The organism is Catellatospora aurea, assembly GCF_042663325.1.
In the GTDB taxonomy this organism is placed as follows: domain Bacteria; phylum Actinomycetota; class Actinomycetes; order Mycobacteriales; family Micromonosporaceae; genus Catellatospora; species Catellatospora aurea.
Map to the genome: position 1 here is coordinate 1 of NZ_JBHTAC010000063.1, position 41,423 is coordinate 41,423.

The following is a 41,423-nucleotide window of genomic DNA, read 5'->3' on the forward strand; positions in this document are numbered from 1 at the left end:
GTGTCGTCGGGCGCCAGCCTGACGTTCACGTCGAGCAACTGGAACACCAACCAGATCGTGACCCTCGCGGCCGCGGAGGACTCCGACACCAGCAACGGCACCCGGCCGTTCACGGTCGCCGCCAGTGGTCTGACGTCGGTGACGGTCAACGCCACCGAGGCCGACAACGACTCGGTCACGCCGCAGTCCCTGGTGGTGTCGGCGAGCGGCGTCACGGTGCCCGAGGGCGGCACGGCGACGTACACCGTGCGCCTGGCCGCGCAGCCGTCCGGCAACGTGACGGTGACCAACACGGCCGGCTCCGGTGACACCAGCATCACGGTGTCGTCGGGTGCGAGCCTGACGTTCACCACGAGCAACTGGAGCACCCCCCAGACGGTGACCCTGGCCGCCGCCGAGGACAGCGACACGACCAACGGCACCCGGCCGATCACCGTCGCGTCCAGTGGGCTGACCTCGGTCAGCGTGACCGCGACCGAGGCCGACAACGACACCACCACCACGCAGTCCCTGGTGGTCACGCCGACCAGCGTGAGCGTGCCCGAGGGCTCGACCGCCGTGTACGCCGTGCGCCTGGCGATCCAGCCGAGCGGCAACGTCACCGTCACGAACACCGCGGGTTCCGGTGACACCAGCATCACGGTGTCGTCGGGCGCGAGCCTGACGTTCACCACGAGCAACTGGAACACCACGCAGAACGTCACCCTGGCGGCTGCGCAGGACTCCGACAGCACCAACGGCGCCCGGCCGATCACGGTCGCGTCCAGCGGGCTGACCTCGGTGACCGTCACCGCGACCGAGGTCGATGACGAGAACACCGCCAACGCCTACATCACCGAGTTCACGACCCAGTACAACAAGCTCAAGGACCCGGCCAACGGCTACTTCTCGCCGGAGGGCATCCCGTACCACACCATCGAGACGCTGCTCGTCGAGGCGCCGGACCACGGCCACGAGACGACGTCGGAGGCGTTCAGTTTCTGGATCTGGATGGAGGCCCAGTACGGCCGGGTCACCGGCAACTGGACCCCGTTCAACAACGCCTGGAACATCACCGAGCAGTACATCATCCCGTCCGCGGCCGCCCAGCCGGGGCAGAGCACGTACAACCCGAGCGACCCGGCCGACTACGCGCCCGAGGCGCTGCAGCCCAACGGCTACCCGGTGCCGCTGAGCACCAGCGTGGTCGCCGGCCAGGACCCGCTGGCCAACGAGCTGCAGAGCACGTACGGCAACCGCAACATCTACGGCATGCACTGGCTGCTGGACGTCGACGACGTGTACAAGTACGGCACCGGCCGGACCGGCGCCGAGTGCGGCGACAGCACCCAGCGCGTCACCTACATCAACACGTTCCAGCGCGGGCCGCAGGAGTCCACCTGGGAGACGGTTGCGCACCCGTCCTGTGACACGGGCCGGTTCGCGAACTTCCCGTCGCTGTTCATCCAGGGCTCGGGCACCAACCAGTGGCGCTACACCAATGCCCCGGACGCCGACGCGCGTGCCGTCGAGGCCGCGTACTGGGCGCTGCAGTGGGCCACGGCCCAGGGCAACCAGTCGCAGATCTCGGCCACCATCGCCAAGGCCGCCAAGATGGGCGACTTCCTGCGGTACGCGATGTACGACAAGTACTTCAAGACCCCGGGCTGCACCTCCACCTCCTGCACGCCGGGCAGTGGCAAGAGCAGCAGCAACTACCTGATGTCGTGGTACTACGCCTGGGGCGGCGACATCGGCGGGGCGTGGTCGTGGCGCATCGGCTCCAGCCACAACCACCAGGGCTACCAGAACCCGCTGGCGGCGTACGTGCTCGGCTCGTCGGGCCCGTCGGCGCTGCGCCCGCTGTCGCCGACGGCGGCGGCCGACTGGGACATCAGTCTCACCCGCCAGCTGGACTTCTACCTCTGGCTGCAGTCGGCCGAGGGCGCCATCGCCGGTGGCGCGACGAACAGCTGGAACGGCAACTACTCGGCTCCTCCCGCCGGCACGCCGACGTTCTACGGCATGGCGTACGACGTGAAGCCGGTCTACCACGACCCGCCGAGCAACCAGTGGTTCGGCTTCCAGGCGTGGTCGCTGCACCGGGTGGCGGAGCTGTACTACGTCACCGGCAACGCCAAGGCCAAGCAGATCCTCGACAAGTGGGTCGCCTGGGCGATCGCGAACACCACGCTCGGCTCGGGTTCGACGTTCACCATCCCCGGTGACATGACCTGGTCGGGCCAGCCGTCCGGCAACTTCAGCGGCGGCGGCACCCCGGCGGCCAACCCCGGCCTGCACGTCACGGTGTCCAAGACCAGCAACGACGTCGGCGTCGCGGCGGCCTACGCCCGTACGCTGACCTACTACGCGGCCAAGGAGAACGGCTCGACCCTGGGCAACTCCGCCAAGGCGACCGCGAAGGGCCTGCTGGACCGGATGATCCTGCTCAAGGCGAACGACACCAAGGGCATCGTGGTGCCCGAGGTCCGCGAGGACTACAACCGGTTCGACGACGTGTGGAACTCCACCACGCAGACCGGCATGTACGTCCCGTCGGGCTTCAGCGGCATGATGGGCACCGGCGTGCCGATCAACTCCAGCTCGACCTTCATGTCCGTCCGGCCGTTCTACGCCACCGACCCGGCCTGGCCCGCGGTCCAGGCGTACATGAACGGCACCGGCCCGGCGCCCACCTTCACCTACCACCGCTTCTGGGCGCAGTCCGACATCGCCATGGCCTTCGCCGACTACGGCAGCCTGTTCCCCGCAGGCTGACCCCCTCCACCCCGGGCGGGTCACCCCGACCCGCCCGGGCCCTCGTTTCCGCTGATCATGAACTTATGGCACGGCTCGACGGCGTGTCGCCGCCCTGGCACCGTGATCGATATCGGTGCCGGGGTCGGACCGTCGGACGGATGTGGGAGAGTGCCTGCCGTGGATGTGGGGGAGTTCTGGGGGCTCATCGAGCGTGCGGTGCGGGAGGAACCCGGCCGGGCGCGCCGTGCCGGCTGGATCCAGGGGCAGCTCGCGGCCCGTGAGGTCGAGGAGATCCTGGATTTCGAGGCGCACCTGGACGACGCGTCCGACCGGGCGATGACCTGGCTGATGTGGGGCGCGGCCTACCGCATCTTCGGCGGCTGCTCCGACGACGGCTTCTGCTACTTCCGCACCTGGCTGATGAGCCTGGGCCGGGACGCCTTCGAGCGCCTGGTCGACGACCCCGACGCGCTGGCCCGCGAGCCGCAGGTCCGCGCCCTGGCCGGTCGCGAGCGCGCCGACTGGCGCGCGGACGAGTGGCCGGAATGGGAGGAGCTCAACTACGCCGCCTCCGAAGCCTTCGAGGGCGTACGCGGCCACGGCGCCAACATCTACCGCGCCGTCGAGGAGCACCGGCGCGAGCCCCGGCTGCAGACCCTGCAGGACGAGCACTGGAACTTCGACGACCCGGCCGAGACGGCCCGCCGCCTGCCCGACCTCGCCCGGATCTTCCCGCACCTGCCGTCCGAACCGCTGCCGCCGATGCCCCTGCCGCCCATGGCGGCGGACGCCACCCGGTCCGAGCCGTCAGACCAGACGGAGTCCGGCGGTCCCATCCCGGAGATTCCCGGGCAGCTCGCGATCCCCGGCCTGCCGGAGTGACCCGCCTGCCGGAGTGACCCGCCCGGCGTCCGGATCCCGGGCCCACTCGCCGAGTCCCGCCCGCGGGCGGCGGCGTGGCCCGTCGGTGCGCGGGTTGCCGGCGTCTGACATGGTTCGGTGCGAGCCGGGTATGTGGTGCCCCGACCGGATGCGTAGGACGAGGGAGGCGAACATGGCGGACGGCAGGGAACCGGACAGGCCGGTGGGGGATCCGGCCGGCGGTGCGGACAAGCCCGCGGAAGGTCCGGCTGACGGTGCGGGCAGCGGCGGGCCCGACGCCGAGGGTGGCAACGACGGCGACAAGGAGTCGGGCAGCACCCTGGCCCTGGGCATAGCGCTCGGCGCGGGCATCGGCACGGCGCTGGGCCTGGCGCTGGACAACCTCGCCCTGGGCATCGGCATGGGCATCGCGGTCGGCGTGGCGCTCGGAGTCGGCATCCAGGCCCAGCGCCGCCGGCAGAAGCCCTGACCCCGGCCGAGCCCTTCGGGTGATCATGAACTTATGGCAGCGACACGCCGTCGAGCCGTGCCATAAGTTCATGATCAACGTGGTGGGGTGGGCGGGTCAGGGCTCGCGGTGGAGTTCGAGGACGAACGCCTCGGCGGGGCGCAGGGGCGGGGCGAGCAGGCCGTGGGCGGCGAGGGCCGCGCCGGTCAGGACCAGGTCCGGCTGCCAGGGGCGGCCGTGCAGGTGCGGGCCGGGTAGTTCGGGCAGCAGGGACACCCGGTAGGCCGCGTCGGGGTCCAGGCCGGGCAGTCGCAGCCGGGTCGCGCCGTCGCGGGCGCTCGAACCCAGCTGGGCGTACGCGAACAGCGCGTGCCCGCCGTCCGCCGCCACCACGCCGTGCAGGTAGGCCGTCGGGTCGGGGTGGTCGGCGCGAACCGTGCGTCCGGTGTGGAGCAGGCCGCGCAGCCGCCGGTACGCCGCGATCCAGGAACGCAACGCGGCCCGCTCGTCGGCGGTGCAGGCGGTGATGTCCCACTCGATACCCGCGTGGCCGAACAGCGCGGTGGCGCAGCGGAACGCCAGCGACGTCGCGCGGCCGTTGGTGTGCGAGACGGGCGGGCCGACGTGGCAGCCGACCAGTTCCGGGGGCAGCAGCAGGCCGGTCCAGCGCTGGATGTGCTGGCGCTCCAGCGGGTCGTTGTTGTCCGAACCCCACACCCGGTCGGTTCGGGCGAGCACGCCCAGGTCGACGCGGCTGCCACCGGACGAGCACGACTCGATCTCCAGGCCGGGGTGCCGCTCGCGCAGCGCGTCGAGCAGCCGGTACACGGCGTCGGTCTGTGCGTGCACCCCGGCCGCGCCGCCGTGCACCGCCTCGACCAGGTCCCGGTTGTGGTCCCACTTCAGGTACGCCGGGCGGTACTCGGCGACCAGCGCGTCGAGCCGCTCCAGCAGGTACGCGAAGACCTCGGGGCGGGCCACGTCGAGCACGTGCTGCCAGCGCTGCTCCTCGGGCAGCCGGCCGGGGGCGGCCAGCACCCAGTCGGGGTGCTGCTCGGCCAGCCGAGAGCGGGGGTTGACCATCTCCGGCTCGACCCACAGCCCGAACTGCATTCCGAGGCGGGTCACCTCGTCCACGAGCGGGTGCAGGCCGTCGGGCCACACGTCCGGGTCGACGTGCCAGTCGCCGAGGCCCGCCCTGTCGTCGCGGCGGCCGAGGAACCAGCCGTCGTCGAGCACGAAGCGCTCCACGCCCAGCTCGGCGGCGGTGCGCGCGAGCTCGGTCAGCTTGCCGAGGTCGTGGTCGAAGTAGACGGCCTCCCAGGTGTTCAGGGTCAGCGGCCGCGGCGAGACGGGGTGCGAAGGCCGAGCCCGCAGCCAGCCGTGCACGGCCGCGGACAGCCCGTCCAGGCCTGCCGCCGAGTACGCGAAGTGCGCCCACGGGCCGGTGTACGTCTCGCCCTCGGCCAGCCGTACCTCGCCGGGTTCGAGCAGCTCGCCGCCGCCGAGCACGCCGTCGCGGTCGGGCAGGCGCTGGGCCAGGTGCTGGTGGTCGCCGGACCAGCCGACGTGCACGCCCCACACCTCGCCGGTGCGCCAGCCGAACCCGGGCGTGCCCGCCGTGAACAGCGACGGCGCGCCGAAGCCGGTGCGGCCGCGCCGGCTCTCGTGCGCGATGGTCTGGTCGCCGAACGCGCTGCGCTGCGGGGCGCGCTCACGTGACCAGCGGCCGGTGAAGTCGAGCACCTCGGCGGCCTGGGCGGGCACCGGGAGCAGGCAGAGCAGGCTGTCCAGGTGCCAGACGCCCGGGGCGGTGCTGGTCACGGCGTGGCGCTGGCGGACCAGGCCCTGCGGCGTCAGCTCCAGCTCGGTGCGTACCGCGATGCCCGCGACCTCGTCGTGCGACAGGGCGGTGACCGTACCCCCGCCGGCCGGGTCGACCGCGACCGTGACCGGCGCGGACAGCGTGAGCCGCAGGTGGCCGGGGCCGCCGTCGCGGTGGCCGGTCAGCCCGGGGCGGCCGGCCCAGCGGTCGTACTGGGTGGGCAGCAGCGCCGCGGTCGGCGGCAGCGCGTTGCCGCCCGCGTCCTGCGCGGCGGCCAGCTGGTCGAGCGGGGTCTCGCCGAGATCGGCGCCCCAGTGCAGCACCCGGGGCAGGCCGGGCCCGGCCACGTCGAGCACCAGCGACACCCCCGCGGCGCGCAGCGCCACCAGCTCCGAACCACCCACGGAATTCCACCCGTTCCAACGAAATCCAACATCACCGGACGGCGTCGAGAGTAGGAGCCGCGGCGGGACTCGTCAACGAGCGGTGAAGGTGAACTCGCCGTACTCGGCCGCCGTCGTGAAGCCGAGCCCGGCGTACAGCGAGCGGGCCGCGCCGTTGCCGGCCAGCACGTTCAGCGTCACGTGATCGACGGTGTCCAGCAGCCGCCGGCACAGCGCCGACACCGCGCCCCTGGCCAGGCCCTCGCCCCGGGCCCGCGGATGCGTGGTGACGTTGCCCAGCGCCGCCACCCGGTACTTCGGCGACCACACGTGCACGCCCGCCACCGCCAGCAGCTCGCCGTCGCGGCGCACCCCGACGTACTGCCCGGTCTCCAGCATCCGCGCGTCGAACCAGTTGCCGGGATACGCCACCTCGTACAGCGCCAGCAGCTCGGGCAGGTCGGCGGCGGTCAGCACGTCGCCGAGCGGGTCGGCGAGCGCGCCGGGGTCGGTCAGCGCCAGCTTCAGGTGCGGGCCGCCGGGCACGGCGTCGAACTGCGCGGCCAGCACCCGCTCGGCCCCCGGCGACAGGTGGGCGTAGAAGCGCCGCGGCAGCAGCGGGACCAGCCCCGCCAGCAGCGTGTGCGAGCTCTGCGGGCGGTCGTCGAAGGCGAGCAGCACGGGCAGGCCGCCGCCGTGGTACACCAGCGCGACCGCGTCGCCGTCGCGATACCAGGTCGTGTACGGCCAGAAGAAGTCGTCCAGGTCGCCGAGCTGGTACGCGTGCAGCGCCGGAGCGCCGCCCAGCAGCCGCGCCAGCTCGTCCCGATCGTGCACACCCGTCACCGCCACCGCTTGATGATCACACGCGGGTTTGCCGGGCCCCGCTTCGGGTGACGAGACAACCGTGATCCTCGTCGGCACCTCCGGCTGGCAGTACGCCGACTGGCGCGGCCCGTTCTACCCGCCCGGCCTGCCGCAGCGGCTCTGGCTGCGGCACTACGCCGAGCACTTCCCGACCGTCGAGGTGAACAGCGTCTTCTACCGCCTGCCGCCCCGCGACACGTTCGCCGCCTGGCACGACCAGCTTCCCGACGGCTTCGTCATGGCGGTCAAGATGAGCCGGTACCTCACCCACGTCAAACGCCTGCGCGATCCGCGCGAGCCCGTCGACCGCTTCCTCGCCGTCACCGCCGCCCTGGCCGACCACCTGGGCCCGGTGCTCCTCCAGCTCCCACCGACCCTGCCCGCCGACCCCGAGGCCCTGGCGGCGGTCCTGCGCTGCTTCCCGCCGCACCTCCGCGTCGCCGTCGAGCCCCGCCACCGCTCCTGGTGGACCGACGAGACCCGGTCCGTCCTCGAACACCACCACGCGGCCCTGTGCTGGGCCGACCGCCTCGGCCGCCCGATCACCCCGCTCTGGCGCACCACCGACTTCGCCTACCTCCGCCTCCACGAGGGCCGCGCCACCCCTCGCCCGCGCTACGGCCGAGCAGCCCTCACCACCTGGCTAACCCGCCTCACCACCACGTTCCCGGCGTCCGCCCCGGCCTACGTCTACTTCAACAACGACCCCCACGCCGCCGCCGTCTCCAACGCTCAGTTCATGCAAGGAAGGGCACCTTCACATCGCTCCGCGTAGAGGAAGGGCACCTTCTTAACCGTGTCTGTGTGCTGAGCAGCCGCTGTGTCGGCGATCGAGGCAGGGGATCAACCAGCCGCCACATGCGAACCAGCCGGGGTGCAGGCTCCAGGCGGCGGCACAGCCGAAGGCCGACTTCGGCGGCAAACAGCGCCGCCGCCCCGCACCGCGGGCGCGGTCGGGGCGGCGGCCGGTCGGGCTCAGGCCTTGGCGCTGCTCAGGGACAGCGGATCCGAGGGGGCCTTGCTCTTGGCGGCCTCCATCTTCGCGCCCAGCTCCTTGAGGTCACCGCGGCTCATCGCCTTGCGGACCTCCGGGAACCACTCCTGCTCCTCCTCCTTGACGTGGTGGCGGACGTTCTCCATCAGCACCATCATCTTGGCGTCGAAGCGCTCGTCGCGCGGGTCGGTGTTCTTCAGCTCGTTCAGCATCCAGGCCACCACGTGGTGCTCCTCGACGCTCTCCAGGACGTGCTCGCCGGTCTCCGGCGCGGCCTTGCGCGCCGTCGGGTAGAACAGGCTCTCCTCGATGTACGCGTGTGTGGTCAGCTCGGCGATCACCTGGTCGACGATCTTTCGCTTCTTTGCGTACGCCGATTCCCCGGCCTTCTCGAACTCCTTGAACAGCTTCTCGACCACCTTGTGGTCGTCCTTGAGCATCGTGATCGCGTCCTGTCCCACGGCCGCCGCCGGCATGGACTTCTTGCCCTGCGGGGTCTTGGCGGCCGCCTTGGGCGAGGTCTTCGCCGTGCTCTTGACCGCCGTCTTCGTCGCCTTGGTGGCCTTCTTCGCCGCGGTCGTGGCCTTGCGCCGGGTGGTGCTGCTCGCGGTCTGGCTCATACTTTCCTCCCAAAGGTCCGACAGTTCCTTCGCAGCCACATCTACCCGATAAGAGGCGGCCTTAGTCGTCGATCCGCCACTCTCGTGGAATCGGCGGCGTGGCCGCTGCCCGCGAAGGAGCAATGTCGACGCCAGGAGCGCGCGGTGGGCCTCGACGCCGCATGGCGGAAGACCGGCGCGGATCAGGCGGGACGGGGCGGAGCGACGGGTCCCGTCAGACCGCGACGGCCGTCAGGGCTCCCGCCGGAACCGGGGCGAGCTTGCGCAGCGGCTCCCACAGCTGCGGCAGTAGCCGGGTGGCGGCCGCGACGGTGGCATCGGTGTCGGCGAGCATCGCGAGGTGGCGGCAGGCGTGCGCGGCGACGGCGTCCACGTCCACGGAGGCGGGGCTGGGCGCGAGCGGGTGCGGTCCGGAGGTCATCGCGTCGAGCCGCACCGGACGGGTGTGCCGGGGGTCCAGGTCGGGCAGGGCCGCGTACGTCAGCACGACCGCTCCCTGCTCGACCCGCCATGAGGTCGAGTGCAGCAGGCCGCCCTCGGTGCACGGCGATAGGCCCGCCAGCAGGCGCGCGACGTCGTCCGGGTGCGCCCCGTCGGTGACCGGGCTGCTGCGGCGGCGGTAGCGCAGGCCGCCGTCCTGCACGGAGAGCAGGAGGGCTTCGACGACGACACCGGGTGACGACACGTTCCGCAAGGTATCCGCTGTTGCCATGAATGTGCAACAAGCGCAACAAGGTGCCCTTCCTCTACCCAGAGCGATGTGAAGGTGCCCTTCCTTCGGTCAGGGTGTGGAGGTCGATGGTGCGGGAGAGGTCGGCGGAGGTGAGGAGGCCGACGAGGAGGCCCTGGGAGATGACGAGGCAGGGGAGGCGGGTGGCGGCGACGCGGCGGGCGGCTTCTTCGAGGGGGTCGTCGGGGGACAGGACGGTGAGGCGGTCCAGGGGGAAGCGGACGTCGCGCAGGGTCTTGCCGGCGCGCTGGGCGGGGGACAGGCGGGCCAGAGAGAAGAGGGTGACCAGGCCGGCGGGGCGGCCGTCGGGGTCGAGCACGGGGTAGGCGTCGGCGGGGCGGTGGGACGCGGCGACGGTGATGAAGTCGGCGAGGCGCTGGGTCACGTAGCCGGCCACGGGCGGCGGTGGGGTCATCGCGTCGCGGACCAGGACTCCGGACAGAGCGGAGCGCAGGCGCGCGTCGGCCTGCTCGGCCTGGCCCGCGAACAGCAGGAACCAGCCGAGCAGCACCAGCCACAGGCCGCCGATGTCGGCCAGCCACAGCACCTGCAGCGTGCCGCCCGCGATCATCAGGATGCTCACGACCATGCCCGCCCGCGCGGCCGTACGGGCGGCGAAGGCCCGGTCGCCGCGCCACCACCACAGCGCCGCGCGCAGCACCCGGCCGCCGTCCAGGGGCGCGCCGGGCAGCAGGTTGAACACCGCCAGCACCGCGTTGACCAGCGCCAGCCAGGCCAAGGCGACCCAGGCCAGCGGGGCCAGCCCGGTCAGGTACAGCCCGCCGGCGGCCGCGCCGAACAGGGCCGCCGCGCCGAGGCTGGCCAGCGGGCCGGCGAGCGCCACGAGCAGGTCCGCGCGGGCGTGCGGCGGTTCGGACTCCAGCTCGGCCATGCCGCCGAGCAGCCACAGCGTGATCCGGCGCACGCTCACCCCGTAGTGACGGGCGACGATGGCGTGGCTCAGCTCGTGGGCGAGCAGCGAGCCGAGGAACAGCACGGTGACGGCGAGGGCGACGATCCAGTACGCCCCGGTGGAGCCGCCCGGCGCGCCCGCGGGCAGCACGGCGGTCGCCAGCCCCTGGCCCAGCAGGAGCATGATCAGCAGCACCGACCAGTGCACGCCGACCGGGATGCCGGCGATGGTGCCCAACCGCAGAGTGGGTCGCATGGGCGTCCTCCTGTGCCCCATCATCCCTCGCCGCGCCCGCTGTCGGGAATCTTGTCGGAACGGCCGGATTTCGCCCGGCAAACCGGCCCACAAGATCGCCGGAGGAGCACAATGAGGGCGTGAAGCTCGTCCTGGCGGGGGACACGATGCTCGGCCGCTCCGTGGCGGACCGGCTCACCCTCGGGCACGCCGCGTACGAGGAGATCTTCGCCGAACAGGTGCGGCAGCTCACCGCCGCGGCGGACCTGTGCGTGGTCAATCTGGAGTGCTGCATCTCGGAGCGCGGCGAGCCGTGGCCCGCGCCGGGCAAGCCGTTCTTCTTCCGCGCCCCGCCCCGGGCCGCGGGTCTGCTGGCCTGGCTGGGCGTCGACTGCGTGACCCTGGCCAACAACCACGCCCTGGACTTCGGCCCTCTCGCGCTCGCCGACACCCTCGAGCACCTGGACCGGGCCGGGGTCGCCGTGGTCGGCGCGGGTCCCGACCAGGCCAGGGCGCGGGCGTGGCGACTGCTGGAGGCGGGCGGCGTACGCCTCGGCGTGCTCGGCGTGACCGACCACCCGCAGGACTTCGCGGCCACCGAGGACGGACCCGGAGTCGCCTTCGCCGACCTGCGCCACGGCGTGCCGGACTGGCTGGCCGAGCTGGTCGCCGAGATGGCCGCGCAGGTCGACGTCGCGCTGGTGACCCCGCACTGGGGCCCGAACATGACCAGCGGCCCGGTCGGGCACGTGCGGCAGGCCGCGACGCAGCTGCTCGCCGCCGGCGCGACCCTGGTCGCCGGGCACTCGGCGCACGTGTTCCACGGCGTGCACGGGCCGGTGCTGTACGACCTGGGCGACTTCGTCGACGACTACGCCGTCGACCCCGGCCTGCGCAACGACCTCGGGCTGCTGTTCGAGGTGACCGTCGACGAACTCGGGCCGGTGTCGGTGGAGGCGGTGCCGCTGGCGCTGGACTTCACCCGGACCCGGTTGGCGATGCCGCACGAGGCGGAGTGGATCGGCTGGCGGTTCGGCAAGGCCTGCGCGGAACTGGGCACCCAGGTCACCACCACCGAGCAGGGCCGGTTGCTGGTGGCACTGCGCTGAGGTTTGCGCTCATGCGCATGTGGACATCCCAGTGTCAGTCAACCCCTACTGACATAACTGGAGTCACGATGTTCGCCATCATCGCCGCGATCTGCTTCGGGCTCGCCCTGCTGCTGGACCTGCTCGGCGAGGGCGTCGAGCCGCTGTTCACCGTCGGCACGCTGTCCCTGCTGGGCTTCCTGTTCATCGCCCTGCACCTGGCCGGCTTCGCCACCGCCGTGCGCGGCCGCAACTGGCGCCGCCGGTAACCCGCCCTACGGGCCCATGAACGCCCGCCTGCGCCGGTCAGGGGCGCAGGCGGGCCCTTTTGTGCCCGTCAGCGGGCGGCGAGGCGGGCCCGCACGATCAGGTCGTGCAGCGCGTCGTAGGCGGTCGGCGCGGGCGGCAGCGCGGTCGTCGCCTTGGCCTCGGTCAGCTGCTCGCGCAGCCGGACCGTGTCGGCGAGGATCTGCTCCGGGCCGGGCAGCCCTTCGTCGACGCCGAGCCGCCGGTGCTCGCCCTGCCGCTTGGCCGCGATCAGATCCGGCACGTACGGCAGTTTCGCGTCCTCGTGCAGCAGGTTCAGGTCGGCCACCACCTTGCCGGTGCGCATCAGGTGCAGGCCGGTCGCCAGCACCCGCAGCAGGTACAGCGCGGGTTTGAGCTCGCCGGTCTTCGCGAACAGCTTCTCCGACGAGATCGAGAAGCCGAGGTAGTGGTCGGCGTAGCCCGCGTTCAGGCAGCCCGGCACCAGCGACAGCAGCTCGGCGTGCAGCGGTGTGGTGCGCACCACCAGCGGCGAGGTGACCTGCTCCAGCACGTCGCCGCTGCGGCCGAGCAGCAGCGTGGCGCACTTGGTCAGGTCGTGGGTGACCAGGTCCAGCTCCACGCCGTGCCGGTCGCCGATGTGGTTGATCGTCGCCGGGCCCTGCCGCAGCCCGGCCAGCTCCGTGACCGGCAGCAGGTGCGCCCCGCGCAGGTCCACATCGGAGTCCACCGAGGCGAAGCCGTACAGGTGCGCGCCGCTGACGGTCGCGAAGACCAGCGGGTACGGCTGCTCGTCGGCGACCTGGCCGGTCCAGTCCGGGATCGTGACCGTCATCGCAGCGCGAGGGCGTGCAGCTGCCCGGCCCGGGTGCCGACGTAGATCACGCCGTTCCAGACCGCGGGCGTCGACTCGATGCACGCGCCGGGCTTGACCTTCCACAGCGGCTTCGGCGCGACCGAGGTGTCGGCGACGTCGAACGCGTACAGCCAGCCCGCGTTGCAGTCACCGATGATCAGCACGTCGTCGATGATGACCGGCGAGCCGTGGCCCATCCCGGGCACGTGGTGCCGCCAGCGCACCTTGCCCGTCTCCCGGTCCACGCCGACCAGGTCCATGGCGTGCGTGCCGAAGATGACGATGTCCTTGTGCAGGGCCGCGGTGCTGTACGTGCCGCCGTTGCGCTCGTCGATCTTCCAGACCAGCGGGTCGTTCGGCTTGCTCGGGTCGAGTTTCATCAGCTGCCCGACGGTCTTGGACCGGGCGTTCTTCTTCTCGTACTCCGAGCCGACGTACAGCATGCCCTGCTCGTCGGAGACGATCGAGCCGTCGGTGTCGTCACCGGTCCAGAAGCGCAGCACCCGCTTGGGCTTCTGCCCGCTCTTCAGGCCGCTGATGTCCCAGCCCTGCACCAGCCCGGCCGAGTTAGCGAAGTAGATCGTGTTGCCGGAGACGTTGACCGAGTTCTCCACCGAGAACGTCTTGTGCCCGGCCTCCTTGATCAGCTTGTCGTCCCAGCTCGGGGTGTTCCAGATCAGCTTCGGCTTGACGGTCACCTTGCCGTTGCTGTCGTAGCCCCGGTTGAGCTTCACGATGTGGAACTGGCTGTTCTCGCCACCCTCGAACAGGTAGTCGTCGATGATGATCGCCGAGCTGTCCCAGTCGTTGTTCCACAGCGTCGGCTTCACCGCGTACGCCGACAGCTTCCACAGCTCCTTGGGCTTGTCGCCGTCGATCGCGATGATGCGGAAGTAGTCGTCGCGCGAACCCGTGTACACCAGCGGGAAGCCGTCCGGGTCGATGGTCACCGAGCCCTTGATGATGTCGTTGGTGGTGAAGTCGGGCAGCAGCCGCTCGCCGGTGGTCGCGTCGAGGAAGTGCACCTTGCCGTCGTACGCCCCGAACACCAGCCAGGTCTTGCCCTCGCGCTCGAACACCGCGGGCTGGCCGGTCCAGCCCATGCCGCACCAGATGCGCTCGCCGTGCTCGTCGACCGACGGCCGGCACATGTTGCCCGACTTCGGGAAGCGCCACAGCTCCTCGGGCTTGGTCTTCGGCATCGGCCCGGAGCCGTGGAACGTGCGCGTCGGGTTGCCCCGGAACGTCAACAGCCCCGGCACCTTGTCGCCCCACGGCTTGCCGGCCGAGGCGGGGTCGTGCCAGCCGCTGAACGCGGCCGGGGCCGGTTCGGGCGCGCCCGAACCCGACGGCGCAGCCGAACTCGGCGACACGAACGCCGGGTCGTCGGGGGCGGAGTCGCAGGCGGCGACAGCGGTGGCGAGGAGCGCGGCACAGAGCAGCGCGAGGCGGCGGCCGAGGGGTCGGGTCACCGGGCAAGTATCCACAACGACCGTGCCGTGCCGTAAGGCCACCCGATCGGCCGCCGTCGTCACCGAACGGCCGAGTCCAGCCCTTCTTCGCGTACGCCCACCAGGAACTTCTCCACCGCGGCCCGGTCCGGCTCGGCGGGCAGCACGGTGTCCGCCGCCGCCCGCGCCAGGTCCGCGGAGCGCTGCTCGGCCAGCGCCGACACCCGCTCGAACGGCACCTCGCCGCGCTTGACCGACAGCATCAGCTCCCGCTCGTCGGACACGTCGACCAGCACCTCACCGGTACGCAACACGTGCGCCCCGGCCCGCAGCAGCCGCAGCATGTGCATGGCCTGCTTCCAGCGCACCTCGCCGGTGCGCTCCCGGTGCGCCCGCAGCTTCGCGAACTGGTCGGCGGCATAGCGCCCGTAGGTCTCCGCCGCCCGGCTGGACAGGAACGCGCCCCGCACCGCCAGCAGCCGCTCACCGGTCGGCGTGCACAGCTCGACCAGCGGCGACCACAGGCACTCCAGCACCGTCGGGTTCGCCGTCAGGGCGAGCGTGCACAGCCGCTCGACCTCCCAGGAGAACTGCTCCTCGGCCGGGCCGTCCACGTGCGTGGGCGGCTTGTCCAGGCCCCAGAACAGCCGGGTCGGCGCGACGAACACGCCGCGGCGGTCGGTGTCGGAGGCGGGGCCCGCGAGGCCGTACGCCCGCGAGCCCACCACCACCGACAGGATGCCGTGCTCGACGACGAGCTGATGCGCGTCCAGCACTAGATGACGATCTCCGCCTCGGTGGCGAACTGGTCGATCTCGGTCAGCTCCTCGGCGGTGAAGTCGAGGTTGCCCAGCGCGGCGACGTTGTTCTCCAGCTGGGCCACGCTCGACGCGCCGATGACCAGGCTGGTCATGCGCTCGTCGCGCAGCGCCCAGGCCAGCGCCAGCTGCGCCAGCGACTGCCCGCGCCGCTTCGCGATCTCGTTGAGGCCCTCGACCTTGACCCGGTTGCTCGGGGTCAGCGCGTCCTCGTTGAGGAAGCGGCTGGTCCGGATGCGCGAGTCGTCCGGCACGCCCTTGAGGTAGCGGTCCGTGAGCAGACCCTGGGCCAGCGGCGAGAACGAGATGCAGCCCGCGCCGACCTCCTCCAGGGTGTCCAGCAACTGGTCGCGCTCGGTCCAGCGGTTGATCATCGAGTACGACGGCTGGTGGATCAGCAGCGGCGTGCCCAGCGACTTCAGGATCGCCGCCGCCTCGCGCGTCTGCGCCGAGGTGTACGAGGAGATGCCGACGTACAGCGCCTTGCCCGCGCGCACGGCCGCGTCCAGCGCGCCCATCGTCTCTTCCAGCGGGGTTTCCGGGTCGAAGCGGTGCGAGTAGAAGACGTCGACGTAGTCCAGGCCCATCCGCTGGAGCGACTGGTCGAGGGACGCGGTCAGGTACTTGCGCGAACCCCACTCGCCGTACGGACCCGGCCACATGTCGTAACCGGCCTTCGTCGCGATGACCAGCTCGTCGCGGTACGGCTTGAGATCCGTGGCCAGTATCCGGCCGAAGTTCTCTTCGGCCGCACCCGGCGGCGGGCCGTAGTTGTTGGCCAGGTCGAAGTGCGTCACGCCCAGGTCGAAGGCGCGGCGCACGATGTCGCGCTGGCGGTCCCAGGGACGCTCGTGGCCGAAGTTGTGCCACAGGCCCAGCGAGATCGCGGGCAGTTTCAGCCCGCTCCGGCCGCTGCGACGGTAGATCATGGAGTCGTATCGCTTCGGGTCTGCCACGTACGTCATGTGGATCAGCCTAGTCCGCTCGTCAGGGCCCCCAGCCGCCGCGTCGCGCTCGCAGTTTCGGCGGAAACCGCAGCATTCAAGTCCGCGATTGCTGCAGTTTCCCCGAAAGAGGCGGCACGTCAGCCGGTGGTGGCGAGGCAGAGGGAGACGAGGCGGGCGCCGTCGTGCCAGCCGAGCAGCACGGTCTGGGCGGTGTTCGGCGAGGCGTCGCCGCAGAAGACGGCCTGGGGGCCGTCCGGGCCGGTCGAGGGCGACGTCATGATGCCGGTGACGCGGTAGACGGCCCGCGCGTCGTCGCAGGCCACGAGCTGCGCCTGGCCTGGGAGCAGGACGCCGGGCCGGGCGGGGCCGCCGTCGGACGACGTCAGGCAGCGGCCGGTCAGCACGTCGGCGGGCGGTGGCGCGGCCGCACCGTCCGGTCGCAGGACCAGCCCGGCGATGACACCGACGGCGACCAGCGCGACGACGACCCGGCCGCCGATCGCGACCGCGGACAGGGCGGTGTACCTGGCTTCGAACCTGCGAGCGCCCGCGTCCGGCTGCCGGGGACCGCGCCGGAGGAAGGCCCGGTGCCGCCGCCTGCGGTGCAGCCGTGCGGCAGCGCCGAGGAGCCGGGTGTACGCCCGCGACGCCGTGACGAAAGCCGCGATGACGGCGAGCAGGGTGACGCCCGCGGCGACGCCCCGCCCCGCCGGTGTGCTCGCGACCGGCCTGAGCAGCAGCGCGACGAACGGCACGGCGACGCAGGCCCACGCCACGATCCGGCCGTACTCGGCTCGGGTGGGCGGTCTGCGGACCAGCCGCCGCATCGCGGTCGGCAACCGCGCGTAGGACCACCCCGCGCCGGCGGCCACCAGCACGGCCAGCGCGCCACCGGCGATCCGCTCGGCGCGCGGGCTCCCGGTCAGCAGGACGGCCGCCCAGCACAGCCACGCCAGCACCGCGCCGTCCGCGAGGCGGTGCAGCCAGGCGTGCACGGCCTGGCCCAGGTTGCGGTGCAGCAGGACGTGCTGCGGGTCCTGGGCGAGGGCGTCGATCAGCGTCCGGCCGCCCGCGGTGTAACGGCCCGTCCTGAGCTGTTCGACGGCCAGGTTGTTGCGCGCGGCCACGTGCTGCGGATCGAGCGCCAGCGCCTGCTCGTAGCAGGCCTGCGCGTACGCGGGATCGAACGCCGCCGCGTGGACCCGGCCCAGCGTCAGGTGCGCGTCCGGCACGTCCGGCGCGAGTTCCACGGCCCTGCTCGCGGCCAGATACGCCGACTCGACGCCGACCACGGTCTCGTCCAGCAGCTCGCTGTCGGCGAGCACCACGTGGCAGGCCCAGTTGTCCGGCGCGAGCCGTACGGCCTCCAGCGCCGCCTCCCTCGCCTCCGGCGGGCGGCAGCGATGGCGCAGCGCCGTCGACCGCAGCCGGTGTGCCCAGTCGCTGCTCGGCTCGGCGGCCACGGCCGCGTCGGCGGCCCGCAGCATCGCCCGGTGGTCGCCGCGTCTGCTCTCCACGATCGCCAGCAGGCACAGGGCGGCGGCGTTGTCCGGGTGGCGGCCCAGCACCCCGGCCAGGATCTGCCCGGCGGAGTCGGGACGGCCCACCGCCAGCAGGGCTTCGGCTCGCTGCAGGTCGTCGAGGAGGTCGTCGCCCTGCGCCACGGGATCGCTCACGACGACGGATTATGCGTGATCTTCAGGCGCGGTGGGGGGCGGGCGCGTACGGACCGCGGGGTGCGAGCCAGGAGCCGTACGCGCCCGCCTGCCTCTGCTGGCGGCAGAGGCAGTCCTATCCGGCGGCGTACGGCCGGACGAGTTCGGGTTGTTCGGTCCACCAGTCGGCGTAGTGGGCGATCAGATGGGCACCGCGCATCCGCAGATCGCAGGGGTGGACGCGGCCGCACTGCCGACAGCAGCCGGTCGCTTCCCGGCGGTGCACCGACAGCAGATGTGCTCCATACGCCGCCTGCGCGTCGGCGTACCGCGCGAACTTCCGAGGCGGTCGACGTCGCGACGCGCCTGTGGCGTTACACGGTGGTCAGGCGGTCGCTGGCGCTGGCGATGTCCGTGACCGATGAGGCGTCGACTCGCGCGGGGTGGCGCTGGCTGTTCGACCCGGACGACAGCACGGTCGAACGGGCCGGAGACGGGCGGGTGACCGCCGCCGACGTCGATGTGTTGCGGACCATCCAGCGACAGTTCTTCGATCTCGATCGTCGGCACGGCGGTGGTTACGCGCGCACTTTCGTCGCCGAGTTCCTTCATCGCGAAGTTGCCCCGTTGCTGAACGGAACCTATACCGACGCGATCGGACGTGAACTCTTCGCCGCGGCGGCCGAATTGACCGCTCAGCTCGGGTTCATGGCGTACGACGGCGGTGCGATGGGACTCGCTCAGCGGGCGTATGTCCAGGCGTTGCGCCTGTCGAAGGCGTCGGGCGACCGCGCCTTCGGGGCGCACGTGCTGGCCAACATGGCGACCCAGGCCGTGTTCATGGGTAAACCCGGTGAGGCGGTCCAGTTGAGTTCAGCAGCCGTCGAGGCTGCGCGAGGGTCGGCGTCGAGTGTCATGGCACGGATCCAGACAGCCGCAGCGAGCGCCAGGGCCGGCACCGGTGACCGAACCGGCGCGTACCGCGCCCTGGCGGACGCGGAGGCGGCGATGGGACGGCAGCCTGACGGCGGGCCGTCCTGGGCCACCTATTTCAGTGCGGCCCATCATGCGGGAACCGCCATTCGCTGTTTCCGCGACCTGGGGCAGCCGGCTCGGGCGCTGGGATATGCCGACGCCACGCCGCGCTGACCATCAGCGTGGGAGGGGTCAGGACAGAGGCGCTCCATACGGCGCTGCTGGCTACGGTCCATGCGGAGAACGGCGACTTGGAACAGGCGACGGCATTCGGCCGGACCGCGGTGCGTCTGGCCGAGCGTGTCCGCTCGAATCGCGTCGAGGACCGGATCCGGACGTTGCTGACGGCGTTGGGGAAGCATCGCAGCGATTCACGAGCCGATGAGGTGATCGTCCTTGGCGAGACAGTGCTCGCCGCAGGCGTACCCTGATGCAGTGGCATGGGTCGAGCCTGAGATCTGGTACCGGAGCCTGCCGACCTTCTATGCCGCGGCAGATGTTCTCGTCACCGACGAGCACGATCGCCTTCTGCTGGTCAAGCCGAACTATCGGGATCACTGGGCGTTTCCCGGCGGGATGATCGAGGCGGGCGAGCCGCCGCACGTCGCCGCTGCGCGCGAGCTGACCGAGGAGATCGGTCTCAAGATCGAACTGGGCGGGCTGCTCGTCGTCGACTGGGCGCCGCCGATGGGACACCGGCCGAGCGCGATCATGTATTTCCTGTTCGACGGCGGGTCTGTGTCCAGCGGGATCACCGTCGACCCGGACGCGGAGGAGATCGAACGGGCCGCGTTCTTTCCGCTGGCCGAGTGCGTGACCCTGCTCCCTGCACATACCGCGAACCGGGCGACAGCAGCGATGGCGGCCAGAGCGTCCGGCCGCACCGCCTACCTGCCCGTGCTGTGACCTCGGGTCAGACGACGTCGTAGCCGAGCATGAGCACGCCGGTGCTGGTCGGGGTGCTGTCGACGAGGCGGAGCCGCTGCGGGCGGGGCATTTCGTTGAACAGCCGCTTGCCGGCGCCCAGCAGCAGCGGATGCAGGAACAGCCGGTATCCGTCGACGAGACCGGCGGCGATCAGCTCCTGCACGAGCACGCCACTGCCGAGCACGGCGATCACCCCGTCGCCCTGCGCTTTGAGGTCGCGCACTGCTTGAGCCAGGTCGCCCTGAAGCACCGACGCGCCAGGCCAGTCCACGTGGGTCAGGGTTCGGGAGGCGACGTGTTTGGGGGTGGCGTTGAGGTGGGCCGCCATCGGGTTGTCGTCGGGCTGGGTGGGCCAGAACGCGGCCATCTTCTCGTAGGTGCGCCGCCCGAACAGGTACGCCGTCGTGTCCTTGAGTCCTTCGCCGGCCGCCGACGCCTGGACCTCGTCGAAGTACGGCGCGGCCCAGCCACCGTGCTCGAAGCCGCCGTCGCGGTCCTCGTCCGGGGACCCGAGGCTCTGCACGACCCCGTCCAGCGTCACGAACTCGATGACCATCAGCTTGCGCATACGTCTCTCCCTGCCGCTCACGGCCGACCGCGCCGGCCCGTCTCCTTCTGTACGAACGAGCGGCCGCCGGATCGACAGCAGGCGGTTCGTGAATGTGGACGGACCTCCTGCGCTTCCTGGTATCCCGTCCAAGGACGGGACACCCAAGCCGTGACCCCGCTGCACTTTCAAGGAAACTGCAGCAATTGCCACCCCTGATCGCGCAGTTTCCTTGAAAGTGCAGGGAAACCCCACGGAACCCGGGCGTCCGCACGGGGAGGGGAGTCAGGTGAGGTAGTCGGCGGGCCATTGGGTGCCGACGACGCCGAGGAGTTTGAGGGCGTCGGCGGACGGGGTGCCGGGGGCGGCGGTGTAGACGATCAGGCGCTGGCCGTGGCCGGCGACGTCGAGGACCTCGCACTCCAGGGTCAGCTCGCCGATCACAGGATGGCGGACGTGCTTGGTGGTCGAGCCGCGCCGGACGTACACCCGTAGCTGCTCCCACCGCCGGACGAACTCCGGGCTGGCCGCGCGCAGCCGGGCGATGAGGCCGTGGATGCCGGGGTCCTGCGGATACTGGGCGGCGGCGGCGCGCAGCTCGGCGACGCACTCGTCGGCGAACGCGGACGACTGCGGGTCGGCCAGCGCGATCGCGCTCAGCTCGCTGCCGAACATGTTCCACAGCATGTTGCGGCGGCCGGGCGGCCAGGTCGTCGGGTCGCCGAGCAGGGCGGCGGCCATCGGGTTCCAGGCGAGGATCTCGTACTTGACGTCGATGACGTACGCGGGGGTGTCGTCGAGCCGGTCGAGCAGGTGCAGGATGCCCGCGGGCACGTCGGGGCTGGGGCCGATCGGCGGGGCGGGCAGCTCGCCGGACAGGTGGTACAGGTGGGCGCGCTCGTCGTCGGACAGGCGCAGGGCGCGGGCCAGCGCGGACAGCACCTGCCGCGACGGGCGTGGTCCGCGGGCCTGTTCCAGCCGTGTGTAGTAGTCGACCGAGATCCCGGCGAGCCGTGCCGCCTCCTCGCGCCGCAGGCCGGGTGTGCGCCGTCGGGTCCCGGCGGGCAGGCCCACGTCGGCGGGCTGCACGCGGGCGCGTCGGCTCTGCAGGAACTCGGCGAGCTGGCGGCGATCCATGCCGCCATCATGCGCGGGGCGGGCGGCGGCCATCCAGGGACCGCCGGTCCCTGGTTCAGCCGTGCTCTCCTCAACACGCGGGCGACACCGCAGGCTCGGCGGCATGAGCGAAGCGAAGGTCGCCCTCGTGACGGGGGCCAACAAGGGAATCGGGTACGAGATCGCGCGAGGGCTCGGCCTGGCCGGGGTGACGGTGCTGGTCGGGGCGCGTGACGCGGAGCGCGGTTCGGCCGCGGCCGAGAAACTGGCCGCCGAGGGGATCACCGCGACGGCGCTGGAGCTGGACGTGACCGATCCGGTGTCGGTGTCGGCGGTCGCCGCCCGGATCGAACTGGCGCACGGCCGCCTCGACATCCTGGTCAACAACGCGGGCATCCTGCTCGAACGCGGCCAGCGGCCCAGCACCATGCCGGTGGAGGTGCTGGAGCGGACCTTCGCCGTCAACGTGTACGCCGTGGTGCGGGTGACCAACGCGCTGCTGCCGCTGCTGCGGCGGGCTCCGGCGGGGCGGATCGTCAACCTGTCCAGCGGGCTGGGCTCGCTCGCGCTGACCAGCGATCCGGACGGGCCGTACGCGCCGTTCCCGCTGCTGGCGTACAACGCGTCGAAGAGCGCGCTGAACTCGGTCACCGTCTCCTACGCCAACGAGCTGCGCGGCACGGCGATCAAGGTGAACGCGGCCGATCCCGGCTACTGCGCGACCGACCTCAACGGGCACGCCGGTCCGCGTACGCCGGCGCAGGGCGCGGCCGTCGGGGTGCGGCTCGCCACGCTGCCCGATGACGGCCCGACCGCGGGCTTCTTCAGCGAGGACGGCCCCGAACCCTGGTGAGAACCGCGGGCGGTCCACGACGGGCCGCCCGCGCTACGCGGGGGGAATGGGGGCGGTCGAGACCTGGACCGGGCCGACGCGCAGGATGCCGTCGTCGAGCGGTGTGCAGCGGATGCCGCCCTTGCCGCGCAGCGCCCGCCAGGCGCCGGGGCCGATGGTCACGTCCATCCAGGCGCAGGGGTGCGCCGGGCGGTTGACGCGCAGCCGCACCGGCCCGTGCCCGGAGTCGAGCACCAGCACCGAGCCGACCAGGTCGTCGACGGCGATGCCGCTGGTCAGGATGTTGCGCCGGACGTGGGTCAGGTCCGCGCCGGGCGGCAGCGACTCCTGCGCGATCACGGTCACGCTCGCGTCCCGGTGCGCCTGCCTGCCGAAGTACCGGTCCCCGACGATGCCGAGCTGCGCCCGGATCCGCACCTGCTCGACCAGCTCACCCGGCGGCGCCGGCGACGGCCCGTCCGCGGGCCGCCCCTGAAACCGCCGCACCCCCGACGCCAGCAGCTGCACGATCTCCGCCACCAGCCCACCTTACGACCTGCGGCTACGCCCGTGGCGTGGACACCGGCCGTTTGGATCATGACGGGGAGCGGGCGGGTGGTTAGGGTGGCGGCATGGCGTTCGACATCGCGCGGGCTCGCGCTGCGTACCCGGCTCTGGGTGAGGGTTTCCGGCACTTCGACGCGGCCGCGGGCTCGCTGGTCGCGGAGCCGGTCGCGCAGGCGGTCGACGCCGTGTACCGGGGTGCGGTGGCCAACCGCAGCGACGCGTTCGCGCCCGGCCGGCGCGCGATCGGGATCGTCGCGGACGCCCGCCGCGCGGTGGCCGACCTGCTCGGCGCGGACCCGGCCGGAGTGGTCTTCGGCAACAGCGCGACGTCGCTGGTGTACCTGGTCGCCCGCACGCTCGGCCAGTCGTGGGGTCCGGGCGACGAGGTGGTCGTCTCGCGGCTGGATCACGACTCGAACGTGCGCCCGTGGGTGCAGGTCGCCGAGGAGCAGGGCGCGACCGTGCGCTGGGCCGAGTTCGACCCGGCCACCGGCGAGCTGCCGACCTGGCAGTACAAGGACCTGGTCAACGACCGCACCCGGCTGGTCGCGGTGACGGCGGGCAGCAACGCGATCGGCACCCGGCCGGACGTGCCCGCCATCGCCGCGATCGCGCACGCCGCCGGGGCGCTGGTCTTCGTGGACGGCGTGCACGCGACGCCGCACCAGCCGACCGATGTCGCGGCGCTCGGCGCGGACTTCTACGTGACCAGCGCGTACAAGTGGTCGGGCCCGCACCTGGCCGCCTGTGCGGCGGACCCCGCGCTGTGGGCGGGGATGTTCCCGGCGAAGCTGCGCCCGTCCAGCGACGCGGTGCCGGAGCGCTTCGAGTTCGGCACGCCGAGTTTCGCGTCCCTGGCCGGGGTCACCGCCGCCGTCGACCACCTGGCGGGCCTGGACCCGGCCGCGACCGGGTCCCGGCGCGAGCGCCTGCTGACCTCGCTGGCCGCGGTACGCGACTACGAGGCGGAGCTGTTCGCCCGGCTCGTGGACGGGCTCGCCGCGATCGACGGGGTGTCGCTGTGCCCGGCCCCGGCCGACCGGTGCCCGACGGTGTCGTTCCGGGTCGGGTCGACGCACCCGGCCGAGACGTCCAAGGCGCTCGGCGACGCGGGGATCTGCGCGTTCGCCGGGGACTACTACGCGTGGGAGTACTTCCACACGATGGGCCTGCGGGACTCCGGCGGCGCGGTGCGGGCCGGCATCTACCACTACACGACCGCCGAGGACGTCGACGTGCTGCTGGACGCGGTCCGCGCGCTGGCCAAGCAGGCGGCCTGAGGCACGTCGCCCGCGTCGCGGCTTGACCTCAAGTGCACTTGAACTCCTAGCGTCGTCGGCAACCGACGCACACCCAGGAGCGCCCATGCACGCCATCCGGCAGTACGAGTTCGGCCCCGCCGAGAACCTCCGCTTCGAGGAGGTCCACGACCCGACGCCAGGCGAGGGGCAGGTGCTGGTCGAGGTCGAGGCCGCCGGGGTGCACCTCATCGACACCACGATCCGCTCCGGCAGCCCCGGGCCGTTCCCGCCGCCGCGGCTGCCGATGACGCCGGGCCGCGAGGTCGCCGGCCGGGTGGGCGGCATCGGGCCGGGCGTCGACCCGGCCTGGCTGGGCCGGCGCGTGGTCGCGCACCTGGGCATGACCAGCGGCGGGTACGCCTCCCGTGCGGTCGCCGCCGTTGCCTCCCTGCACGAGATCCCCGAGCAGCTCAGCGCCCCGGCCGCGGTGGCGATGATCGGCACCGGCCGGACCGCGGTCGGTGTGCTGCGCCTGGCGCGCCTGACCGACGCCGACGCGGTGCTGGTCACCGGCGCGGCGGGTGGCCTGGGCACGCTGCTCGTGCAGGCGGCGCAGCGGGCCGGGGCGCTGGTCGTGGGGGCGGCAGGCGGCCCGGACAAGGTGGCCCGGGTCCAGCGCAACGGAGCCGACATCGCCGCCGACTACCTGGACCCGGGCTGGGCCGACAAGGTGCGCGCCGAACTTGGCGAACGCGACCTGACCGTGGTCCTCGACGGCGTCGGCGGCGAGCAGGGCCGCGCGGCCCTGGAACTGCTCGCCCCGCTCGGCCGCTTCCTGATCTTCGGTGGTTCCGCGGGCGCGCCGACCCAGCTCACCACCCAGGACCTGTACGCCCGGGGCATCATCGCCTCGTCGGCGATCGGCCCGGCCATGCTGAAGGTCGCCGGTAGCCTGCGCCCCCTGGAGGAGCAGGCCCTGCGCGACGCCGCCGAGGGCTGGCTCACCCCGGCGATCACCACCTTCCCGCTCGCCGAAGCCACCCGCGCCCACACCGCCCTGGAGACACGCGCCACCACCGGCAAGGTCGTCCTCCTGCCCTGACCCCCGCCCCGCCCCGCCCTCCTGCCGCAACTCTTAAAGACTTGCGGCGTCAGACGGCCCTGGTGGGCGCATGTCTTTAAGAGTTGCGGCGGGGAGGGGTGGGCGCGGGGAGATCGACATGGGGGTGGGGAGTGGTGTGGGTTACGGTGGCGGGGCACACGTGCTGGTAGCGTGGGCGGTGCCGGCACACCCGTGTGGGAGAGTCCGCGTAAAGCGGCGCCGAAGGGGCAATTCCTCCCCGGAACCTCTCAGGCACCCGAACCGTACGGGCATGGCGACTCTGGAGCGGCGCGACCCGCCGTGGCGAGGCTCACGAGCATCGCCCGTGACAGAGGGGGAGGGCTATCCATAGTCCTCGACCCCGGAGCACACATTGAGCGCCTTCGTAGAACGCCACATCGGTCCCGGTTCCGACCAGACCGAGCGCATGCTCAACGCCATCGGCTACTCCTCGATCGAGGAGCTGATGGACGCCGCCATCCCCGAGGTGATCCGCTGGCACGGCGCGCTGGACCTGCCCGCCGCCGCGACCGAGGCCGAGACCATCGCCGAGCTGCGCGCCTTCGCCGACCGCAACACGGTCGCCACCTCCATGATCGGCCTGGGCTACTACGGCACCCACGTGCCCGGCGTGATCAAGCGCAACGTGCTGGAGAGCCCGGCCTGGTACACGGCCTACACGCCGTACCAGCCGGAGATCAGCCAGGGCCGGCTGGAGGCCCTGCTCAACTTCCAGACCGTGGTCACCGACCTCACCGGCCTGGCCACCGCGAACGCCTCCATGCTCGACGAGGGCACCGCCGCCGCCGAGGCGATGACGCTGGCCCGCCGGTCGTCCAAGAGCAAGAGCAACGTGTTCGTCGTCGACGCGGACACGCTGCCGCAGACCATCGACGTGATCGCCACCCGGGCCGAGCCGCTCGGCATCGAGGTCCTGGTCCTCGACCTCGACACCGAGGAGCTGCCCGAGCAGTTCTTCGGCCTGCAACTGCAGTACCCGGGCGCGTCCGGCGCGCTGCGCGACCACGCCGCCCTGATCGAGACCGCGCACGCCCGCCAGGCCCTGGTGTCGGTGGCCGCGGACCTGCTGGCGCTGACCCTGGTCCGCGCCCCGGGCAGCGTCGGCGCGGACATCGCCTGCGGTAGCGCCCAGCGCTTCGGCGTGCCGATGGGCTTCGGCGGCCCGCACGCCGGCTACCTCGCGGTGCGCGCCGGCCTGGAGCGCTCGCTGCCCGGCCGCCTGGTGGGCGTCTCCAAGGACGCCGACGGCACCCGCGCCTACCGGCTCGCCCTGCAGACCCGTGAGCAGCACATCCGCCGCGAGAAGGCGACCAGCAACATCTGCACGGCGCAGGTGCTGCTCGCCGTCATGGCCAGCATGTACGCCGTCTACCACGGTCCGGACGGGCTGCGGAAGATCGCCCGGCACGCGCACGACAGCGCGAGCCGCCTGGCGGTCAGCCTGCTCACCGGCGGCGTCGAGGTCGCGCACACCGCGTTCTTCGACACGGTCACCGCGGTCGTGCCGGGCCGCGCGCAGACCGTGGTCGCCGCCGCCGAGCGCGACGGGATCAACCTGCGCCTGGTCGACGCCGACCGGGTGAGCGTGTCCTGCGACGAGACCACCACGGTCGCGCACCTGAAGGCGGTCTGCGCCGCGTTCGGGGTGGCGCTGGCCGAGCCCCGCGAGGCCACCGCGATCCCGGCGGAGCTGGCCCGCGACACCGAGTTCCTGACCCACGAGGTGTTCTCCAGCCACCACAGCGAGACGGCGATGCTGCGCTACCTGCGCCGCCTGTCGGACCTCGACTACGCGCTGGACCGCGGCATGATCCCGCTGGGCTCGTGCACCATGAAGCTCAACGCCACCACCGAGATGGAAGCGGTGACCTGGCCCGAGTTTGGCCAGCTGCACCCGTTCGCGCCGCAGCACCAGACCGCCGGCTACCGCGACATGATCGCTCAGCTGGAGGGCTGGCTGGCCGAGGTCACCGGGTACGACGCGGTCAGCGTGCAGCCGAACGCCGGTTCCCAGGGCGAGCTGGCCGGCCTGCTGGCGATCCGGGCGTACCACCGCGCCAACGGCGAGGCCCACCGCGACGTGTGCCTGATCCCGTCCAGCGCGCACGGCACCAACGCGGCCAGCGCCGTGATGGCCGGCATGCGCGTGGTCGTGGTGGCCTGCGACGACTCCGGCAACGTGGACCTGGTCGACCTCGACCGGGCGATCGACAAGCACCGCGACGACCTCGCCGCGATCATGGTCACCTACCCGTCGACGCACGGCGTGTACGAGACCGGCATCGCCTCGCTGTGCGCCAAGGTGCACGAGGCCGGCGGCCAGGTGTACGTCGACGGTGCGAACCTCAACGCGCTGGTCGGCTTCGCCAAGCCGGGCAAGTTCGGCGCGGACGTGTCGCACCTGAACCTGCACAAGACGTTCTGCATCCCGCACGGTGGCGGCGGCCCCGGCGTCGGCCCGGTGGCGGTGCGCTCGCACCTGGCTCCGTACCTGCCGGGCACCAAGGACGTGTCGGCGATCAGCGCGGCCCCGCACGGCAGCGCCGGCATCCTGCCCATCCCGTGGGCGTACCTGCGCATGATGGGCCCGGACGGCCTGGCGGCCGCGACCGGCACCGCGGTGCTGGCGGCCAACTACGTCGCGGCCCGGCTGAAGGAGCACTACCCGGTGCTGTACAGCGGCAACAAGGGCCTGGTCGCCCACGAGTGCATCCTCGACCTGCGGCCGATCACCAAGGCCACCGGCGTGACCGTGGACGACGTGGCCAAGCGCCTGATCGACTACGGCTTCCACGCCCCGACGATGTCGTTCCCGGTCGCCGGCACCCTGATGGTGGAGCCGACCGAGAGCGAGGACCTGGGCGAGCTGGACCGCTTCGTCAACGCGATGATCTCGATCCGCCGCGAGATCGACAAGGTCGGCGCGGGGGAGTGGCCGGCCGATGACAACCCGCTGGTCAACGCGCCGCACACGGCGTCGATGGTGACCGGGGACTCCTGGGACCACGCGTACCCGCGCTCGGTCGCGGCCTACCCGGGTCTGGTGAGCGCGTCGGAGCGCGCCGGAAAGTACTGGCCGCCGGTCCGGCGCATCGACGGCGCCTTCGGGGACCGGAACCTGGTCTGCTCGTGCCCGCCGCCGGAGGCGTTCGCCTGAGGTCTGCTGCCGCCGGCCCGGGGAGGCGTCCATACGACGCGGGCTTCGGGCCGGCTCGGCGGGTGTTTTACTGATCTTTCGGGGCGCTCCGTCGCGCCCCGGGTCTTCGCCGTTAGGGTCAGGCCATGGCGTGCACCGCGGGACCGCGGTGCGGAGCGATGCTCGACCCGTCGGGGAGCAGCTCGCCGGTGTCCTCGAAAACGATGACGCCGTTGCAGAGCAGGCTCCAGCCCTGCTCAGGGAAGGACGCGACGACCTTGGCGGCGTCGTGGTCGATCGCGTCGGCTGAGGGGCAGACCGGTTGGTGCTGGCACAACATCGGGGTTCTCCGCGATTCGGTTAGGGGTGGTGGCGTTGGAAGCTCGATCTGAGACCGTCCGTCGCCGGTGTGCTGTCGATCACAACAGTGACGCACGCTACCAAGCCGAACGAGCCTTTTACGAGCAGGTAACGCAGGGCCTTTCTAGATATCAACCTTTCGGACGAGCGGAATGAAGCCAGTCGGTCTAGCCCCCACCCACGGGATGGCCAGGGATATTCCCGGCATTCCGGCGACGTGCCGTGACCAGGCATGGGAACGCTCCCGGCTGGAGTGGCGTGTGGGCGACCCGGGCGATCCGGCCACGCTGGTGGAGAACTTCCTGGCCCGGCACGGGCTGCCGGTCGGCGACCTGTCCGGGCCGTCCCTGGCGGGGCTGGCCCATGAGGTCTGCGGCGCCGCGCTGTTCGCGTCCGCGGCGGGCGGGGCTGCCATGATCGGCGGCTGCCTCGGGGCGCCCAGCCCCGCGCCGGCCGTGCCGGACGTGGTCGTCGTGGTATACGAACACACGGCAAACCTACGCCTCCAGGAGCCGTCCGCGGGCGACCTCGGCCGAACGGTGGGCGCGTGGCGGCTCGGCCCGTGGCGGCCCTCCTGGAGCCCTTCGCGCCATGCCGAGGCGGTGGAGTCGGTCCGTGAGGCCATCGCCCGCGGCGACGTTTACCAGGTCAACATGGTCGGCCACGCCGCGGCCGCTTACCACGGGGACCCGCTGCCCGCGCTGCGCCGGGTGACCCGGCTGGGCGGGGCCCGGTACGCCGGGATCCTGCAGGGCGACGGCTGGGCGATCGGCTGCGCCTCCCCGGAGACCCTGCTGGAGGTCCGTGGCGGGCACGCGGTCACCCGGCCCATCAAAGGCACCACGCCGGCCACCGAGGCCGGCCGGGTCGAGCTGCTCTGCTCGCCCAAGGAACGCGCCGAGCACATCATGATCGTCGACCTGCAGCGCAACGACCTCTCGCACGTCGCGCAGACCGGCACGGTACGCGTGCCCGAGCTGTTCGCCGTACGCCGCTGGGCCGACCTGTGGCAGGCCGAGTCCGAGGTGACCGCGCTGCTGCGGCCCGGCACCGGGCTGGCGGAGCTGCTCCGGGCGATCTGCCCCGGCGGCTCGGTCACCGGCGCGCCCAAGCTCGCCGCGCTGCGCGAGATCGCCGCTCTGGAGCCGGTCGGCCGCGGCGTCAGCATGGGCGCGCTCGGCTGGATCGGCCCCGACGGCATCGACCTCGGCCTGACCATCCGCACGGTCGCCGCCGACGGCCAGGACCTGCACGTCTGGGCGGGCGGCGGCATCACCATCGACTCCGACCCCGCCGCCGAGGTCGCCGAGGCCGCCGCCAAGGCCGCCCCGGTCCGCGCCGCCCTCCACGGCCTGATCTGACCCGTTCCGCGACTCTTAAAGACTCGCGGCCTCAGGACAGTCCTGAGGCCGCGAGTCTTTAAAAGTTGCGCTGGGAGGGGCGGCCGGGCCGCCGGGTGGTCACTGGAAGTCGAAGATGGCGGCGCGCAGGACGTTGCCGATGTCGTACGAGCGCTCGGAGCTGTACGTGCTGACCTTCGTGGCGGCCGAGATCTTCTTGAGGGCCTCGCTGTTGGACGGCTTGCCCAGGGCGATGGTGACGACCTTGACCGGCCGCTCCTTGTCCGCGCCGTTGATCTTCTCGATCAGTTGCTCGAGCTTGAGGCCCTGCAGCTGGTCGTCGTCCGCGCCGTCGGACAGCAGCACGATCATGTTCGTCGCACCCGGCACGTAGTTCTTCTGCATCGTCTGGTACGCCGCCCAGACCGTGTCGTACATGCCCGTGGCGCCGCCCGGCTCCAGGGCCTTGAGCTTCGACGTGAGCTGGTCGCGGCGAGGCTTGCCCGAGACCTCCTCGGCCATCTTGCCCAGCGGCACCAGTTCCTTGTACGCCTTGTTGCCGCTCTGCTTGGAGGAGAAGCTCCACAGGCCGACCTGCGCGTCGTCGCCGAACATGTCGACGGCTTCCTGCGCGCCCGCCTTGGTCAGGTCGAGCTTGGTCTGGCCGCCGGTGCCCCGCACCACGCCGCCCATGGAACCCGACACGTCGAGCACCAGCAGCATGTTGGTGGGGCGGGTGAGCGCCGTCCAGGTCTCCGTCGTCTTGGTGATCGACTCGGTGAGCAGCACGCCGCCCGGCAGGGCGGTGAGCTTGCTGATCACGCCGTTGGCGGGGGACAGCTGCGGACCGGGCTGGCGGTTGGAGTCGCGGTAGCCCTGCTTCTGCACCTCACCGCGGGCGGCGTCGCCGCGCAGGTAGCTCAGGAACGCCTCGGCCGCGGCGGAGCGCTCCGGGGTGGTCCAGGCGGCGTTCTTGAGCACCAGGTACGGGTTGTCGGCCTCGGTGGTGGCGTTCTGCGGGTAGACGGCCACCAGCGGCAGGTCGGGGTGCTCGGCGTTGTGCCGCACCACGTCCTGCTCCAGGGCGGGGAACGCGTTCACCGTCTTGCCGCCGCCGCTGACGTACTCGGCGAACAGCTCCTCGGTGGTCGTCTTGTAGAGCGCCATGCGCTGCTCCAGCGCGAAGACGCGGCCCAGCTCCTCCGGGTCGACCTCGGTGTTGTCGTCGGCGTCGATGATCGCCGACAGCGCGAGCAGGCCCGCCGTGGACGCCGCGGGGTCGCTCATGCCGACCTTGACGGAGCTGTCCTTGGCGAGCTTGTCGAGCAGGTCCTTCCAGTCGAGCTTCGCGTCGGGCCAGCCGAGTTTCTCGGCCGCGGCCTGCGGCATGGCGATGACCACCGGCGTACGCGCCACGCTCGGCAGCCGGTCCGGCAGGACCTTGTCGGCTGCCTCGCTGGTGGCGGCGGCCGCCTTCACCCAGGCGCTGGACGGTGGGACCCACACGTCGGGCGCCGGGCCGGAGACGGCCGTGTCCCATTCGCGGGTCAGCGCGCGTACGGTTGCGGCGGTGTCCTGCTCGCCGATCGTCACCGAGGCACAGACACCGTCGACCGACGGGTTGGTCTCGGCCCACTTGCCGGCCAGCGCGCGCAGCAGGTTGGCGGTTCCCGGCTCGGCCACGACAGTGGCCTGGGTGCTGCCGCTGCACGAGTCCTTGATGACGTACACGTAGCCGATGGTCGCACCGGAACCGATCAGCACGAGCGCCGTCGGGATGACGATCCACGGTGCGATGCTGCGGCGACGGCCACCACCGCGCCGGTGCGATCGGACCGTGGAACTACGGCCGTTCGGCATCGGGGCCTCCGCTTTCGAGGGGTGTCGAGGGGGGTGAGAGGGGGGTGTTGCGCACCACAACTCGTGGTGGAACCGGCACAGTCTAGGACCTTGTCAAGCCAGGTCGAACAGGGCGGACCATCTCGTGATCATCCGATTCGCTGGGTAGATCGCAGGGTCACTCTGCGCGGTCAGATGACGAGGAAATCGGGCTCGGGATGCCGCAGGAACGCGTGGTGCGAGATGTCCCAGCCGTACGCCCCGGTCCGCGCGAACACCAGCAGGTCACCGACCCGCAGCCGGTCCACGTGCCGGCCGCGGCAGAGCACGTCGCGCGGTGTGCACAGCTCGCCGACGGCGTCCACCGCCACCCCGGCGACCTCCGGCCGCGGCCACGGGTACGCCCACCGGTCCACCGGCAGCACCGTGAACGGGTGGTCGTATCCCCACGCCGCGGGCAGCCGGAAGTGGTGCGTGCCGCCGCGCAGCACCGCGAACCACCGCCCGTGGGCGCGCTTGAGGTCGAGCACCTCGGCGGCGTACCAGCCCGCGTCCGCGGCGAGCCACCGTCCCGGCTCGACGACCAGCTCGACCCCGTCCGGCACGCTGACCCGCAGCTCGTCCAGTGCGAACCCCGCGTCACCGGCGTAGTCGACGCCGAAGCCGCCGCCGGCGTTCACCGTGCGCAGCGGCACGCCCAGCCGCAGCGACGTGGCCGCCGACCAGCGCAGCGCCTCGGCGAGGAAGGCCGAGTGCGCGGCCGCGTCGAGGTTGTTGGAGACCGCGTGCAGGTGCCATCCGGCCAGGTCCAGGCCGGGCAGCGAGCGGGCCAGCGCGACCGCCTCGGGCAGCTGCGCCTCCTCGACGCCGAACGGGGTCGGCGCGCCGGTCATCGCGTGCGTGCCGGGCAGCCCGGCGTCGGCGCGGTTCACCCGCAGCGTGATCGTCGCCGTGGCGCCCGCCCGCTGCGCGAGCAGGCTCAACCGGCGCAGCTCGTGCACGCTCTCCACGTTCACGGTCACGTCCGCGGCGGCGCTCAGGCGCAGCGCGTACGCCAGCTCGGCGTCGGTCTTGGCCGGGCCGCCGAACACGATCCGCCCTGCCCCGGCCGCCTCGGCCAGGGCCAGCTCGCCGCCGGACGCGACCTCCAGCCCGTCGCAGACGTCGGCGGCCGCGCCGACGATCGCGGGATGCCCGTTGGCCTTCACCGCGTAGCAGACGGTCACCCCGGGCAGCGCCCGGCCCAGCTCCTCGACCCGCCCCCGCAGCACGCCGGGGCCGTAGACGTAGGCGCAGACCGGCCCGTCGAGGCCGCGCAACGCCGCCGCGATCCGCTCCGGGACCCCGTGCGGGCCTGCCGGAGCCGCGTCCGTCATCCCGGGTGTCCATGATCCGGACACTTCCGGGACGGATGCGGCCCCGCCGGACGAGGGAGCCGTCCGGCGGGTGTCGCGGTGCGGGGAGCGCTGATCAGAGGGCATACAGCGGATTCTGCACCGGGACGTAGAGGTCGCCCGCGCCGGCCAGCCGCATCCGGGTCAGCGCCTTGTGCGGCACCGTCGCGGCCGTGTAGAAGGCGTGGTCGGGATGCCCGGCCAGGCTCTCGTCCACGACCTCGCGCACGATCCGCCATGCGGCGTCGGCGGCCAGACGGTGCGACTGCCCCAGCCGCAGCACCAGCTCGCCAAGGTGCGCCTGAAACGCGGTGTACGCCACCTTCGACAGCAGCACCGCCTCGTCCTCGGTGCCGATCACCGAGCCGGGCCACAGCTGCAGCCGGGCCCCGGAAGCCGCCAGCCGCGGGTGATGCACCCGCAGCCCGGCCAGGTCCCGCAGGGCGAGCCGGTGCGGGACGCCGTGCCGGAACGTCGGCACGCAGTTCTGCAGGTGCGCCTCCAGGCCGATGCCGTGCCGGGCGGCCAGCGCCAGCACCGGCGGCAGCAGCAGCGCGGCGTACTCCCGCAGGAAGCCCGATGCCGCCGCCTTCGGGTCCGCCAGGGCGCGGGTGCTCGCGTACCGGTCGACGACCCCGGCCAGCAATGTGCGCCCGGTGACCGGGTCGATCGCGGCCAGCGAGCTCGCCGGGACAGGCTGCTCGTCGGCGGTGAGCCGCCCGCCCAGCCCGTCGCGCACGATCGTGCTGAGCTGGCGGCCGTCCTCCAGCAGCCCGGCCACGCCTGCGGGCTCGGCCATCAGCAGCACCCGTTCGCCGCCCGGCACCAGCTCCAGCAGCCGGGCCAGCACCTCGCTCAGCGCGGGGCCGTTGCGGGTGGAAGCGATGGAGATGCTGCGCCGGGTCGAGGTGACCTGGATGTCCAGCGACAGCTTCAGGTACGTCGACCCCGGCGGCAGCACGGTGCGCAGCGCCGCGGTGGGCCGCGCCGGCAGCACCTCGTCGAGCACTCGCAGCGTGCCGTCGGCGAACAGTGCCGGGTGCCGGTCGGTGAGGTGCCGCAGCTGCCAGATGTGCACGGGCAGCAGCCGCCGCCCGCCGGGGGCCGGCACGCCCAGCCGCTCGGACAGGTCGTCGCCGAGCGCCAGCTCCCGGGGCACGGCCAGGAAGCCGATCGCGGTGGACTCGCTCTCCAGGTCGTGCGCGATCAGGTCGCCGGTGCCCCAGCCCAGCCGCGTGCGTCCGCACGGGTGCAGGTTGTGCCCCTCGACGGCGAGCTGCTCCAGCCGGGCGGTGCGCTCGTCGGGTGCGGTGCCGTCGAGCAGCGCGAGCATGTCGGCGGCGCCCACGACGGCCGCCGCGGCCCGGTGACCGGGGTCTATGGTGGCGCGGCGGGCGTACGCCAGCGCCAGTCCGTGCACCGCGCTGTCCAGCTCCGCGCGCAGGCCCTCGTGGGTGACCAGGGTGACCGGGTCGACGTCCACCGGGCCGAGCAGCACCCGGTCGAAGCCGTGCCGCTCGCCGTGGAAGCGGGCGCGCGCGTCGCCGAGGTCCTCGCGCCACAGCGCCTCGGCCAGCCGGGTCGCCACCGTCACCCGGGCCTGCGGCAGCGCGTCGAAGTAGCCGGTCAGCAGCTGCGGGGCCAGGTCCGCCAGCTCGGCGGCGATGGGGTCGGTGAGCGGGCGCATCACGCGGCCAGCGGGTTGGGCAGCTGCGCCCAGGCGTCGTCGAGCGGGTCGTCGGCCAGCCGCATCGCGGTCGTCGCCTTCAGCGGCAGCGGGTCGCCGAGCACCGAGCGCGCGTCCGCGGCCGCCGACGGCGGCAGGTTGTCGTACGCCTGCTCCACCCGGTCGCGGACCAGCCGCCACAGTTGCCGCGGCTCGATGCCGTACTCGCGGGACAGCACCGCGATCGGCTCGCCGAGCGCCACCGCCAGGCCCGAGCCCAGCGCCTTGGCCCGCAGCTGGGCCGGGTCGTCGCTGGCCAGGTCGCCGTGCAGGCGGGGCACGTCCACGCCGTGGCGGCGCAGCCGCTCGGGGCTCAGCCGCACTCCGCCGACGTCGCGGTAGGACAGCCCGGTCGGCCGCCCGTGGGTGAGCGTGACCAGCAGGTTCTGTCCGTGCGCCTCCAGCGCGACGCCGCGGTGCAGCAGGGTCAGCAGCGCCGGCACGATCAGCGCGGCCAGGTCGGCGAGGAAACCGGCCGGGTGGCCGCCGTAGCCGAGCAGGACCGCCTCCCTGATCAGCGGCCGGCCGTCCGCCGGGGACGGGGCGGCCAGCGCCGCGACCGGCAGGATCACCTCGTTCGGGCCGGGCTTCGGGGCGCGCCGCACCACCACGGCCAGGCTGCGCAGCGGCGTGCCGTCGGTGTCCAGCACCGCGCCCGCGGCCAGCTCGGGCCACACCTGCAGGCCCAGGTCCGCGGCGACGACGGCCAGCAGCTTCGACACGACCGGGCCGTTGCGCACCGCGGCGGGGGAGACGATCCGCACCGCGCTGGTCATCTGCACGTCGACCGCGGTCTTGTAGTGCCGGGTCGGGTCGGCGGCCGCGGCCAGGGTGCGCAGCGACATCAGCGGTTTGGCCGCGATCCGCGCGCCGTCGGGTTTGAGGAAGGGGTACGCCGACAGCACGTGCTCACGCTGCCACGGGTGCACCGGCAGTCGCGGCGCGAGCCCCGCGCCGGTCGTCAGCCAGCGCTTGGCCGGCACGGTGAACACCTCCAGCTCCACCGTGGGCCGGTGCTCGGGCGCGTAGCGCAGCACCTCGGCCTGGGACATGCCCAGCCGGGTGCGGCAGCACGGGTGCAGCGGGTGGCCGTCCACCACGGACTGCTCCAGCAGGGCCAGCCCGTCGGGGCGTCCGGCCAGGACGGTCAGCGTCGGCTCGCCGCCGGGCCGGTACGGCTGGTCGGCGCGGGCCAGGGCGAGCCCGGCGACGCTGTCGGCGACCTCCGCGGTCAGGCGTGCGCCGTCACCGGGCAGGTTCAGCGCTCGCAGCAGCTCGACCGGGTCGTCGAAGGCTCCGGCGTCGGTGACGACACGCAGGCCCTCGGGCGGCACGGCGAACGGCTCGGCCATCGCGGCGGAACCGATCACCCGCTTGCCGCCGGCGAGGGTGACCCGGACGTCGCCGCCGTACACCTGGCGCTCGACGCCGGGCAGCGGCTCGCGCACCAGCGCGCCCCACAGCCGGGCCAGGATCGCCGCGCGGGCCCCGGGGAGCGTCTCGGACACACTCGGCACGGTGTTGATGGTCCACTCCCTCGTCCGGCGGGCTCGGCAGAGATCCAGTGTGGACCACCGGGGCGGCCGCCTGCCAGCGCCCGCTCTCAGCCTAGCGTCCTAGGATCACGTAGCCGGAGTGACGTCCTCGGGACGCCGCCGGGCGACCGGTCGCGCCTGCTCCGGGTCACGTGCCTGGGCCGGGGTCTTGCCCGGGGCTGCTGCAATGTGGGTCATGGCAGACGGGGACATGGAAGCGCGGCTGGCGGCCGCGGCCGAGGCACACCGCGAGCGGCAGGCCGCCGTCGCGCGGCATCGCGAACTGCTGCGGCTGATCGGGGAGGCCGAGACGCTGGTGCGGGAGCTGACGCGGGCGCACGCCCGGGAGGCCCGCGACGTCGTACGCCTGGAGACGGTCACCCTCACCCGGGTGATCGCGGCCCTGCGCGGCACCCGCCACGACGCGATCGCGCGGGAGCGGGCCGAGGCCGACGCCGCGGCGTACCGGCTGGCCCGTGCGGAGGCCGACGAGGGCGCCCTGCGCCGGGAACTCGACGGCGTGGCCGCCCGGTTGACGGCCCTGGAGGACGCGCCGGGACGGTATGCGGCGATGCTCGACGAGAAGGAGCGGGCCCTGGCGGCCGGCGGCGGTGACCGCGCCCGGCGGCTGCTCGACCTCGCCGAGGCGCGCGGCGTGGCCGAGGCGGAGCTGAAGGAGATCCGCGAGGCCCAGCACGCGGCCGCCGCCGCGTCGAAGGCCCTGCACGACCTGCGCAAGCTGCTCGACAGCGCCGACGGCTGGTCGACGTACGACACGTTCTTCGGCGGCGGGATGATCAGCAGCGCGATCAAGCACGACCGGCTCGACGAGGCCGCGAAGGCGGCGGCCCTGGCCGACCAGCGCATCGCCGTGCTGAACGCCGAGCTGGCCGACGTGCCCGGAGGCGGTGCGGCGGCCGCGTTGGAGATCAGCGGGCTGACCCGTTTCCTGGACGTCTGGTTCGACAACATCTTCACCGACCTGGCCGTACGCGACCGGATCAAGCAGGCGCTGGCCGGTGCGAAGCAGTGCGACGAGCAGGTCGGCCGGATCGGGCAGCAGCTCGACGGGCGTCACGCCGAGGTGCGGGCGCGCCTGGCCCAACTCGCCGCCGACCGCGAACACACCCTGACCACAGCCGCATAACCCCTGCCTATGGCAGGTGGGTGGTTAGGAAGGGCACCTTCTATAACGCGGAGCGTTGTGCCGAGCCGCTGCTCGTCTCGCTGGCGCGAGCCGACGGTGCCCTTCCTTTGGTTTCAGCGCTGGCCGCTGCGTTGGGCGCCGATGCCGGCGGCGACGACGAAGGCGATGCCGGCGACCTGGAGCGGGTGCGGGGTCTGGTGGAGCACGGTCGCGCCGACGAGCAGGGCGAACGCGGGTTCGAGGCACATCAGGGTGCCGAAGGCGGCGACGGTGAGGCGGCGCAGGGCGAGCAGTTCCAGGGCGAACGGGAGGACCGGCAGGAGCAGGGCCAGCCAGGCGGCCTGGACGAGGACGGCCCAGGTGAGGTTCGGCAGGGCCTGTGGCGCGCCGACGGCGGCGGCGGCGACGGCCGATACGGGCATGGCGATGGCGAGGCCTTTGACGCCGCTGAAGCTGTCGCCGACGCGCTGGGTGAGCACGATGTAGCCGGCCCAGCCCGCGGCGGCGACGAGGGCGAGGGCGACGCCGGTGAGGTCGATGTCGCCGCGCCAGGGGCGGGTCAGCGCGAGTACGCCGGCCAGGGCGAGCGCGGGCCAGAGCAGGCCCCAGCGGCCGGTGCGGCGCAGCACCGCCAGCGACAGCGGGCCGAGGAACTCGAGGGCTACGGCGGTGGCCAGCGGGATGCGGGCGATGGATTCGAAGAAGGCGACGCTCATGGCGGCGCTGACGACGCCGAGTCCGATCGCGCCGAGCAGGTCGTGCCGGGACTGGGCGCGCAGCCAGCGCGGCGAGGGGCGGGCGATGAGCAGGAAGGCGAGGGCGGCCCAGCAGCCGCGCAGCCAGGCGGTGCCGGCGGGGCCGATGTCGTCGAACAGGCGGGTGGAGGCGGCCGCGCCGACCTGCACGGAGAGCATCGACCCCATGATCAGCCCGATGGCGGGGGCGGTGCTCTGGCGGCGGGTGGTGCCGGCGGTGATGTCGACTGCGGTCACCACTCCATGTCACCGGATGAAGATCATGCCGTCCACCACGGGTCTGCGGACGGACCGTCCGCGATTCGCGGATGATGGGGGTGTGGACACCAGGCTGCTGCGCGTGCTCGTCGAGTTGTCGGACCGGGGCACGCTGCGCGCGGTCGCCGAGGCCACGGGGTACGGCACGTCGGCGGTGTCGCAGCAGTTGGCCACGCTGACCCGGCAGGTGGGCGCTCCGCTGGTCGAGCGCACGGGGCGGACGGTCCGGCTGACTCCGGCGGGGCGGCGGCTGGTGACGCACGCGCGGCCGATCCTGGCGGCGGTGGACGCGGCCCGCGCGGCGCTGGCGCGGGGCGGGGAGCCGGGCGGGGCGGTGCACGTGGCGGCGTACGCGTCGGTGCTGTCGGGGGACCTGATTCCGGTGGTGCGGGAGCTGGCGGTGTCGTTTCCGGGGCTGCAGCTGCTGCTGCAGGAGCAGGAGCCGCCGGAGGTGCTGCGCCTGCTGGAGGAGGACCGCGTCGACCTGGGTTTCGTGTACGACTACGACCTGGTGCCGCGCGGGTGGGACGGGTACACGGTGCGGCAGCTGTGCGAGACGCCGATGGTGCTGGCGGTGCCGGCGGAGCGGGACCTGCCGGAGCGGATCGACGCGCCGGGGCGGCTGTGCGCGCTGGCGGGGCAGTCGTGGGTGGTGAACTCGCGCGGGCCGGCCGACGACGAGCTGGCGGTGCGGGTGTGCGCGCTGGCGGCGTACCAGCCGATGATCGAACATCGGGCGGACAGCATGGATCTGGTGCTGGACCTGGTGTCGGCGGATCTGGGCGTGGCGCTGGTGCCCGGTCACCTGCCGGAGCATCCGGGGGTGCGGTTCGTGCCGATGCCGGGGGTGCCGGTGCGGCGGCGCATGTTCTCGATCACCAGGCCGGGCCGGGAGCACTGGCCCGCGGTGAGCCTGGTGATCGAGCGGGTCGCCGCGCACGCGCTGGCGGAGCGGTGGCGGTCAGGCCAGCCACTGGTCGTAGGACAGCCGGGCGATCAGGGCGAGCACCACCACGAGTAGCACGATGCGCACGAAGCCGGAGCCGCGTTTGAGGGCCATCCGGGCGCCGAGCTGCGCGCCGATGATGTTGCAGACGGCCATGGCCGCGCCGAGCTCCCACCAGACGTGATTGCCCGCCGCGAACACGATGAGCGCGCCGAGGTTGGTGCCCGCGTTGACGATCTTGGCCATGGCGGAGCCGTGCAGGAAGTCCGCGCCGATGACGGTGGTGAAGGTGAGCACCAGGAAGGTGCCGGTGCCGGGGCCGATCATGCCGTCGTACAGGGCGATGACGCCGCCGGCCAGTGCCACGGCGAGCGCGGCGCGCTCGCGGGTGCGGCGTTCGGGGTGGGCGTAGATGCCGTTGTTCGGGCGGAACGTGACGAACAGCGCGACGGCGACCAGGATGGCCAGCACGATGGGCCGGTAGACGTCCTTGTTCGGGGTCAGGGCGATGGCCAGCCACGCGCCGAGGCCGGACACGAACACGGCGATGGCTCCGGCGGGTCCGGCGACGCGCCAGTCGATGCGGGTGCGCCGGGCGTAGGTGATCGCGGCGCTGGTGGTCCCGGCGATCGCGGTCAGCTTGTTGGTGCCCAGGGCGGTGGCCAGCGGCACCTGCGGGGGCAGGCCGATGAGCAGGGCGGGGAGCAGGAGCAGGCCGCCGCCGCCGACCACGGCGTCCACCCACCCGGCGGCGGTGGCGGCGGTCAGCAGCAGGCTGAGGCTACCGGCGTCCACGGGCCGGCGCGGGGGTGCTGTGGATCATGATGATTTGCGGCGCTGGGTGGCGAGCCACATCCCGATCGCCCCGATGGCGATGAAGAGCAGCATGAAGCAGACGAGGGCCTTGAACACCCGGCAACCATAGCGACTGCGCGGCCGGTGATCGAGGGCGGCGGGGCGGCCGTCTCAGGGAACCCGGGGTGACGGTCGTTCGCCTGGCGTAGGTTGGGTCGTGGTCGACCCCCGGGCCGTGAAACCGGAATGGGAGGAGTCGACCATGTCGGGTCGCAGCAGGTTCCTGGGCGTTCTCGCGCTCTCCGCCGCCACGGTGCTGGCGGTGCTGGCCACACCGTCCGCCGCCGCGCAGAAACAGACAAAACCGACGATCGTACTGGTGCACGGCGCGTTCGCGGACGCGTCGAGCTGGAACGGGGTCATCCCGCTGCTGCAGGCGCAGGGGTATCCGGTGGTGGCCGTCCCGAACGAGCTGCGCAGCGTCAAGGGCGACGCCGCCGAGGTCGCCGCCGTGCTCAAGAACATCAGCGGGCCGATCGTGCTGGTCGGCCACTCCTACGGCGGCAGTGTGATCTCCAACGCGGCCGAGGGCAACCCGAACGTCAAGGCCCTGGTGTACGTCGCGGCGTTCGCCCCCGAGGTGGGCGAGTCGGCGGCGGCGCTGTCGGCCAAGTTCCCGGGCAGCACGCTCGGACCGGCGCTGGCCAAGCCGGTGGCGCTGCCGGGCGGCGGCAACGACCTGTTCATCGACCAGGCGAAGTTCCGCGACCAGTTCGCCGCCGACGTGCCGGCCGAGCAGGCCGCGCTGATGGCGGCGGGCCAGCGCCCGATCACCGAGGCGGCGCTGAACGAGGCGTCGGCGAACGCGGCGTGGAAGAACATCCCGTCGTGGTTCGTGTACGGGTCGGCGGACAAGAACATCCCCGCCCAGGCGCAGGCCTTCATGGCGCAGCGGGCCGGCTCGAAGGAGACCGTCGTCGTCGACGGCGCGTCCCACGTCGTGATGATCTCCCACCCGGACCAGGTCGCGAAACTCATCCAGAACGCCGCCGCGACAGCGACCGAGTAACCCGCGCCGCCGCCCGCCTCACCTGGCGCAACTCTTAAAAAGTCGCGGCCTCAGGGCAGCCCTGAGGCCGCGACTTTT

The 41,423-nt window shown here is 72.6% G+C and carries 37 protein-coding genes and 1 riboswitch; of the genes, 17 read left to right on the forward strand and 20 right to left on the reverse strand.

Annotated features, from left to right (window positions below):
- From ACFQO7_RS35040 to ACFQO7_RS35050, 3 genes are all read left to right on the forward strand, one after another.
- Positions 1 to 2,757: glycoside hydrolase family 48 protein (locus ACFQO7_RS35040; RefSeq protein WP_376810423.1), on the forward strand; the 2,757-nt coding region annotated here is incomplete at its 5' end.
- Positions 2,758 to 2,907: 150 nt separating this feature from the next.
- Positions 2,908 to 3,621 (forward strand): DUF4240 domain-containing protein, encoded by a 714-nt coding sequence (locus tag ACFQO7_RS35045; protein ID WP_376810424.1) that lies wholly within the window; start codon positions 2,908 to 2,910, stop codon positions 3,619 to 3,621.
- Between the two features lie 172 nt (positions 3,622 to 3,793).
- Entirely contained in the window at positions 3,794 to 4,090 is a 297-nt protein-coding gene (locus tag ACFQO7_RS35050; protein ID WP_376810425.1) for a glycine zipper domain-containing protein, read from the forward strand.
- 96 nt (positions 4,091 to 4,186) lie between these two features.
- Here ACFQO7_RS35050 and ACFQO7_RS35055 read toward each other — a convergent pair whose 3' ends face one another.
- Together ACFQO7_RS35055 and ACFQO7_RS35060 are read right to left on the reverse strand one after the other, a co-directional pair.
- On the reverse strand, positions 4,187 to 6,298 hold the full coding sequence (locus ACFQO7_RS35055; RefSeq protein WP_376810426.1) for an alpha-galactosidase: 2,112 nt from the start codon (positions 6,296 to 6,298) through the stop codon (positions 4,187 to 4,189).
- Between the two features lie 72 nt (positions 6,299 to 6,370).
- Positions 6,371 to 7,129 (reverse strand): GNAT family N-acetyltransferase, encoded by a 759-nt coding sequence (locus ACFQO7_RS35060; protein ID WP_376810427.1) that lies wholly within the window; start codon positions 7,127 to 7,129, stop codon positions 6,371 to 6,373.
- Positions 7,130 to 7,184: 55 nt separating this feature from the next.
- Here ACFQO7_RS35060 and ACFQO7_RS35065 point away from each other — a divergent pair, with 55 nt between their 5' ends.
- Positions 7,185 to 7,919: a DUF72 domain-containing protein gene (locus tag ACFQO7_RS35065; protein ID WP_376810428.1), complete on the forward strand. Its 735-nt coding sequence runs from the start codon at positions 7,185 to 7,187 to the stop codon at positions 7,917 to 7,919.
- 200 nt (positions 7,920 to 8,119) lie between these two features.
- Here the strand turns inward: ACFQO7_RS35065 and ACFQO7_RS35070 are convergent, their stop codons facing one another.
- The 3 genes from ACFQO7_RS35070 to ACFQO7_RS35080 form a co-directional block, all read right to left on the reverse strand.
- Positions 8,120 to 8,758, reverse strand: a complete 639-nt coding sequence (locus ACFQO7_RS35070) for a hemerythrin domain-containing protein (RefSeq protein ID WP_376810429.1) — start codon at positions 8,756 to 8,758, stop codon at positions 8,120 to 8,122.
- A gap of 214 nt (positions 8,759 to 8,972) precedes the next feature.
- The gene (locus ACFQO7_RS35075) at positions 8,973 to 9,443 is read right to left on the reverse strand and encodes a hypothetical protein (protein WP_376810430.1); all 471 of its coding nucleotides are present in this window, start codon (positions 9,441 to 9,443) and stop codon (positions 8,973 to 8,975) included.
- Positions 9,444 to 9,504: 61 nt separating this feature from the next.
- A complete protein-coding gene (locus ACFQO7_RS35080; RefSeq protein WP_376810431.1) occupies positions 9,505 to 10,656 on the reverse strand; it encodes a site-2 protease family protein in 1,152 nt (383 codons plus the stop codon).
- Between the two features lie 119 nt (positions 10,657 to 10,775).
- Here ACFQO7_RS35080 and ACFQO7_RS35085 point away from each other — a divergent pair, with 119 nt between their 5' ends.
- Together ACFQO7_RS35085 and ACFQO7_RS35090 are read left to right on the forward strand one after the other, a co-directional pair.
- On the forward strand, positions 10,776 to 11,744 hold the full coding sequence (locus ACFQO7_RS35085) for a CapA family protein (protein ID WP_376810432.1): 969 nt from the start codon (positions 10,776 to 10,778) through the stop codon (positions 11,742 to 11,744).
- Positions 11,745 to 11,812: 68 nt separating this feature from the next.
- Positions 11,813 to 11,992, forward strand: a complete 180-nt coding sequence (locus ACFQO7_RS35090; protein ID WP_203690742.1) for a hypothetical protein — start codon at positions 11,813 to 11,815, stop codon at positions 11,990 to 11,992.
- A gap of 68 nt (positions 11,993 to 12,060) precedes the next feature.
- On the opposite strand, the gene ACFQO7_RS35095 is transcribed toward ACFQO7_RS35090, so the two are convergent.
- From ACFQO7_RS35095 to ACFQO7_RS35115, 5 genes are all read right to left on the reverse strand, one after another.
- Entirely contained in the window at positions 12,061 to 12,825 is a 765-nt protein-coding gene (locus ACFQO7_RS35095; RefSeq protein WP_376810433.1) for a nucleotidyltransferase domain-containing protein, read from the reverse strand.
- Positions 12,822 to 14,318 carry an outer membrane protein assembly factor BamB family protein gene (locus ACFQO7_RS35100; protein ID WP_376810434.1) on the reverse strand — a complete coding sequence of 499 codons (1,497 nt, stop codon included), beginning with the start codon at positions 14,316 to 14,318 and terminating at the stop codon, positions 12,822 to 12,824. The genes ACFQO7_RS35095 and ACFQO7_RS35100 overlap by 4 nt, the downstream gene beginning before the upstream one ends.
- Positions 14,319 to 14,377: 59 nt before the next feature.
- Positions 14,378 to 15,073, reverse strand: a complete 696-nt coding sequence (locus tag ACFQO7_RS35105) for a nucleotidyltransferase domain-containing protein (RefSeq protein WP_376810435.1) — start codon at positions 15,071 to 15,073, stop codon at positions 14,378 to 14,380.
- A complete protein-coding gene (gene mgrA / locus ACFQO7_RS35110; protein WP_376810436.1) occupies positions 15,073 to 16,080 on the reverse strand; it encodes an L-glyceraldehyde 3-phosphate reductase in 1,008 nt (335 codons plus the stop codon). The genes ACFQO7_RS35105 and mgrA overlap by 1 nt, the downstream gene beginning before the upstream one ends.
- Before the next feature lie 119 nt (positions 16,081 to 16,199).
- Positions 16,200 to 17,738 carry a tetratricopeptide repeat protein gene (locus ACFQO7_RS35115; protein WP_376810437.1) on the reverse strand — a complete coding sequence of 513 codons (1,539 nt, stop codon included), beginning with the start codon at positions 17,736 to 17,738 and terminating at the stop codon, positions 16,200 to 16,202.
- Positions 17,739 to 18,131: 393 nt separating this feature from the next.
- Between ACFQO7_RS35115 and ACFQO7_RS35120 the strand changes: the two genes are divergently transcribed.
- The 3 genes from ACFQO7_RS35120 to ACFQO7_RS35130 all read left to right on the forward strand — a co-directional run bounded on the left by ACFQO7_RS35120 (position 18,132) and on the right by ACFQO7_RS35130 (position 19,598).
- Entirely contained in the window at positions 18,132 to 18,866 is a 735-nt protein-coding gene (locus ACFQO7_RS35120) for a hypothetical protein (protein WP_376810438.1), read from the forward strand.
- 77 nt (positions 18,867 to 18,943) lie between these two features.
- Positions 18,944 to 19,123, forward strand: coding sequence for a hypothetical protein (locus ACFQO7_RS35125; RefSeq protein ID WP_376810439.1), 180 nt, complete (start codon positions 18,944 to 18,946; stop codon positions 19,121 to 19,123).
- Positions 19,124 to 19,127: 4 nt separating this feature from the next.
- Positions 19,128 to 19,598 (forward strand): NUDIX domain-containing protein, encoded by a 471-nt coding sequence (locus tag ACFQO7_RS35130; protein ID WP_376810440.1) that lies wholly within the window; start codon positions 19,128 to 19,130, stop codon positions 19,596 to 19,598.
- A 7-nt stretch (positions 19,599 to 19,605) separates the two neighbouring features.
- On the opposite strand, the gene ACFQO7_RS35135 is transcribed toward ACFQO7_RS35130, so the two are convergent.
- On the reverse strand, positions 19,606 to 20,187 hold the full coding sequence (locus ACFQO7_RS35135) for a dihydrofolate reductase family protein (RefSeq protein ID WP_376810441.1): 582 nt from the start codon (positions 20,185 to 20,187) through the stop codon (positions 19,606 to 19,608).
- Positions 20,188 to 20,451: 264 nt separating this feature from the next.
- A complete protein-coding gene (locus ACFQO7_RS35140) occupies positions 20,452 to 21,303 on the reverse strand; it encodes a helix-turn-helix transcriptional regulator (protein WP_376810442.1) in 852 nt (283 codons plus the stop codon).
- 103 nt (positions 21,304 to 21,406) lie between these two features.
- Here ACFQO7_RS35140 and ACFQO7_RS35145 point away from each other — a divergent pair, with 103 nt between their 5' ends.
- Complete coding sequence (locus ACFQO7_RS35145; protein WP_376810443.1) at positions 21,407 to 22,135, forward strand: SDR family oxidoreductase; 729 nt, start codon at positions 21,407 to 21,409, stop codon at positions 22,133 to 22,135.
- Positions 22,136 to 22,168: 33 nt separating this feature from the next.
- Here the strand turns inward: ACFQO7_RS35145 and ACFQO7_RS35150 are convergent, their stop codons facing one another.
- Positions 22,169 to 22,654 (reverse strand): molybdenum cofactor biosysynthesis protein, encoded by a 486-nt coding sequence (locus ACFQO7_RS35150; RefSeq protein ID WP_376810444.1) that lies wholly within the window; start codon positions 22,652 to 22,654, stop codon positions 22,169 to 22,171.
- 92 nt (positions 22,655 to 22,746) lie between these two features.
- On the opposite strand from ACFQO7_RS35150, the gene ACFQO7_RS35155 reads away from it, so the two are divergent.
- From ACFQO7_RS35155 to gcvP, 3 genes are all read left to right on the forward strand, one after another.
- Positions 22,747 to 23,961 (forward strand): cysteine desulfurase-like protein, encoded by a 1,215-nt coding sequence (locus ACFQO7_RS35155; RefSeq protein ID WP_376810445.1) that lies wholly within the window; start codon positions 22,747 to 22,749, stop codon positions 23,959 to 23,961.
- A gap of 85 nt (positions 23,962 to 24,046) precedes the next feature.
- Positions 24,047 to 25,024: a zinc-binding dehydrogenase gene (locus ACFQO7_RS35160; RefSeq protein WP_376810446.1), complete on the forward strand. Its 978-nt coding sequence runs from the start codon at positions 24,047 to 24,049 to the stop codon at positions 25,022 to 25,024.
- Between the two features lie 185 nt (positions 25,025 to 25,209).
- Positions 25,210 to 25,298, forward strand: a riboswitch (glycine riboswitch).
- A gap of 99 nt (positions 25,299 to 25,397) precedes the next feature.
- The gene (gene gcvP / locus ACFQO7_RS35165) at positions 25,398 to 28,202 is read left to right on the forward strand and encodes an aminomethyl-transferring glycine dehydrogenase (RefSeq protein WP_376810447.1); all 2,805 of its coding nucleotides are present in this window, start codon (positions 25,398 to 25,400) and stop codon (positions 28,200 to 28,202) included.
- A gap of 118 nt (positions 28,203 to 28,320) precedes the next feature.
- Here the strand turns inward: gcvP and ACFQO7_RS35170 are convergent, their stop codons facing one another.
- A complete protein-coding gene (locus ACFQO7_RS35170) occupies positions 28,321 to 28,518 on the reverse strand; it encodes a DUF5999 family protein (RefSeq protein ID WP_120321268.1) in 198 nt (65 codons plus the stop codon).
- A gap of 175 nt (positions 28,519 to 28,693) precedes the next feature.
- Here ACFQO7_RS35170 and ACFQO7_RS35175 point away from each other — a divergent pair, with 175 nt between their 5' ends.
- Positions 28,694 to 29,902: a chorismate-binding protein gene (locus ACFQO7_RS35175; RefSeq protein ID WP_376810448.1), complete on the forward strand. Its 1,209-nt coding sequence runs from the start codon at positions 28,694 to 28,696 to the stop codon at positions 29,900 to 29,902.
- A 99-nt stretch (positions 29,903 to 30,001) separates the two neighbouring features.
- Here the strand turns inward: ACFQO7_RS35175 and ACFQO7_RS35180 are convergent, their stop codons facing one another.
- The 4 genes from ACFQO7_RS35180 to ACFQO7_RS35195 all read right to left on the reverse strand — a co-directional run bounded on the left by ACFQO7_RS35180 (position 30,002) and on the right by ACFQO7_RS35195 (position 36,348).
- Positions 30,002 to 31,741: a substrate-binding and VWA domain-containing protein gene (locus ACFQO7_RS35180; protein ID WP_376810449.1), complete on the reverse strand. Its 1,740-nt coding sequence runs from the start codon at positions 31,739 to 31,741 to the stop codon at positions 30,002 to 30,004.
- 170 nt (positions 31,742 to 31,911) lie between these two features.
- Positions 31,912 to 33,096: an alanine racemase gene (locus ACFQO7_RS35185; RefSeq protein WP_376810450.1), complete on the reverse strand. Its 1,185-nt coding sequence runs from the start codon at positions 33,094 to 33,096 to the stop codon at positions 31,912 to 31,914.
- 94 nt (positions 33,097 to 33,190) lie between these two features.
- Positions 33,191 to 34,801 carry an IucA/IucC family protein gene (locus ACFQO7_RS35190; protein ID WP_376810457.1) on the reverse strand — a complete coding sequence of 537 codons (1,611 nt, stop codon included), beginning with the start codon at positions 34,799 to 34,801 and terminating at the stop codon, positions 33,191 to 33,193.
- Positions 34,801 to 36,348, reverse strand: coding sequence for an IucA/IucC family protein (locus ACFQO7_RS35195; RefSeq protein ID WP_376810451.1), 1,548 nt, complete (start codon positions 36,346 to 36,348; stop codon positions 34,801 to 34,803). The genes ACFQO7_RS35190 and ACFQO7_RS35195 overlap by 1 nt, the downstream gene beginning before the upstream one ends.
- 223 nt (positions 36,349 to 36,571) lie before the next feature.
- On the opposite strand from ACFQO7_RS35195, the gene ACFQO7_RS35200 reads away from it, so the two are divergent.
- Complete coding sequence (locus ACFQO7_RS35200) at positions 36,572 to 37,522, forward strand: hypothetical protein (RefSeq protein ID WP_376810452.1); 951 nt, start codon at positions 36,572 to 36,574, stop codon at positions 37,520 to 37,522.
- Positions 37,523 to 37,635: 113 nt separating this feature from the next.
- Here the strand turns inward: ACFQO7_RS35200 and ACFQO7_RS35205 are convergent, their stop codons facing one another.
- Entirely contained in the window at positions 37,636 to 38,514 is an 879-nt protein-coding gene (locus tag ACFQO7_RS35205; protein WP_376810453.1) for an EamA family transporter, read from the reverse strand.
- A gap of 82 nt (positions 38,515 to 38,596) precedes the next feature.
- Here ACFQO7_RS35205 and ACFQO7_RS35210 point away from each other — a divergent pair, with 82 nt between their 5' ends.
- A complete protein-coding gene (locus ACFQO7_RS35210) occupies positions 38,597 to 39,556 on the forward strand; it encodes a LysR family transcriptional regulator (protein ID WP_376810454.1) in 960 nt (319 codons plus the stop codon).
- Here ACFQO7_RS35210 and ACFQO7_RS35215 read toward each other — a convergent pair.
- The gene (locus tag ACFQO7_RS35215; RefSeq protein ID WP_376810455.1) at positions 39,497 to 40,276 is read right to left on the reverse strand and encodes a sulfite exporter TauE/SafE family protein; all 780 of its coding nucleotides are present in this window, start codon (positions 40,274 to 40,276) and stop codon (positions 39,497 to 39,499) included. The two genes, ACFQO7_RS35210 and ACFQO7_RS35215, sit on opposite strands and share 60 nt — an antisense overlap.
- A gap of 262 nt (positions 40,277 to 40,538) precedes the next feature.
- Here ACFQO7_RS35215 and ACFQO7_RS35220 point away from each other — a divergent pair, with 262 nt between their 5' ends.
- On the forward strand, positions 40,539 to 41,345 hold the full coding sequence (locus ACFQO7_RS35220) for an alpha/beta fold hydrolase (protein WP_376810456.1): 807 nt from the start codon (positions 40,539 to 40,541) through the stop codon (positions 41,343 to 41,345).
- Positions 41,346 to 41,423: the final 78 nt, after the last annotated feature.

Bases quoted from the DNA above. Each gene is read 5' to 3' on its own strand.
- ACFQO7_RS35200 (WP_376810452.1), top strand. From the start codon at position 36,572: ATGGCAGACGGGGACATGGAAGCGCGGCTGGCGGCCGCGGCCGAGGCA.
- ACFQO7_RS35090 (WP_203690742.1), top strand. From the start codon at position 11,813: ATGTTCGCCATCATCGCCGCGATCTGCTTCGGGCTCGCCCTGCTGCTG.
- mgrA (WP_376810436.1), bottom strand. From the start codon at position 16,080: ATGACGTACGTGGCAGACCCGAAGCGATACGACTCCATGATCTACCGT.
- ACFQO7_RS35070 (WP_376810429.1), bottom strand. From the start codon at position 8,758: ATGAGCCAGACCGCGAGCAGCACCACCCGGCGCAAGGCCACGACCGCG.
- ACFQO7_RS35145 (WP_376810443.1), top strand. From the start codon at position 21,407: ATGAGCGAAGCGAAGGTCGCCCTCGTGACGGGGGCCAACAAGGGAATC.
- ACFQO7_RS35190 (WP_376810457.1), bottom strand. From the start codon at position 34,801: ATGCGCCCGCTCACCGACCCCATCGCCGCCGAGCTGGCGGACCTGGCC.
- ACFQO7_RS35185 (WP_376810450.1), bottom strand. From the start codon at position 33,096: ATGACGGACGCGGCTCCGGCAGGCCCGCACGGGGTCCCGGAGCGGATC.
- ACFQO7_RS35140 (WP_376810442.1), bottom strand. From the start codon at position 21,303: ATGGATCGCCGCCAGCTCGCCGAGTTCCTGCAGAGCCGACGCGCCCGC.
- ACFQO7_RS35050 (WP_376810425.1), top strand. From the start codon at position 3,794: ATGGCGGACGGCAGGGAACCGGACAGGCCGGTGGGGGATCCGGCCGGC.
- ACFQO7_RS35080 (WP_376810431.1), bottom strand. From the start codon at position 10,656: ATGCGACCCACTCTGCGGTTGGGCACCATCGCCGGCATCCCGGTCGGC.
- ACFQO7_RS35095 (WP_376810433.1), bottom strand. From the start codon at position 12,825: ATGACGGTCACGATCCCGGACTGGACCGGCCAGGTCGCCGACGAGCAG.
- ACFQO7_RS35160 (WP_376810446.1), top strand. From the start codon at position 24,047: ATGCACGCCATCCGGCAGTACGAGTTCGGCCCCGCCGAGAACCTCCGC.
- ACFQO7_RS35135 (WP_376810441.1), bottom strand. From the start codon at position 20,187: ATGCGCAAGCTGATGGTCATCGAGTTCGTGACGCTGGACGGGGTCGTG.
- ACFQO7_RS35175 (WP_376810448.1), top strand. From the start codon at position 28,694: ATGAAGCCAGTCGGTCTAGCCCCCACCCACGGGATGGCCAGGGATATT.
- ACFQO7_RS35180 (WP_376810449.1), bottom strand. From the start codon at position 31,741: ATGCCGAACGGCCGTAGTTCCACGGTCCGATCGCACCGGCGCGGTGGT.
- ACFQO7_RS35155 (WP_376810445.1), top strand. From the start codon at position 22,747: ATGGCGTTCGACATCGCGCGGGCTCGCGCTGCGTACCCGGCTCTGGGT.
- ACFQO7_RS35220 (WP_376810456.1), top strand. From the start codon at position 40,539: ATGTCGGGTCGCAGCAGGTTCCTGGGCGTTCTCGCGCTCTCCGCCGCC.